This window comes from Achromobacter sp. 1011811831, from assembly GCF_059760905.1.
The window spans coordinates 1-55,345 of the sequence record NZ_JCBANG010000025.1 but is presented as its reverse complement, the minus strand read 5'-3'; the positions used below and the strand labels follow the sequence as shown (position 1 = coordinate 55,345).

The window sequence follows — 55,345 nt, the reverse complement described above, 5'->3', positions numbered from 1 at the left end:
TGCTTGAACAGCTCCAGCGCCAGATGGTGGGGCGAGCCCGCGCCGGCCGAGGCGGCGGTCAGCTTGCCCGGCTCTTTCTTGGCGGCCGCGATCACGTCGGCCACCGACTTGTACGGCGAGTTCACGTTCACCGCCAGCAGCAGCGGGAACTTGGCGATGCCGCCGATGTAGGTGAACTTGGACGGGTCGTAGGACAGCTTGGCGTACAGCGAGGGGTTGAAGGCCAGCGTGCCCGAATCGGCGGTGCCGATCATGTAGCCGGACGGCTCGGCCTGGGACACGGCGGTCGCGCCGATGATGGTGGCCGCGCCGGGGCGGTTCTCGACCACGATGGTCTGGCCCAGCGGCTTTTCCATGCCGCCGGCGACCGTGCGCGCGACCACGTCGGCGCCGCCGCCGGCCGGATAGGGCACGATCCAGCGGATCGGCTGGGTGGGCCAGGATTGGGCGTTGGCAGCCGTGGCGGCCAGGGACAGGGCGGCCAGCGCCAACAGGCGCTTCGCGTGCTTGTGCATGGGGTTGTCTCCTCGTGCGGGATCGATATGGATGCGCGGGCGGGCGCCGCTCGGCGCGGCCGCGCTGTTTTGCGCCGTTATTATGCCTGCGCGTTTCGGCGCATGGTTGCGGTTTTTCAGGCGCTGCGGCGCGGCATCCGGCCGCCCGGGCGCGCGCGAGGAGGTCCGGCTATTGCGGCTCGGGATAGCTGCGGGCGCCGAAGACGGCCGTGCCGATGCGCACCTCGGTCGAGCCTTCCTCGATGGCCAGCTCGAAATCGCCGCTCATGCCCATCGACAGCCGGTCCAGCGACATGCCGTCGGGCAGGTCCTGCCGCAGCCGGTCGCGCAGCTCGCGCAGCGCGCGGAAGCACGCCCGCACCTCGGCGGGATCGGGCGAGTTCACGGCCAGCGTCATCAGGCCGCGCACGCGCAGCGTGGGGAAGTCGGACGCGATGCGGCGCAGGAAGGCCGACACGTCCTCCGGCGCCATGCCGTATTTGCTGGGCTCGCTGGAGGTCTTGACCTGCACCAGCGCGTCCAGCGTGCGGTCCTCTTGCGCCAGCCGGCGGTGCAGGGCCTCGGCCAGGTCCAGGCGGTCCAGCGATTGCACCTCGGCGGCGTCGCGCGCCGCGTCCTTGGCCTTGTTGGTCTGCAGATGGCCGATCAGCACCCATTGCAGGCCCTGCCCCGACAGGGCGGCCGCCTTCTGGCGGATTTCCTGCGTCTTGTTCTCGCCGAACCGGGTCAGGCCCAGCGCCATGGCTTCGCGGACGGCGTCGACGCCGAAGGTCTTGCTGACCGGCAGCAGCGTCACGTCCAGCGGGTCGCGGCCGGCGCGCTGGCAGGCCTGGGCGATGCGTAGCCGGATCTGGGCGAGGCGCCCGGCCATGGTGTCGATGGCGGTCATGCAGGTCTCTGGAATATGCGATGTCCCATAGTTTAGGACTGTGGCGGCGGGTTCCGCCACAAGGGGCCGGGATGGCGTTGACCCTGTGCAATTCGCAGGCTTAGAATTTATCGGCATTTCTTTATGTCTCAAGGTTCCAAGCCATCCGGCGCCGCCCCGCGGGCGACACGGTCCTTCCTCCTGCCCATCGTCCCGCCATGTCCAGCGCAGCGCCCGAATACGCCTTTGCCACGCCCTTCCTGAATCCCCCCGCCTCGCCGATCCGCTCGCTCATGCCCTACGCCATGCGTCCGGGCACGATCTCGCTGGCCGGCGGCTATCCGGCGCCCGAGCTGTTCGACGTGGACGGCCTGTCGCTGGCCTCGTCCCAGGTCATGGCGCGCCTGGGCGCCTGCCTGCAGTATTCGAACATCGACGGCCAGGCCAGCCTGCGCCATGAGCTGGCGCGCCTGTCGGCCGCGCGCGGCCTGCGCTGCGACGCGGACACCGAGCTGGCCGTCACCGGCGGTTCGCAACAGGCGCTGGCGCTGCTGACGCGCGTCATGCTGCAGCCGGGCGACCACGCCATCATCGAGACGCCGGCCTTCCCGAATTCGGTGCAGGCGCTGCGCTATACCGGCGCCACCGTGCACACCGTGCCGTCCGGCCCCGAAGGCATCGACGTGGATGCGCTCGATGAATTGGCCGCGCGCGTCAAGCCCAAGATCGTGTGCGTGGTGGCCTCGTTCTCGAACCCCTGCGGCGCGACGCTGACGCGCGCGCGCCGGCTGCGCCTGCTGGAGCTGGCCGTCAAGCACCGCTTCCTGATCGTTGAGGACGATCCCTACAGCGAGCTGCGCTTCGCCGGCGAGGCCGTGCCGCCCATCGCCGCGCTGGCCGAGGGCGAGGCCCGTCACTGGGCCGTCTACCTGGCCAGCATGTCCAAGACCATGGCGCCGGGGCTGCGCATCGGTTGGCTGGTGGCGCCGTCCGCGATCCGTGGCCGCTGCGTCAGTGCCAAGGCGGCCGACGACATGGCCTGCTCGGCCTGGATTCAGGAAGTGGTGGCGCAATACCTGGCTAACGGCCGCTACGAAGAGTATGTGCCGCGCATCCGCGCCGCCTACGGCCTGCGCTGCGACGCGATGGCCGAGGCGCTGTCGCGCGAGCTGGACGGGCGCGTGCGCTTCAGCAAGCCCGAGGGCGGCATGTTCTTCTGGGCCCGCCTGACGGGCGAGATCGACGCCACGCGCTTGTTGCCCTACGCCATCGAACATGAAGTCGTGTACGTGCCGGGCAAGGCCTTCTACGCCGACGCGGCGCAGGCCGACCTGCACGCCATGCGCATGTCCTTCGCCACCATGAACGAGGCCCAGATCGCCGAGGGCATGGTGCGGCTGGGCCGCGCGCTGGATGCCTGCGAGGCCAACGCGCCGGTGTCGATTTCGCTGGCGGCCTGATCCTTCGCAAACGCGCGCGGCGCGGCGGACCGCCGCCACGGTTTACTCTTGTTCCCGCCAGTCACGCTTCCTGCGTGGCAGGCATACCTAAATAAGCGGCCGTTATTTGTTGCGGGCGCCTTATGTCGATAAGCTTCGCGGCTTGGCGCGTTTCCGCGCCCGGCATCAACAGGACAGGAATCCAGGTCATGAACATTGCAAAAGGCTTGATCGGCGCGGCGCTCTTGGCGGCCGCGGCACAGGGCGCGCAAGCGGCCACGCTGGACGTGGTGCGCCAGCGCGGCGCCGTGACTTGCGGCACGACCACGGGCTTCGCGGGCTTTTCCGCGCCCGACGCGCAAGGCAAGTGGCAAGGTCTGGACGTGGATCTGTGCCGCGCCGTGGCCGCCGCGGTGTTCGGCGACGCCGACAAGATCAAGGTGGTGCCGCTCAATTCGCAGCAGCGCTTCACGGCCCTGCAATCGGGCGAAGTGGACGTGCTGACGCGCAACACCACGGTCACGCAGCAGCGCGACACCGCGCTGGGCATCATCCACGCCGGCATCAATTTCTATGACGGCCAGGGCTTCCTGGTGCCCAAGTCGCTGGGCGTCAAGAGCGCCAAGGACATCAACGGCGCCACCATCTGCCTGCAGACCGGCACGTCCAACGAGAACACGCTGGCCGATTGGGCGCGCGCCAATCACGTCACCTACAAGCCGGTCGTCATCGAGACCTTCAACGAAGTGGTCAACGCCTTCGCGGCCGGCCGTTGCGACGTGTTCTCCACCGACGCCTCGGGCCTGGCCTCGATCCGCATCTCCAAGCTGCAGAACCCGGACGACTACGTGGTGCTGCCCGAGATCATCTCCAAGGAACCGCTGGGCCCCTTCGTGCGCCAGGGCGACGACGCCTGGCTCAACATCGTGCGCTGGTCGCTGTCCGCCATGATCGAGGCCGAGGAATACGGCATCACTTCCAAGAACGTGGACGACCTGGCCAAGAACAGCGCCAACCCCAACATCAAGCGCATCCTTGGCGTCACAGCCGGCAGCGGCGCCAACCTGGGGCTGGACGAAAAGTGGGCCTACCAGATCGTCAAGCAGGTGGGCAATTACGGCGAGAGCTTCGAACGCCACGTCGGCCAGGGCAGCCCGCTGAAAATCCAGCGCGGCCTGAACGCGCAATGGACGCAAGGCGGCCTCATGTACGCACTGCCGATCCGCTAGCCCCCCACGGCAAACCCGCAAGACAAGAAAACGGCCTCATGCAAAACATGAGGCCGTTTTTTGCCCTGATCGGTTTCCCGCGCGGCAATGAACATCTGAGCCATGCAACGCCCAATCGAGCCATCCCCTCCGCAAGCCACCAGCGCTCCACCATCGGGGCAGCACGGATCCGGCTCCGCCGGTCCGTAGCTGCGCCCCCCTGGGGGGGAAGCGCGCAGCGCTTCGGGGGGGGATCAATACGCTCTAGCGATCTTGACGAACGCCGCGCGCAGCTCGCGCGTGCCACCCTGGAAGATCACCGGCCGGCCGCTGTACGTGAAGATCACCAGCCGCTTGGAAAACAGCATGGGCACGAAGCGCGCCTGGCGCACGTCTTCCCAGGCCACTTCACGGCGTCGGTACCAGCTCTGGCGCAGGCCGCGCTCGTCGATGGTGGTGATCGAGTTCTGCATGTGCCAGGCCACGAACAGCAGCGCGGCGAAGCACAGGCCGGCCAGTAGGGCGGGCAGCGCTTCGAGCGCGTCCGGCGCGCCGATGGCGGAGGTGACCGCCTGTACGCCCAGCACCGCCAGGATCACCCAGGACAGGATGCGGACCCAGTCGGGCCAGGCCTGGCCCGACAAGGGCAGGGGCCCGATATCGCGCAGCAGCGCGGCGCGTTCCTCGGCGGTCGGCGCGCTTGCGTTCACGCTCATGCGGCGCGCTTGGCCGCGATGGCGTTGCCAGCGCGGCTGGAGCCCTTGCGGTTCAGGTGGCCGGCCATCCACTGGCCGATGTCCACCACGGCGTCGAAGTCCACGCCGGTGTCGATGTCCAGGCCGCGCAGCATGTAGAGCACGTCCTCGGTGGCCACGTTGCCGGTCGCGCCCTTGGCGTAGGGGCAGCCGCCCAGGCCCGCGACCGAGGTGTGGAAGATCGAGATGCCGGTTTCCAGCGCGGCCAGGATGTTGGCCAGCGCCTGGCCGTAGGTGTCGTGGAAATGACCGGACACGCGCGCAGGATCCACCACCCGCGTCACCGCTTCCATGACTTCGCGCACGCGTCGCGGCGTGCCCACGCCGATGGTGTCGGCCACGTCGATCTCGTCCACGCCCATGGCCAGGTAGCGCCGCGCCACATCGACCACGGCTTCCGGCGCGACCTCGCCCTGATAGGGGCAGCCCAGCGCGCAGCTGATGCTACCGCGCACGCGGATGCCGGCCGCGCGCGCCGCTTCGGCCACGGGCTCGAAGCGGGCGATGGACTCGGCGATCGAACAGTTGATGTTCTTTTGCGAGAAGGCCTCGCTGGCCGCGCCGAAGATCACGATTTCGTCCGCGCGGGCCGCCAGCGCGCCCTCGAAGCCCTTCATGTTGGGCGTCAGCACCGAGTAGATCGTGCCGGGGCGGCGCGCGATGCGCGTCATCACCTCGGCGCCGTCGGCCATCTGCGGCACCCACTTGGGCGAGACGAAGGAAGCCGCCTCGACATTGGGAAAGCCGGCGGCGGCCAGGCGGTCGATCAGCTCCACCTTGACGTCGGTGGGCACGAATTCCTTTTCATTCTGCAGACCGTCGCGGGGCGATACTTCGACGATCTTGACGCGGGAGGGCAAAGCCATGTCTCTTCCTGTATCGGTACGGGCCAGCGCGGCCCGGAACCATATTACCGCGCATGAAACCGGCATGGTCCGGCCCCGCTAAATGCCGCTGATGCCGCGCGGTCAGGCAGTCTGCTGCGGGCTGGCGCGGTGCGGGCATGGCGCGGATTCGCCACGCCGCGCCGCCTGCGCGGCCGGTCTGCGGGGCGGTGGCGCATGCGCTGCTTCGCGCGGCTTCACTTCAGGCGCTGGTAGCGTCCGTCGTCGAGCCGCGCGACGCGCGACGCCAGTTCCAGCTCGACCAGCTGCGTCTGCAGGTCGGCGATGTCCAGGCCGCTGCGGGCCTGGATGGCGTCCAGGTGCAGCGGATCGAAGCCCATCGCTTCCAGCACGGGATGGGCGGGCAGCGATGGGGCCGCCGATGCGCGCGGGGCCGGGCGGGACGGCAGCGGCGAGCCGCCCAGCTCGTCGGTGATGTCCTGCGCCGTCTCCACCAGTTTCGCGCCCTGGCGGATCAGCGCATGGCAGCCGCGCGACAGCGGCGAATGGATGGAGCCCGGAATGGCGAAGACCTCGCGGCCGCATTCACCGGCCAGGTGCGCGGTGATGAGCGAGCCGCTTTGCCTGGCCGCTTCCACCACCAGCACGCCGCGCGCCAGTCCCGCCACGATGCGGTTGCGCTTGGGAAAGTGCTGCGGCAGCGCGCCCGTGCCCAGCGGCAGTTCGGACACCAGCGCGCCATGCGCGGCGATGCGGTGCGCGAGCTCGCGGTGGCGGGCCGGATAGATGCGGTCGATGCCCGTGCCCATCACGGCGACGGTGCCGCCGCCCTGCGCGCCCGCGTCCAGCGCGCCTTCGTGCGCGGCGGCGTCGATGCCCAGGGCCAGTCCGCTGACCACGCGCCAGCCATGCGATGCCAGGTGGCGGGCGAAGGCGCGCGCGTTTTCCTGGCCGCCGGGCGTGGCGCTGCGCGCGCCCACCACGGCCAGCGCCGGGCCCTGCAGGAAGGCCGGCTTGCCCGTGACCATCAGCAGGATGGGTGGATCGGAAATGGTCAGCAGGCTTTGCGGATAGCCGGGATCGGCCAGCGTCAGGATGTGGTGGTCCGGCGCCTCGGCCCATTCCAGGCTGCGCTCCACCTGCGCCTGCATGTCCGCCGGCATGGGCGCGGCCAATTGCCGCGCCAGCGCCTCGGGCAGGTGGCGCGCCAGCGCGGTGGCCCGCTGCGCGTAGATCTGCTCGGGCAGGCCCAGCGCGCTGAGCAGCGTGCAGGCGGTGGCCGGGCCGACGTTCGGCTCCAGGGACAGGCGCAGCCAGGCGGACAGTTCGGCGGCGGTTTGGGTCAGGGGCATGGGCGGGGCGGATACGGATTGCGGGCGATGATGGGGCCAGAGTGTCGCACGGCGCGGCGCGGCCCGCCGGCCCAGGGGTGGATCGAATCGCGCACCCCCCGGCGCTGAAAGCAGGGCCACATCCAAAGCGAACGCCAAGTTAGCCGAAAACTATTAGAAATCAATACTCTAATGAATTAAACTCATGCCAAAGCAATCAATCATTGGCGATCCTTCTTCATGGCTTTACTTCCCATCCTTCGCTACCCCGACCCGCGCTTGCACAAGAAAGCCAAGCCCGTGGCCGAGGTCGACGAGCGCATCCGCCAGCTGGCCCGCGACATGGCCGAGACCATGTACGACGCGCCCGGCGTGGGCCTGGCCGCCACGCAGGTGGATGTGCATGAGCGCCTGGTCGTGATCGACGTGTCCGAAGACGGCAACCAACTGCTGACGCTGATCAATCCCGAGATCACCTGGCATAGCGACGACTACAAGATCTACGAAGAAGGCTGCCTGTCGGTGCCGGGCATCTACGATGAAGTCGAGCGCGCCGCCCGCATCCGCTGCAAGGCGCTGGACATCGACGGCAAGCCCTTCGAGTTCGAGGCCGACGGCCTGCTCGCGGTCTGTGTGCAGCACGAGCTGGACCATCTGGACGGCAAGGTGTTCGTGGAATACCTGTCGAACCTCAAGCAGAACCGCATCAAGACCAAGCTGAAGAAGGCCGAGCGCGAAGCCGAGCGCGCCTGATCTTGCAAGGTGAGCGCTGCGGGCAGGCGTTGAAATGTCCGAATTCGATGCGGTGTTGTTGTAGAGGCGCGCGCTGGATGGAAGCTATCCCGGCGGATGGAAGGCAGTGGTGCCGATGGGTCGCTCAAAACGTCCTTTCCCAGTCTGCGGTAGCCCGTTGAGGCTCTTTTCCTCATCACGCTATTACACTTCATGGTTCCTCCGGGTCGGAGTCCGTGAGGGGGGAGATGCGTGGTACGGGATAGTGGCACAGCGCATGGATGGTCGATGAATCCCTGGCATTACTGAGAGACCACATGAGACTTACAGATGAAGAGCTGTTGGCGTTGCTCTCCGATCTTGAATCGGATCGGGTGGAGCGCAAAGAGAGCTTCAAGGGCGAATCACCGGACAAGGTGCGTCAGGCTGTCTGCGCATTTGCCAATGATCTACCCGGGCACGGAAAAGCCGGCGTTGTCTTCATCGGAGTCAGGGATAAGGATGGGACTCCGGTTGGTTTGGACGTGACCGATGACCTGCTGCTCACCCTGTCCGATATTCGCTCGGATGGAAACATCTTGCCGCTGCCCAGCATGCTGGTTGAAAAAAGGGCTCTTCCTGGTGGTGATGTTGCGGTCATTACCGTCATGCCTGCTGACGCGCCACCCGTGAAATACAAGGGAAGAATCTGGATTCGCACGGGGCCTCGGCGGGACACCGCCAGTGCGCAGGATGAGCGAGTGCTGACTGAACGGCGCCGTCACCGTGATTTGCCGTTCGATTTGCAGCCGATCTCATTTGCGACGTTGGCCGACATCAATCGCAGCGCGTTTGAATCTGACTATCTGCCGGGTGCATTTTCCGCGGATGTACTTCAGGCAAATCACCGCACCTATGAAGAGCGTCTGAGTGCTTGTCGCATGATCGAATCGGTAGCATCGGGCATGCCCACGGTGTTGGGCGGTCTCGTGGTCGGCACTCAGCCGCGCGACCTGATCCCTTGCGACTATGTTCAATTCCTTCGCATCGATGGGGCGGAATTGGATGCGCCCATCTTGGATGAGTCAGTGATTGACGGACGCATCGGGGAGATCCTGAGCCGCCTGGACGACAAACTGAAGGCGCATATTTCCGTCGGCGTCGATTTGACGTCCAGGGACATGGAGCGACGAGTAGCCGCCTATCCGTTGGCGGCGCTTCAGCAATTGGTGCGCAATGCCGTCATGCATCGCACTTACGAGGCGACCCATTCCCCAATTCGCATTACCTGGTTTAATGACCGTATCGAGATCATCAGTCCGGGCGGACCGTATGGCGTGGTGAATTCGGTGAATTTTGGGCAGCCCGGTGTTACCGACTACCGCAATCCTCATCTGGCGGAGGCGTTGAAGGTGCTCGGTTATGTGCAGCGCTTTGGCGTTGGCATTGCTACAGCGCGGCGACTTTTGGCGGAGAATGGCAATCCGCCTCCGGAATTCACCGTCAGTCCCACGCATGTTCTGGTCGTTGTTCGGAGCGCGGCATGACAATTCCTGTGCTCACCTTCTTCAATAACAAGGGTGGCGTTGGCAAGACCTCGCTTGTCTATCACCTTTCATCCATGTTCGCCGAGTTGGGCGTGCGGGTTCTGGCGGTTGATTTGGATCCGCAGGCCAATCTCACCGCAGCGTTTCTGGATGAGGACAAGCTCGCGGACATCTGGCAAGAGGAAACGACCACCGCCACCATCTTCGATAGTGTCAAGCCGCTGCTTGATGTCGGTGATTTCGCGCCAGTTGACTATCAGTCCATCAATTCTAGATTGGCATTGATTCCAGGCGACTTGGGCCTATCTGGCTTTGAGGACCAGCTCTCGGCCACATGGACCGAGGTCATGGATGACAAGAACAAAACCCGACCCTTCCGGATCTTGACCGCTTTCTGGCGCAGTGCCCAGGAAGCCGCGACACGATTTGAGGCGAACTTGATCGTGATTGACGTCGGCCCCAATCTGGGAGCGATCAATCGGGCAGCGTTGTTGGGCAGCAATCATGTTGTCGTGCCATTGGGGGCTGATTTGTTTTCTCTGCAGGGATTGCGCAACCTTGGTCCCACGCTGCGCGACTGGCGTGATGGATGGAACAAGCGGCGTGACAGTTGGGGGATGGCGACTTTTGCGTTACCTAGTGGTGATATGACGCCCGTGGGCTACATCGCCATGCGTCATGGTGTACGCCTGACTCGACCGGTCAAAGCCTACACACGCTGGCTTGAGCAAATTCCCAGGGAGTTTCGATGCAGCGTGCTGGGTGAAAATCCAGGGAAAAAGCGGTTGCCCAGCATAGAAGAAGACAATTATTGTCTGGCGATGCTGAAAAACTACAACAGTTTGATGCCGCTGGCGCAAGAAGCGCGCAAGCCCATTTTTTCGCTGCGCGCGGCAGATGGCGCTATTGGATCGCATGCAAATGCGGTTCAAAAGGCCTACGGTGACTTCAAGGTGTTGGCTAAAGAAGTCGCCAAACGGATCGACCTTGCGTTGCCAGATGACGAGTGGGATTGATGAGCTGGCGGGATTGAATCCGTACGGTTTTGATGTGCCCCCTCGCCATTGAGACATAGGTTCAGGAAACACTATCCTGATCAATAGCGCCCTAACAACCTCTGAATTTCTGTATTCCCATGCGTCTCGTATTCGCCGGCACGCCGGAGTTCGCTCGCATCGCCTTTGACGCGTTGCGGGCGGCCGGCCATGACATTCCCCTGGTCCTGACCCAGCCCGACCGGCCCGCCGGCCGTGGCCTGAAGCTCACGCCCAGCCCGGTCAAGCAGGCCGCGCTGGACGCCGGCATCGCCGTGGCCCAGCCGCGCAGCCTGCGACTCGACGGTCGTTATCCCGACGAGGCCGCCGAGGCGCAGGCGCAACTGCGCGCCATCGCGCCCGATGTGATGGTGGTGGCCGCCTACGGCCTGATCCTGCCGCAATGGGTGCTGGACCTGCCGCGCCTGGGCTGCCTGAACATCCATGCCAGCCTTCTGCCGCGCTGGCGCGGCGCGGCGCCGATCCAGCGCGCCATCGAGGCCGGCGACGCGCAGACCGGCGTGACCATCATGCAGATGGACGCGGGCCTGGACACGGGCGACATGCTGCTGGAACGCGTGGTGCCGATCGGCGCCGAGACCAATGCCGCGCAGTTGCGCGACGCGCTGGCCGAGGCCGGCGGCGAGGCCATCGTGGCAGCGCTGCGGGCGCTGGCCGCCGACGGCCTGCCGGCCCGCAAGCAGCCCGAGGCAGGCGTGACCTACGCCGCCAAGCTGGACAAGGCCGAGGCCGCGCTGGACTGCGCGCAGCCGGCGAGCCTGCTGGCCCGCCGCGTGCGGGCCTTCAATCCGGTGCCGGGCGCCAATATCCGCCTGCCCGGCCTGGACGATCCGGTGAAGATCTGGCGCGCCGAAGCCGTTCCCGCGCCGGCGGGCGCGGTTCCCGGCAGCGTGCTGCGCGCCGATGCGGATGGCATCGACATCGCCACCGGCGAAGGCGCGTTGCGCTTGCTGGAGTTGCAGAAGGCCGGCGGCAAGCGCCAGCCAGTGGATGTGTTCGTGCGGGGCTGGCAGCCGGCCTGAGGCGCTGTCGCGTCACGCGCCGCGTCTGCGTGCTGCGGGAGCCGGCGGCGCAGTCTGCCGGATCGCGTCAGCGGCATCGACGACGGACGTGCGACGGATGCGCGCCGGTTTCACCGGGCCTGCGCGGCCAGCAGGTCCAGGTAGGCGCCGGACAGCAGCTGCGCAGGTTTCACGCCCAGGCTGGCCAGCAGACTGTGCGCCTCGACCATGCCGGTCTCCGCGCTTTCATCTTCCCGCAGCACCACTTCCAGCTCCAGGAATTCCCCCAGCCCTTCGACGCGGTCCAGGTGGATGCGGGTGCGTCCGGCCATATAGACCCGTCGCTGCTTGCGCACCCGGCCGATGACGCCACAGGCCAGCTGCAGCGTCTCGCGCAGCGTGTCGGGCGATGCCGTGGGCGAGATCACATAGAAGCTTTCCTTCGGGCCGGCGTCGTCGGCGCGGCGGTAGAAGATCAGCTCGCCATGGCCGTCGGCGAAGGCGCGCAGCTTCAGTCTGCCTTGGGCGCAGGCGAAGAAGGTGTCGTCCTGGGCGATGGCCTGGGGCGGCTGGCCCGACAGCGACGCCGCGATCGGCTCGATGGCGGCCAGGCTGTCGACGCGCGCCTTGATTTCGACGTTGCGGGCCATGCACGACTCCAGGTTGTGGGCGCAGGGCCGCGCCCGGGTTTCAGTACAGCGTCTTGGCCACGCGCGCCGGAAAATCGCGGTCGTAGGCGACGCCGTCGAAGGTGCCGGCCGTCAGGTCGGACAGGATGCGGCCGGCGCTGGGCAGGGCGCTGCGCGGCACCTGGGTGGACGCGTCCCACAGGCGCGAGCGCAGCAGCGCGCGCGAGCACTGGAAGTACACGGTCTGCACCTCGACCACCAGCACCGAGCGCGGCAGCTTGCCGTCCATGCCGAAGCGTTCCAGCAGCGCCGGATCGGTGCTGATGCGGCCCAGGCCGTTGACGCGCAGCGTCTCGCCCACGCCCGGCACCAGGAACAGCAGGGCGACGCGCGGGTCGGCCAGGATGTTGCGCAGGCTGTCGATGCGGTTGTTGCCGCGCCGGTCGGGCAGCAGCAGGGTTTTCTCGTCTTCGACCACGACGAATCCGGCTGGGTCGCCGCGCGGCGAGGCGTCCAGGCCGTCCGGTCCCGCCGTGGCCAGCATGGCGAAGGGCGAGGCCTCGATGAAGGCGCGGTAATGCGGGTGGACGTGGTCCACTTCCTTCTTCAGCGAGGCTACACCGGGTTCGCCGTACAGCGCTTGCAGGGCGTCGGAGTCGGTGACGAGATGGTCGGGATCGAGGCGCATGATGACGTGAAGGGCAAGGGTCAGGTCAGGACGGCGGGCAGTTCCGCCACGGTCAGCAGCAGTTCATCGGGCTGGCGTTCGCGCAAGGCGTCGACATGGTTGTAGCCCCAGCCCACCGAGGCGATCCGCACGCCGGCCTTGCGCGCCGCTTCGATGTCGCGGATTTCGTCGCCCACCAGCAGGAAGCGTTCCGGCGCGATCTGGTGCCGCTGCAGCAGGCGGTCGATCTTGGCGGCCTTGCCGAACAGGTCGGTGCCGCATTCGTAATCGTCGAACAGCGCGGCCGCGTGCGGCCCGAGCACGCGCTGCACGTTCTCGACCGAATTCGAGCTGACCACCGCCAGCCGCAGGCCGGCGGCCTTGAGCGTGGCCAGCACGTCGACCATGCCGTCGAACAGATGCACGGACGGGTCGATGTCGCGCATCAGCTCGCGCATGTGGGTCATGATGGCGGGCAGCTTCCACAGCGGAATGCCCAGGTACTTCAGGATCGCCATCGGATCGCGGTGGCGCAGCTGCTCGCGCTCGGCCGCGTCGATCTGGCGAAAGCCGTATTTCTCGGCCACGGTGTTCAGGACGGAGTTGAACCAGGGCATGGTGTCTGCCAGGGTTCCGTCGAAGTCGAAGGCGGCGAAGTCGTATTTCAAGAATCGGATCCGGTGCCAGCCAGGCGCGGGGCTACTGGCCGTTGGGGTGTAGCAGGTAGTGCACGACCGGCGCCAGCGCTTCCAGCGGCGGCGCGCCGGCCACCACGCGGCGTGCGTCGGTCCAGGGATAGTCCAGCGCCGTCAGCCAGCCGAAGACCGCGCCGGCGTCGTCCGGCGGCAGCGTGACCATGGTCTCGATGGTGATGGTCAGGCGCTCTGCGCGATACGGCTCGGACTGGAAGTTCCAGTCGTAGCGGCCACAGCCGACGCGCACGGCGCCGCCGGCCTTTTCGGTCATGCCGACCAGCCAGTCGCAGCGATACTCGGACAGCCGCTGGCCGGCCTCGGGGCGCGACAGGTAGAACGTGAAGACGTTGTCGTAGGTCTGGCCGAACTTGCGCACCAGCGTGTCGGTGATGGCGGCCAGGCCGTGCGATTCGGGCGGAAAGGCGATGGCCTGCGTGCGCAGCGCCATCTTCAGCACGGCGTCGGGCGCGAAGGCGCGGGCCATGTACAGCGGACGGTTCTCGTCCTTGGCATGGAAGTAGTCGCGCAGGACGGATTCCGTGCTGGAGTGGGGCTGCGGAGCATGGGTCATTGCGTGGGTTTCCATGTCGATGATGACGGGACCGCCCGATCCGGCCGCGTCAGGCGGCCTTGACCGGCTCGAACCACTTCGAGACGATCGGCGCCTGGTAGGCGGCGTAGCGGTCCAGCAGCGCGACGGGGTCCTGCTCGACCACCAGCATGTCGCGGTGCTGGGGGCGGATGAAGGATTCGGCCACGGCGTGGTCCAGGAACTGGAGCATGGCGTCGTAGTAGCCGGCCACGTTGAGCAGGCCGCAGGGCTTCTCGTGCATGTTCAGCTGGGCCCAGGTCCAGACCTCGAAGAATTCCTCCAGCGTGCCGGCGCCGCCGGGCAGGGCGATGAAGCCGTCGGCCTTGTCGATCATCATGGCCTTGCGCTCGTGCATGGTCTGCACCAGGTGCAGCTCGGTCAGGCCGCGATGCGCGTGTTCTTTCTTGAGCAGCAGTTCGGGGATCACGCCGATCACGCGGCCGCCGCCGGCCAGCACTTCATTGGCGACCTCGCCCATGATGCCGACCACCGAGCCGCCGTAGACCAGGCCGATGTCGCGCTTGACCAGCTCGCGCGCCAGCGCGCGGGCCTGTTCGATGTAGTCGGGGCGGTTGCCGGGATTCGAACCGCAATAGACGCAGAGATTCTTCATTGTTCTGTCCGGAAAAGCGATAGTTTACGCAAGGTTGCGCGGCGCTTCAGCGCGGGGCGTGGCGCGCTTGTCCCTGCGCCGGCCGGGCGTCGTGCCGGCTTGCCGCGGCCTGCAATTCCTGGTGATGGGTTTCGGCCCAGCGATCCAGCGCCAGCAGCGCGACGTTGAGCGAGCGGCCCAATTCGCTCAGGCGGTAGCGCACATGCGGCGGTACCGTGCGCAGGTCCTCGCGCAGCAGCAGCCCGTGGCGCTCGAGGTCGCGCAGGGTTTGCGTCAACACCTTCTGCGAGATGCCGTCGAGCCGGCGCAGCAATTCGCCGTTGCGCATGGGGCCGTCGGCCAGCGCCGGCAGCAGCAGCGGCACCCACTTGCCGGAGATCAGCTCGAGCGCGTGGCGGGAAGGGCAGGCGGCGTTGAAGACGTCGGCGGTCGGCGTGGGCGTTGAGGGCGTGTCCATCGTTACCAGAAAGTGCGTACTGTTCCGCGCCCACTATAGCCCGTAAGCTGGGCGGCCTCGAAGTTTGCACAGGAGGCCGCGATGGCCTGGTGGTTGTTGATCGCCGCGAGCGCGGCGGAAATCGTGATGGCGCTGGCCTTGAAGTACGCGCAAGGCTGGACGCGGCTCTGGCCCAGCGTGCTGGGCGTGGCGGCCGCGCTGGGCAGTGTGTTCCTGCTGACGTTGGCGCTGCGGCAGCTGCCGGCGGGCACGGCCTATGCGGTCTGGACAGGCATCGGCGCGACCGGCATCGCCGTGCTGGGCATCGCGCTGTTCGGGGAGTCGGCGTCGCTGGCGCGGCTGGCCTGCATCGCGCTGATCATCGGCGGCGTGGCCGGATTGAAGGCGCTGGAGGGCTGAGGGCGGGGGCGCTGCCGCCGCGCATGTCGCGGCGCGCGCGCCAGGGCCGACAGGCGCGGCCACGGCGCCGCAAGAGGATGCCGTGGCCCGCGCGCAGATTTACAGCTTGTCGGCCCAGAGGTCGTACTCGTCGGCGTCGGTGACACGCGCGCGCACCAGGTCGCCGGGCTTGAGCGGTTGTTCCGAGCTGACGTAGACGCAGCCGTCGATCTCTGGCGCGTCGGCGCTGCTGCGGCCCACGGCGCCGTCTTCGTCGACCTCATCGATCAGCACGTCGATCTCGCGGCCGACCTTGGCCTGCAGGCGGCTGGCGGAGATGGCCTGCTGCTGTTCCATGAAGCGTTCCCAGCGTTCCTGCTTGACCTCGTCCGGCACGGGGTTGTCCAGCAGGTTCGCCGGCGCGCCTTCCACCGGCGAATACTGGAAACAGCCGACGCGGTCGAGCTGGGCTTCCTGCATCCAGTCCAGCAGGTACTGGAAGTCTTCCTCGGTCTCGCCGGGGAAGCCGACGATGAAGGTCGAGCGGATGGTCAGGTCCGGGCATTGCTCGCGCCAGCGCTTCACGCGCGCCAGCGTCTTGTCCTCGAAGGCCGGACGCTTCATGGCCTTCAGGATGCGCGGGCTGGCGTGCTGGAACGGAATGTCCAGGTACGGCAGCACCTTGCCTTCGGCCATCAGCGGAATGATCTCGTCGACGTGCGGGTAGGGATACACATAGTGCAGGCGCGTCCAGACGCCCATTTCGGACAAGGCCGTACAGAGCTCGGTCATGCGGGTCTTGACCGGGCGGCCGTTCCAGAAGCCGCTGCGGAACTTCATGTCCACGCCATAGGCGCTGGTGTCCTGCGAGATCACCAGCAGTTCCTTGACGCCGGCCTTGACCAGGCGCTCGGCCTCGCTGAGCACGTCGCCCACAGGCCGGCTGACCAGGTCGCCGCGCATCGACGGGATGATGCAGAAGCTGCAACGATGATTGCAGCCTTCGGAGATCTTCAGGTAGGCATAGTGGCGCGGCGTGAGCTTGACGCCTTGCGGCGGCACCAGGTCCAGGTAGGGGTTGTGGTCCTTCTTGGGCGGCGCGGCATTGTGCACGGCGCGCACCACCTCTTCATATTGCTGCGGCCCGGTCACGGCCAGCACGCTGGGGTGCACGTTGCGGATCACGGACTCTTCCACGCCCATGCAGCCGGTGACGATGACCTTGCCGTTCTCGGCCAGCGCTTCGCCGATGGCTTCCAGCGATTCGGCCTTGGCGCTGTCGATGAAGCCACAGGTGTTGACGACCACGACATCTGCGTCGTTGTACTCGGGCGTGACTTCGTACCCTTCGGTGCGGAGCTGGGTCAGGATGCGTTCGGAGTCGACCAGGGCTTTCGGACAGCCCAGGCTGACGAAGCCGACTTTGGGGGAAGACATGGGATACCTCGGTGGGCGCTGCCGGCGCCGATGATCAAATAGTGCGCAATTTTAGCGCGGCGGGGCAGGGGGCGGTATTTTACCGGGTTGGGGCGTCCGTGCCCGCTTGGGGCCAGGAACCTCACGGCGCCCCGCGCCGATACAGCGCCAGCGTGGCGGCCAGGCCCATCATCAGGCTGCCGCAGACGCGGTTCATCCAGCGCAGGCCGGCGCCGCGGAAGGCGCGCACCAGCTGCGCGCCCAGCGTGGCATAGGCCAGCATGGTCGCGACGTTCATCAGCGCCAGCACGGCGGCCAGGGTGGCGTACTGGGCGAACAGCGGCGCGGCGGGATTGATGAACTGCGGCAGGAAGGCGGACATGAACAGCAGCGCCTTCGGGTTGGTCAGCGCCACCATGAAGCTGCGCAAGCCCAGCTTGAAGCCGCTGGCATGGCGCGCGCCGGCATCGTCGGCCGGCATGACGAAGGCCGCGTCCGAGCGCAGCATCTTCCAGCCCAGCCAGGCCAGGTAGGCCGCGCCAACCCATTTGACCGCCTGGAAGGCGACCTCGGACGCCGCCAGCAACACGCCCAGGCCGGACGCCACCGCGCCGACCAGGATCATGTCCGCCAGCACCGCGCCGGCCATGCCCCAACAGGCGACGCGCACGCCGTGGCGCGAGCCGTTGCTCATGGCCAGCAGTACGGTGGGGCCGGGGGTGACGATGGCGACGGCCGAGGCCAGGACGAACAGCAGCAGGGTGGCGGTGGACATGAAGGGCTCCGAGGCAAGCGGCCAGTGTGGCGCGGCCGGCGCGGTTCGTCCAGCGAACTGGCTGTCTTGTCAGCGGGGCTGCGTCCAGGCGCGGCGTCGTTTCTGTTGACGTTGGGGCAGGATCAGGATGCGCCAGGAGTCAATGCGCGCCCGGGGACGCTCCTCGATATTCCAAAACGTCATGGGAAGGCGCGCCGCCGCTGGCGACGAGCAGGCGGCGTTCCATGCGCGCCAGCGCCGACAAGGCAGCCAGGATCACCCGTGGATGCGGCGAGCCCTGCAGGCAGATGTCCGCGTCGGCCAGCATGAGCCTGGCCAGACAGGCTGGGCCGGCGTCGTCGTTCACCAGCGCGATCACGCCGGATACCTGCGGACAGTGCGGTATCGCGAAGAAGCGTTGCAGCCAGGCCGATTCGCCTTCGACCAGCAGATAGTGCCGGCCCGGGGCGCCGGCGCGCGCGTACAGGCTGGCCTGGGTTTCGGCATAGAAGCAGATGGCGGAAACGGAATCCCGGACGCTGGCCGCCAGGCGCGCGGCGCGATCGATGTGCTGGGCGTGTACATGCAGGGTATGCAGGAAAGCGAAGTGAGTCACGGGACGGAAGGGAAACAGACGGGATACGGCATTGTCCGAATGCGACGAGGGATTTGGGAATCAGACGGTTCTTAAAACCCTCCCGGGGCACCCACTGGTGAATGAGACAATCAATTCGGAAACGTCTGATATTCCTTGGCGCAGCATCCCGCTCTAATCACTCCCTTGCTGACCGCCGACGCGTGTGCGCCTGTCCTGCCGGGCCTGTTTCGCTCCCAGGGGTAGCAGCGTCCCCAGGAGATTACGAACCATGCTGTCCTATCGCGTCTTGATCGTCGATGATCAGCTATTGCAACGCGAATATCTGAAAAGCCTGTTCATCCAGGCCGGCATCGCGCAGGTGGATACGGCCGAGAACGGCTGTCACGCCCTGAGCCTGCTGGAGCAGCAGCGCTATGACCTGGTCCTGAGCGATCTGCTCATGCCCGAGCTGGATGGCGTACAGCTGATCCAGCGCCTGTCCACCTACGAGGCGCCGCCCTTGCTGGCGGTGATCAGCTCGTCTCCCAAGCGCCTGATCTCCGGCGCCAGCCTGGTCGCCAAGACGCTGGGCATGCGCGTCATCGACCAGTTGTCCAAGCCGGCCCAGCCGCAAGCCATCATCGCGCTGGTGGCCAAACTCAAGGCGGCCTCGCGGCTGAAGGCCGAATCGCTGGTGTCGGGTCAGGTGTTTGATCGTTCCGCGCTGCAGCATGCGTTGGCCTCGGGCGAGGTACGGGCCTGGTTCCAGCCGAAGATGCGCATCGCCGACGGCTCGGTGAGGGCGGCGGAGGCGCTGGTGCGCTGGGTGTTGCCCGATGGCAGCGTGCTGCTGCCTGGCCAGTTCCTGCCGGCCCTGATACTGGACGAGCTGGAAGATGAGCTGCTATTGTCAATGCTCGCGCAGACCATTACCGCGCAGCATGCGTGGCAGCAGCATGATTTCCGGATGGAGGTGTCGGTCAATCTGCCGACGCACCTGCTGCAGGACGCCGACCTGCCGGATCGTCTGTACGACCACGTCATGCGCCTGGGCGGCAGCCCCCAGGACATCTGCTTTGAACTGACCGAGGGTACGACCACGGATGCGATAAGCGACTATTACGCGGGCGCCTGCCGCTTGCGCATGAAGGGATTCGGCCTGGCCCAGGATGATTCCGGCCAGGGCTACAGTTCGGTGTTCAACCTGGTCTCCACGCCCTTCACCGAACTCAAGATCGACCGTTCCCTGATCAGCCGCTGCACGGCCGACGAGGGCGCGCAGGCTGCGGTCGAGAGCATCGTCTCGCTGGGCCGGCGACTGGCCCTGAACGTGGTGGCCGAAGGCGTCGAAACCTGGGAACAGCTGGCCTTGTTGAAGAAACTGCAGTGCGATATGGCGCAGGGTTTCCTGATATCCCGCGCGCTGACTCCGGAATTATTGCTGGGCTTCCTGAAACGGAATCCCATCGTCTCCCGATGATCCGCGCCACATCCCGGCACTCGCGCATCGCCTCCATCGGCGATCTGGCCCGGGTTTCGCTGCGCATGCAGGTCCTGTTCATCGTCACGCTGATCCTGGCCATCATCATGCTGGCCCTGTGCTATTGGATGATCAACAGCCTGATCAACGTGGCCAGCACGGATGCGCGGCAGCACTTCCAGAAGCTGGCCTACAACCTGCACGGGCAGGAGTCGTTCCTGGCCCGCGCCATCAAGAATGAAGCTACCCGGCTGAGCCTGACCGTGGCGCAGGGCGGCCCCACATCGTTCGAGCTGATCGACAGCGACGCCAGCACCTATACCTACGAAGGCCAGAGCGGGAGCCTGGCGATGCCGTACATCATCAAGGTCAGCCGCAACGATTCGTCCGCCGGCGGCGACCACAGCCGGCGGCTGCAGACCGTGGCGGCCGGCCTGGCGAACCTCTACGGGTCCTACCGCAGTCCCTGGCAGCAGCCCGGGATGCAGGTGTTCCTGCTTGACCTGAACAGCCCGCTCAGCATCTCCGTGCCCTGCTCCGAGGATTCCATGACGGATGACGTGCATCGCTGGTGGCGCTGTCCGCTGTCGGCGAATCGGGTGCGGGAATTGATCTATACCCAGACGGCGAAAGTCAGTCCCAGCGGGCTGCGATGGATCAACGTCAACCTGCCGGGCAACGGTCAGGACCGGCTCGGCTACATCATCTACAGCGCGATCGAGTTGCCGGATGCCTTGTGGGCGCCCGAGACCCCCAAGCGCAACCTGGTGCTGGCCACGTTTTTCGAAATGCGCGACGTGTACAACGGCGACGCCGCATACGGCCGGGCCTATTTCCAGTACCTGGGCACCTCCCCCGGCCTCGCTCCCGCGTCCGACGGCCCCCACGAGCATGGTGCGCTGGAGGAGGTCGAGAGCAATGTGCGCTTTGGGTGGGAAGGGGTGTTGATCGACACTTGGTGCGAGGACGGCTGGGCGGCGGGTTACCTGGTCCCCTATGACCAGTTCTTCCAGGCCGCCCGCTGGCAGCCGCTCTCTTTCGTCGGCTTGCTCCTGCTCTGCGCGGTCGGCAGCATGGTGCTGTATCGGCGCCATCGCAACCTGGTGGTGAGGCCCGCCCAGGCCAGCCACGAACGCGTGGTCGAAAGCGAATCCTTCAACCGGGCCGTGATCGATGCGGCCCGCGTCGCCGTCTGCGCGCTGCGCATTTCCGACCGACAGGTCGTCGCCAAGAACCAGCTGGCGGAGGAATGGCTGGGGGACGTGGAAATCGTCAGGCAGCTGGCCCTGGCGCCGGACGGCGCCGTCAGCGACGTCGAGATCAATGGCCGGCACCTGAGCTTCATCGCCTCGCGCCTGACCTACCGCGGCGAGGAGGTCATTCTTGCCACCTTCAGCGATATCAGCGATCACAAACGCGTGCAGGCCGCGCTGGCGCAGGCCAAGCGCGCCGCCGACGATGCCAACGCGGGCAAGACGGTGTTCCTGGCCACCATGAGCCATGAGATCCGCACGCCGCTCTACGGCACGCTGGGCACGGTGGAATTGCTTGGCCTCACGCCCCTGACCAATCTGCAGCGCGGCTATCTGCGCACCATACAGACCTCGTCCGCCGGCCTGCTCAACGTCATCAACGACATTCTGGACGTCTCCAAGATCGAGTCGCGGCAGATGACGCTCAAGGACCAGCGCCTGGATCCGGCCGCGCTCACCGAGGAGGTGATGCAGTCGTACGCGGCCACTGCTGACGCCAAGGGCCTGCAGTTCTTCGCCACCATCGCCACCGACGTCCCGGTCTATGCGCACGGCGACGCCCTGCGCATCAAGCAGGTGCTGAACAACCTGGTTAGCAACGCCATCAAGTTCACCGAGGCCGGCTGGGTGCGGATCGACCTGGTCAGGGCAGGCGAGGCGGACGGCGCCGCCGTGCTGGAATGGCGTATTGCCGACACCGGCCTGGGCATACCGGCGAACCAGCAGCAGATGCTGTTCCAGCCGTTCTACCAGGCCCATGGCTCGCCCGGCCATACGATGCCCGGCACCGGGTTGGGGCTCTATATCTGCCACAGTCTTTGCGAGCTGATGCAGGGCAGCATCACGCTGGACAGCAGTCCGGGCCGGGGCAGCACGTTCATCTTCCAGCTGCCGCTGCGGGTGACGGCGGACGCCGCGCGCCTGGCTGGCGGCGGTGAAATCGCGCCCGCGCCCGCGGTATGGGTGCGCGCGCCGGTGGCCGACGTGGCGCAGGACACCTGCGCGTGGCTGGCGCTGGCTGGCGCCAGCGCGCGGCCCATCCACGGCAGCAGCGTGCCCGCCAAGCGGGACGGCATCCTGGTGGAATTGCTGCCCGAGCGGCTGCCGCCGATCGAATGGAATGGTCCGCGGGTGTCGTGCATTCCAGACGGACCGGACAAGCCGCAATGGAGCCTGTCCGAAATACATGTCACCAGCCATCTGCGGCACAGCATCGTCGAAGCGGTCGCGCTGGCGCAGCGCGAGCGGCCGTCGGCCGACCTGCCCGCGACCGACGGGGACGCCGACGATGGCCGCGCGTCCGAGTACCGGCCGGATGCCGGCTTGCGGCGCCTGGGACTGCGGGTGCTGGTGGCCGAGGACAATCCGGTCAACCGGAACCTGCTGGTGCGCCAGCTGGAGGAGCTGGGCTGCGAGGTCACGCTGTGCGCGGACGGGCTGGAGACGCTGGCGCGCTGGAGCGCGGACGAATTCGATGTGCTGGTCACCGACATGAACATGCCGTTGATGAACGGCTATGAACTGGTGCGCACGTTGCGTGCCCGCAGCACCAATGCGCCGATCATCGGCTTGACGGCCGACGCGCTGCAGACGCAACGGGATGCCGGTTTCGCCGCCGGCCTTAACGCATGGGTGGTGAAGCCGGTGGACCTGCGCACGCTGCATGATGCGCTGAGCACCGCCTGCGCGAGAATCATCGGCTCCAAGTTCGCCGGACCGCCGCCGCCGACCAAGCCCAAGGAGCTCTTCGACAGCCATTTGCGCGCGGCCTTCAATACCACCATGCGCGAGGACATGGCGTCGATGCGGGCGGCCCTGGCCGCGCGCGACGCGCCCGCGGCCGTCGCGACCCTGCACCGGATGCGCGGATCGCTGGCCGTGATGAACGCCGAGGACATCGCGCGGTTTTGCGGCGTGCTGGAACAGAAGATCGCCGAGGAAGGAATGACAGCGATGCTCGAGAACGCGGTCAAGAGCACGCTGGCCCAGTTGACCGAAAGATTCACGGAGTTGTAGCCCCCGGGCCCTGTCCGGAAAGATCGCAGGAAGCCTTGTCGAAAGCATCAAAATGGGAGCAAGAAGAATGACACGAATCCTGCTGGCCGATGACCATCAAGTGGTGATCCTCGGCGTTCGCAATGTGCTCGAAGGCGCTGGCCGCCACCAGATCGTCGGGGATGCCACCAATGCCGCGGAGCTGATCCGCAAGACGCGCGAGTTGGCGCCCGACGTCATCATCACCGACTACAACATGCCGTCCGAGGATGGCTACAGCGACGGCTTGGCGCTGGTGCAGTACCTGCGCCGCAACTTTCCCGACGTGCGCATCCTGATCCACACCATGATCACCTCGCCGGTGATCGTCGCCAGCCTTTATGAAGAAGGCGTCAGCGGCGTCGTGTTCAAGAGCCGCGATCTGGGGGAAATCCTGACGGCCCTGGACACGTTGGAGAGGAATCAGGTGTATCGCAGCGGGCCCCATTCCCTGGCGGCTTCCTTGCCTGGCGCCCCGCAGGACGCGGCCACGCGGATCGGCCGCCTTTCGCCCAAGGAGCTGGAAGTGCTGCGGCATTTCCTGGCGGGCACGTCAGTGGGAGAGATCGCGCGCATCATGAATCGCAGCGTCAAGACGGTCAGCACGCACAAGGTCGCCGCGATGCGCAAGCTGGACGTGGAAACGGATCACGAGCTGGTGATGTTCGGCGTCAATTACGACCTTTTCAAATGACGCGTGCGTCTGGAGTCCTGTCGTTGTTCCGTGGCGGGAACAAGGGCATCGAGAGGGAGTTTTTCTCATGAATCGCAGCTTTCCCCGCCGCCGTTTCCTGGGCCTGACGCTCGCCGGCCTGGCGCCGGCCTTGCCGCCTGGCGAGAGCCGGGCGGCGGCGCCTGTCGAAATCACCGTCATGGCCTATGGCGTGGATGCCTTCGACGAGAAGTACACGAGGACGGTGATCCGGCCGTTCGAGGCTGCGCATCCGGGCATCCTGGTGCGCTATTACGCGGTCCGCGACTCGCGCAATGCCCTGGCGGTGCTGCGTTCGCAGCGCATGACGCCGAACATCGACGTCGTGATACTGGACCCGCCCAACGCCCGCATGGCACAGAGCGAAGGGCTGCTTGCGCAGATGAATCCACAGCTCGTGCCGAATGCCGCCGACCTGGGCGTCATGGGCCGCGAGCTGGGATTCTGGGCGCTGCCAGCCATGTATGACTCCATGACGCTGGTGTACGCCAAATCGGCCTTTGCGCAGCCACCCAGGAGCTGGCGCGAGCTGTGGGACCCCAAGCATCGCGGCAAGGTCGCCATTTCGACCAATGCCAACGTCAACGGCAGCATGATCGCGTTGACCGCGCTGGCCAATCGGTTGGCCGGCAGTCCTGATGACGCCGCTGATCTGGATCCCGGCCTCGAGTACCTGGAAAAGCTCGGCCCCAACGTCCAGACCTGGACGCCTCGTCCGAGTCAATACTGGCTGGTGGCGCGCAGGCAGGTGTTGCTGGCCGTGGGTTGGAATTCCCGCAGCCAGAGTCAGATGGACAGCCTGAGCGGCTATGGCGTGACGGTACCCAGCGAGGGAACCGTCGCCGTGCCCATCCTGATCGCCCAGGTCGTCGGCCGGTCCAACGGCAAGGCGGCGCAAGCCTTCATCAATTTTTCACTGGGCGCGCAGGTGCAACAGGCGTTTGCCGAGGCGATGTACTACGCGCCGTCGAACCAGAAGGCCAAGATTGGCGAGGCGGCGCGCGCCAGGATACCGCTGTTGTCGCCGGGCGTCGCCGCCAGGCTGATCCCGCTGGACTGGGCTGGGGTGACGCCGGCCCAGCTGTCCCATATGCGGGCGGCGTGGCTGACGCGCATCATGAAGCCGGCGCCTTAGGCCTGATAAGCCTGTCACTTATTTGAGGGTTATTACTACCGGAATTGTCTGATGGTGCGGTGCGGTGTCGGGTTGTTACCTTAGTTTCCGTGATGAATGCGCCGGGCGCCACAAGGTTCCGGGCAGCCCAGCACGAGACTTCCGACACGTACCTACTTGGCTTATCAGACACTCATGAAACACCGTAACAGCAAGCTCCTCGCCGCTCTCTTGGCCTGCGCCGCCAGCGCGGGCGTCATGGCTCAGTCGAACGCACCCACGTTCAAGATCAACGTCATCGGCACGATTGCGCCGGGCAGTTGCACCCCGACGACGGGCGATTTGACGTTCGACATGAAGGAAATCAATACGAAGACGTTGAACAACGACAAGCCGACCATGCTCGATATGATCACGAAATCGGTGAAGATTACGTGCTCCGCCGACACGTCGATTGCTCTGAGCGCGCAAGCGACGCAAAGTGCTTCGTCGGCATACACGACGAATATGGAGAACCACACCACCGCGAAGACCTATACCTCCGCCAATGCGTTGTACGACCTGGTCAATGCCGCCGATACGAACAGCCGTGTCGGCGTGTTCGCCATGCAGTTCCGGAATTTCACGTACACAGGTGGCGGCAAGGGTTCAACCCCCAGCACGGCATTGATCATCAAGAGCGAAGACAGGAATACGTGGGCCTATCTCGCCAACACGAATGATTGGGATGCCGCGCAGCTCAAGAAGAATGGCAGCAACTTGATCTCGTTCGCCGATAAGGGCGCCAACACTGTGCCCGTCTTGGCTTCAGTCTATGAAGGTCAGCTGATCGTGGCGCCGATGCTCCTGCCCAAGAAGGACCTGATCCTGACCGGGGATCTCAAGTTCACGGGCGGCGCGGTGATCACTTTGAACTACATCTGATTCAGGTCGCATCGCTTAACGCGCGCTTCGATATTCCGAGAGCAACATGAAACATATTCAATACAGCAAGATCCTGCGCGCGGTCCTGGCATGCGCAGCGGGCGTGGCGGTCGTCGTGCCGATAGTGGCCACCGCACAGTCGACGGGCGCGGCATCAACGCCGGCCGCAGCCGGATCGGCGACGGTAAACCTGAACGTCGCCGTGGGAGGTACGCTCACTCCGGGAAGCTGCACTCCCGACGCCGGTGACGTCAACTTCAACTTGAACAAGATCAACGTCGATTCGTTGCGAGACAAGACGGAAACCCCGCTCGCTCCCATCGTCCAGTCCTTGACTATCAAGTGCGATGCGGATACGCGGGTTGCCCTGTCCGCGCGCGGAGATACCAACCTGCCCGTTGCCTCCGAAACCGGACTCACGCATGTGGCCACGGGCATCGTCGCTGAAGCGAAGAAGGGTTATATCTATGACTTGGTCGACCAGGCGACATCGAAGGAGCGCATTGGCCGGTATGTCCTCCAGTTTCGAGATTTCCGTTATACGACTGGATCGTCAAACGGGACACCCCTCAAGGCCCTGGTCGTGACCAGTGCCGATAAGAACACGTGGGTTAACGCTGCGGATTCGGTGGCCCATGCCTCGCAGCTGAAGGCGGATGGTTCCACCTTCGTGAGCTTCGCCGCTGAAGGCAAGGTCTCCGAGGCCGTGATGGCGAAGTTGTTTACCGGCAACATCGTGATCGGCGCGGTCATCCTGCCGAAGTCGCAGCTGAAGGTCAATGCCGATCTGGCGTTTCACGGCACGACCATCATCACTCTCAGCTATATCTGATCCGAAGGTTGGCCGTCGCGAGCGTTGTGCCGGCCAACCGATGGGCATGAACAATGAAACTTCGAATTTTGTTCGCTTGGGCTTGTCTTGTTGCGCCGATGGCAGGGCAGGCGCAGAACCCCTCCTTCAATGTGACGGTGCAGGGAGAACTCAAGCCCGCCGCTTGCACGATGCAGCTTTCTGAACAGGGGGTCTTCAACTACGGCAAGGTGAAGTTGAAGGATCTGAACCGGGATACGTTCACGCTGCTGCCGGTGGTCGATCGGGAATTGCGCATCTCCTGTGCGGCCAAGACCCTCGTGGGGCTGACTGCCAGCGATTCCAACGCCGGATTGGTGCCGTTCAAGGATGCCATTGTTTTTTTCGGTGGACGAGGCAAGAGCTGGTCGGCCGATCGCCAATACGGCTTGCGCGATGAGGCTGGACGCGCCATCGGATCCTGGGCCTTGCTGCTGGTCCCGGGTTTCCTGGTGGACGGTCAAGTCACGGACTCGATCTACAGCGGCGACGGCGGCAAGTCCTGGCAGCCGTCGGTTGGCAACTTCTTCCATGACGACGGCAGCGTGGAAAGCTGGAGCCTGCCCGGTCTGAAGCAACCGGCCTTCGGCAGTGAATTCGTGGGTTCCGTGTGCATCCAGGCCGCGCTGAACCGCAGCGCCCAGCTCGGTGTGTCGGCCGAGGTTCCCTTCAGCGGCAACGCGATCCTGACGCTTGTCTACATCTAGCGGCCGACGCCGCCTCGTGCCGGGAGAGCCGGCTGACCATGAAGCCTTACTTGAATTTCCTGTACGCCCTGACGGGTATTGCATTCAGCGCGGCGAGTTTCGCCGCCTCTCCCGCGTCGCAAGCCGCCAATTGCCGCATCCAGCTGGGCGGCGGCGCCGTGGTCGACTACGGCAAGATCAAGCGCAACCTGCTGCGCGCCGCCGAGGCCGCGCCGCTGCCGCCGCAACAACGCAACATCACCATCAGCTGCGACCAGCCGGCGACGGTCGCGCTGCGCCAATCCGGCGGCGATGGCAGCGCCAGTCCCCTGGCCAGCAGCCGGCTCGGCGTGACGCCGCAGGCCAGCCAGGGCCTGGGCCTGGCGGCTGGCAGGAACCTGGGTGCGTTCGTACTGCGCTGGCGGCGCGATACCGCCACGCTGGACGGCTCGCCGGCGCGCCTGATCGTGTCGTCCGACGGCGGCGCGACCTGGCGCGAGCTGGACGCCGACGCGGCCCTGGACGCCAACGACCTGATCGCCTGGACTCGCGACACGCAGCGTCGCCCGTCCAGCGGCCGCACGCTCGCCGTCGGCGTGCGGCTCGAGGCGGCCATCGCACCGACCTCCACGCTGTACCTGGGCCGCGAGGTCCAGCTCGACGGTGCGATAGATCTGTCGGCCGTTTTCCCGTAGGGCACCTTACCCGATGACCTTCTTCGCGGGCCGGCAACGGCCGGCTTGACCACGTCCATTTTCCTGCTGATTGATATGAAAACCATCCTGACCTGCGTTTCCCTGGCCTGCGCGCTGCTGGCCAACCCCGCCGGCGCCGCCGGCGTCGTTCCCGAAAGCTCGGTGCTGCTTGTTGACGAGGCTACCGGCGAGGGTTCGATGATCGTGCAGAACACCGATACGGCGCCCGTGCTGCTCTACACCACCATCGAGAACATCGCCGAGGACCAGGAAGAGCTGGTCGTCGCCACCCCGCCCATGGCGCGACTGGAGGCCGGCCAGTCGCAGCTGGTGCGTTTCATGCTGACCAAGAAGGAACCGCTGGCCACGCAGCGCCTCAAGCGTGTGTCCTTCGAGGGTATCCCCGTGGCGAGTGGCACCGAAAATCAGGTCCAGACAACCTTTCGCCAGAATATTCCCATGGTCATCCAGCCGCGCTCGCTGGAGAAGCTGAAGGATCCGTGGACGCGCCTGACCGCGACCGTGGACGGTGACCGGCTGAGGTTGTGCAATGACAGTGGTTACGTGGTGCGCCTGGCGCAGCAGGTACGCCTGGACAGCGGCAATATCGCCGTGCTGCTGCCCAAGACCTATGTGCTGCCGGGCGAGCGCCTGGATCTGCCCGTCAAGGGCAAGCAGCCGGGCGCCGCCGGCACGGTCACGATCTGGCCGGCCACGGTTTACGGCTATGCCGTGGGCGCCTATGCCATCACCTTGTCGGGCGCCTGCAAGCCCACGCCAGGGAAATGAGGCCGCGCGCGCACGCGGCGGCGGGCCTGGCTGCGATTCTCTGCATGACGGTCTGCGCTGCCGCGTTCGCGCAGCAGTTCGATCCCCAAACCCTCAAGCGGCTGGGCATCTCGCCCGAGGCCGCGGCCTACTTCAGCAAGACCGCGCGCTTTCTGCCCGGCGTCAGCCGGGTGCGCCTGCTGGTCAACGGCACAGACCTGGGCACGATGGACCTGCGCTTCAGCGATGAAGGCACGCTCTGTTTCACGCCCGAGCTGTTGCAGCGCGCCGGCCTGAAGGTGCCCGACGGCACGTCGGAGGAGTCCTGCCAGGATTACCGCAAGGCCTACCCGGAAACCGCCATTACGCAGCTGCCGAACCAGTCCCAGGTCGATATCGTGACGCCGCTGGCGGCGCGCGCCCCAGTCGAGCAGGCGATCCAGGGACAGTATGCCTCGGGCGGAGCCGCTGCCATGATGAACTACAACGTGAGCGGCTCGCGCAGCGGCAGCGGCGATTCGGGCTACCAGTATCTGCGCGCCTATACCGAAACGGGCGTGAACATCGCCGACTGGATCCTGCGCAGCCGCCAGGACTATTACTCGCAAGGCGGACGCTCCACCTTCACGCAGGGCGATACCTACGCGCAGCGCGCCGTGCCGAGCATGCGCTCCACGTTCCAGGCGGGCCAGATCTCGCCCGCGGGTTCGATGTTCGCCGTCGGCACTTTGCGCGGCGCGCAGCTATTTCCCGAACAGGCGCTGCGCCAGACGCTGGCCTCGGGCGTCAACTTCAGCGGCATCGCCACGGGCCAGAGCCGGATCGAGGTGCGGCAGCTGGGCCGGTTGATCCTGATGACACAGGTGCCAGCAGGCGCCTTCACCATCAACGATGTGCCGATCGTCAGCGGCAATTCTGACCTGGAGGTCCAGGTGATCGCCGCCAGCGGCGAACGGCAGCAGTTCGTCGTGCCGGCCGCATCGTTCGGCAATGTGCGCAACGTCGCCCCGCAGGGGCTGTCCGTCGCGGTGGGGCGCTACCAGGCCTCGCGCGGCAGCGACAGCCGGACGCCGCTGGTTGCCACCGTCAGCAACGGCTGGCGCCTCGGCAGCCGCGGCACCCTCAACGCCGGTGTCGTGGTTTCCGCCCCGTATCGTGCGCTGGCCGCCGGGGTTTCCGTCAACCCCAGCGACGCCATCAGCGCTTCGATCGGCGTGCGCGCGTCCAGCGCCAGTTTTGCGGGCGAGAAGCTCCTGGGCCAGCAGATCACGGCGAACGTGTCGGTCGTGCCGGTCGAGCGGTTGTCCACGAGCCTTTCGGCCACCTTGCAGACGCAAGGCTATCGCGACTTGGCGCAGGTGGTGCAGGTGGCGCGCACGAATGGCGGGATTTCGTCCAGCGCGAGCCAGGCCTACACCGCGAGCTTGTCGTGGTTCGTCCCGACCCTGGGTGCGTTTTCCGCAAGCTATACCACCAGTCGCCTGTCCAACCAGGAAGGCAAGCGCAATCGCGCGACGTTGTCCTGGAACCGGAGCTTCGCCCGTACCTCGATGAGCCTATCCGTGGCCAAGGATCTCAGCACGGGCACCCGGGCACGATCAGACAACCAGTATTTCCTGACACTCAGTTTCCCCCTGGGCAGCGCCAACGCCAGCACGTACTTCAGCAAGTCGGGCGACAGCGGCAGCGTCGGCGCCAGCTATTCCGCCATGGTCAGCCCGCAGTTCAGTTACAACGTCACCTCGAGCGTTGCCAGGCCCGGCGGCGCGGTCAACTCGTCGGCGTCGATCGACGCGATGCCGCGCTACGCGCGGGTCAATCTGTCGGCCAGCCGCGGTCCGCAGGGCGACGTGTCGACGAACTGGGGAGTACAGGGTTCGATGGTGGGCGCGGGAGGCGTGGTGGCGTTCTCGCCCTATGAGGTGGGCGACACATTCGGCATCGCCAAGGTCGGCGACCTGGGCGGGGTGGAAATCCAGACGCCTTCGGGTCCGGTCTGGACGGACGCCTGGGGCAACGCCGTGATTCCGGGGCTGACGGCCTATGGCGAAAGCTCGGTGGAGATCAGCACCGCCAGCCTGCCGCGCAACGCCAACCTGCCGAACGGCGTTCAATCGGTCAAGCCGGCCCGCGGCTCGGTGCAGGTGTTGGACTTCAATCTGCGGCAGGTCCAGCGCTACCTGCTGGCCGCCGTCCTGGAGACCGACCGGCAGCCGCTGGCCGAGCGCCTGCCGGTGATGGACGGACGCGGCAACCTGGTGACGCTGGTCGGTCGGCAGGGACAGATCTTCCTGGACGATGACTATCCCGCGCCGTTGCAGGTGACGCTGCAGGATGGCAGCAAGTGCTATCTGGAGTTCACGCCCGAGGGCAAGCCGGACCCGGATCGCCCCTACCAGGACGCGCTGGCCGTGTGCCGCAAGCTTCCGCCCGGGAAGGCGGCGTCGTAAGGAGGGCGGAGCCCGGGGAAGACGAGGTTCTGGACGCGTTCGTCCGGCGTCCCGGGCGGCCTCTTGCCGGCGCGGGCGCCGCCGCCGGGCTACCATAGCGGTCTTATCCCTTGATTTCCTGCCATGTCCACGCGTTCCGACACCCCCCATCTGGCCCCGCCGCTGTCTTCTGTCCTGCTTTCCAGCGCGGGGGTGGTCGAAGAGGTCCTGGACGGCCGGTCCCTGACCGAGGCGCTGGCCGACGTCGAAAGCGCGCTGCGCCCGGCAGTGCAGGCGGTGTCGTTCCACGCGATGCGCTATCTGGGCTGGGCCGACGCGGTCGGGCGGGAACTGGTGCAGCGCTATCCCAACGTCCTGTTCGAGTCCCTGCTGCTGGTGTCGCTGACCCTGCTCAAGGCGGAAGGCGAGGCCGCGGCCGCCGTGCCGGGCATGCCGGTCTACGCGCCGCACACGGTGGTGGATCAGGCCGTGACGGCCGCGTCCAAGGCTCGCGCGCTGGCTTCGTTCAAAGGGTTGCTCAACGGCTGCCTGCGCCGCTTCCTGCGCGAGCGCGAGGCGCTGGCGGCGGCCGTGGCCGACAGCCCCGAGGCCCAATGGAACCACCCGGGCTGGTGGGTCAAGCAGTTGCGCGTGGCCTATCCGCAGCACTGGCAGGCGATCCTGCAGGCCGCCAATCTGCCGGCCCCGCTGACCTTGCGGGTGAACCGCCGCCGCGCCAGCCGCGAACAGGTGCTGGCCGCGTTCCAGGATGCCGGCCTGGCGGCCGAGCCGGTGGGCGCGGCCGGCCTGGTGGTGGCGACGCCCCGGCCGGTGGTCCAGCTGCCAGGCTTCGCCGAGGGCTGGTGGTCGGTCCAGGACGCCGGCGCGCAACGGGCCGCCGAATTGCTGGCTCCGGCCGACGGCATGCGGGTGCTGGACGCCTGCGCGGCCCCGGGCGGCAAGACCGCCCACCTGCTGGAGCTGGCGGACATCGACCTGCTGGCCCTGGACGCCGACGCCGGCCGCCTGGAGCGGGTCGGCCAGAACCTGGACCGGCTCGGCCTGGGCGGCGACCGGGTGCGGCTGCAGGCCGCCGACGCCGCCGACCTGGACGCCTGGTGGGACGGCAAGCCCTTCGACGCCGTGCTGGCCGACGTGCCGTGCACCGCGTCGGGCATCGTGCGGCGCCATCCCGACATCCGCTGGCTGCGCCGCGAGAACGACCTGCGCCGCACCGCCACGCTGCAGACCCGCATCCTGGACGCCCTCTGGCGCACCGTGGCGCCGGGCGGGCGCCTGCTGTATGTGACCTGCTCGGTGTTCCCGATCGAGGGCACGCGCCAGGCGCTGGAGTTCCTGCAGCGCCACCCCGAGGCCCGGCGCCTGGACGCGCCCGGCCAGCTGCTGCCAGTTGCGGTCGATGCAACACCGGCAGAGCAACAGGACGGATTTTTCTACGCCTTGTTTGCCAAGCCGTCCTGAATCGCCAAGAATAAGGGGCATAACGGTGTAGCGGTGTCGTATGTCCATCATTTCGCGCTTATTTTTCGGGTTGTTGCTGGCTTCTGCCTTGCTGTTTCTCATGCCGGGCGGGCAGGCGCACGCTTCCGAGCCGCGCGTCGTCAGCGTCCAGCCCGCTGTGCGCGACGGCAAGCTCCAGATCGACGCCGACGTGGAATTCGAGCTGAACCAGCAATTGCGCGATGCCGCCCAGCGCGGCGTGCCGCTGTACTTCACCGCCGACCTCACCATCACCCGCGATCGCTGGTGGTGGTTCAACAAATCCCTGGTCGATACCACCCGCACCTGGCGCGTGACCTACAACGCGCTGACGCGGCAATGGCGGGCGGGCGTGGGCGAGCTGAGCTTCCCCGTGGCCTCGCTGGACGACGCCATGAGCGTGATCCGGCACATCCGCAACTGGCAGGTGGCCGACGCCGACGACTTCGATGAAGACACCCGTTACGACGGCCAGCTGCGCCTGCGGCTGGATACCTCGCTGTTGCCCCGGCCCTTCCAGGTGAACGCGCTGAACAGCAGTTCCTGGATCCAGGCCACGCCCTGGGTGGATTTCGTCTTCGAGATCAACGGCTTGGAGAAAGACCCATCATGAGGCTGCTGCTCAGGCTGGCCCTGGTGGTGGGCGCCATCAGCGGCCTGGGGCTGCTGGGCCTGTTGGCCTGGTCCACCGGCAATGCCTCGCGCTTCGCGCGCTATTACGACGTCCTGCTGATCCTGAACGGGATCTTCGCGCTGGCGCTGTTCGTCTGGGTGGTGGCGCTGACCGTGCGGCTGGCGCGGCAGATCCGCCGCCGGCAGTTCGGCGCCCGCCTGACCGCCCGTTTCGCCCTGGCCTTCGCGCTGATCGGCGTGGTGCCGGGCGCGCTGATCTACACCGTGTCGGTGCAGTTCATGTCGCGCTCCATCGAATCCTGGTTCAACGTGCGGGTGGACACGGCGCTGGAGGCCGGCCTGAACCTGGGCCGCGCGGCGCTGGATTCCCAGCTGGCCGACCTGGACGCCCGCGCCCGCTCGATGGCGGTGGAACTGAACCGCAATACCGACGTGGGCGTGTCGCTGGCCCTGACCCGCTTGCGCGAGGCCAACGGCGTGCAGGAGGCCATGGTGTTCACCGGCAGCGGGCGGATGGTGGCGTTTTCCACCAATCAGTATGGCCAGCTGCTGCCGGCCATGCCGCCGGCGGCCGTCCTGAACCAGCTGCGGGTGGCCCGAGGCTATTCGGCGGCCGAGGCCGACGATCCCGTCACGGCCGGCGCCGACGGCGGGCTGCATTTGCGCGTCATCATTGCGCTGACCGGCCCCGATCGCTACGACAGTCCGCTGAGCGCGGCCCCCGAGCCGCGCTGGCTGCAACTGCTCCAGCCCGTGCCCGAGCAGATCGCGCACAACGCCAACCAGGTCCAGCAGGGCTTTCGCGACTACCAGGAGCTGGCCCTGTCGCGGCTGGGCCTGCGCAAGCTCTACGGCATCACGCTGACGCTGGCGCTGCTGCTGGCCGCCTTCGGCGCCATCGCCGTGGCGCTGTCGCTGTCCAAGCGCCTGGTGCGCCCGCTGCTCAGCCTGGCCGCCGGCACGCAGGCCGTGGGCGTGGGCGACTACCGGCCGCTGCCCGAGCCGCCCGAACGCGACGAAGTCGGCCAGCTGACCCGCTCGTTCAACGCCATGACGCGCCAGCTCGACGAGGCCCGCCGCATGGTCGAGAGCAACCGCCAGCAGCTGGAACGCTCCAACGTCTATCTGGAAAGCGTGCTGTCGAACCTGTCGTCCGGCGTGCTGGCGTTCGACGAGTCCTTCCGCGTCACCACCGTCAACCAGGGCGCGCAGACCATCCTGCAGGCCGATCTGCGCTCGGTCATCGGCCGGCCGCTGGAAACCGTGGACGGCATGCTGGAGTTCGCCAACGTCGTGCGCCAGGCCTTCTCGGCCCACGCGGCGGTGGGCTCCGAGCGTCAGCACTGGCAGCAGCAGTTCGAGATCACGCCGGTCGCCTCGGCCGACAGCGACATCGCGCCCCAGCCGCTGACGCTGCTGGCGCGCGGCACCCACCTGCGGGTGGACGGCCGCGGCAACGGCTACCTGGTCGTGTTCGACGATATCACCGAGGTGATTTCCGCCAACCGCACCGTGGCCTGGGGCGAGGTGGCGCGCCGGCTGGCCCACGAGATCAAGAATCCGCTGACGCCGATCCAGCTGTCGGCCGAGCGGCTGGCCATGAAGCTGGAAGGCAAGCTGCCGCCGGCCGAGGCGCAGATCGTCGAGCGCTCGACCAATACCATCGTCAATCAGGTGGCCTCGCTCAAGCAGATGGTTGACGATTTCCGCGAATACGCGCGCACGCCGCCGGCCGTCATGCAGCGCATCGATTTCAACGCCCTGGTGGCCGACGTGCTGTCGCTGTACGGCTGGGACCCCGAGGGCGGCGGCGCCGGCCGCTTCGGCGAGAAGGCCCTGAACCTGGACGTGACGCTGGAAGCCGGCCTGCCGGCCATCGAAGGCGACCCCACGCAGCTGCGCCAGGTCATCCACAATCTGCTTTCCAACGCCCGCGACGCCATCGCCGAGCTGGGCGGGGAAGGGCGGGTCAGCGTGACGACCCAGCTCATGCGCAGCGAGCAGCCGGACCGCGCCGACCAGCAGGCGCTGCGCTTCACGGTGGCCGACACCGGCCCGGGCTTCCCGCCGCAGGTGCTGCAGCGGGCCTTCGAGCCCTACGTCACCACCAAGTCCCACGGGACTGGGTTAGGATTGGCGATCGTGCGCAAGATCGTTGAAGAACATGGCGGCCGGATCGACCTTGCCAACCGCAAGGACGGCGGCGCGCGGATTTCCATCTTGTTGACCCGGCTCGCGCCGGGAGCCGATACTATGGACGCGACCGCGCAAGAAAAGGATAATGCGGCTACGCAATAGGTGGATGCTTTATGGCCAGAATCCTGGTGGTTGACGACGAAGTCGGTATTCGCGAACTCTTGTCGGAAATCCTTTACGACGAAGGACACACGGTCGAATTGGCCGAAAACGCGGCGCAAGCGCGCGCCGCGCGCCTTCGCATGCGTCCCGACCTGGTGTTGCTGGACATCTGGATGCCCGACACCGATGGCGTGAGCCTGCTCAAGGAATGGGCCTCGCAGGGCATGCTGGACATGCCGGTGATCATGATGAGCGGCCACGCCACCATCGACACCGCGGTCGAGGCCACCCGCATCGGCGCCATGGATTTCCTGGAAAAGCCGATCACGCTGCAGCGCCTGCTCAAGACCGTCGCCGCCGGCCTGGCGCGCGGCCGCGCGCCCCATCCGGCGCCGGCGGCCGCTCATCCGGCCATCGCCAGCGCCGCCGTGGCCCTGGAAGACGAGCTCGACCCGCCGCCCCTGACCACCGCGTCGGCCGGCGAAGTGCCCGTCACGTCCAACGGCCAGCTGGGCAGCATCTCGCTGGACCAGCCCCTGCGCGAGGCGCGCGACGAGTTCGAGCGCATCTATTTCGAGTACCACCTGGTCCGGGAAAGCCACAGCATGACCCGGGTGTCCGAGCGCACCGGCCTCGAACGCACCCACCTCTACCGCAAGCTCAAGCAATTGGGCATCGAATCGGCCCGCAAGCGGGGCGCATGAAGATCCTGATCATGGGCGCTGGTCGCGTAGGCACCAGCGTGGCGGAGAACCTGGTGTCCGAGGAAAACGACATCACGGTCATCGATTCCGATCCCAGTCAGCTGCAATACCTGCAAGAGCACTTCGACCTGCGCGTGGTCCATGGCGACGGCGCGCAGGTGTCGGTGCTGGAAACCGCGGGCGCGGCCGACACCGACCTGTTCATCGCCTGTGCCGCGTCCGACACCGCCAACATGGTGGCGTGCAAGATCGCGCGCCAGCTGTTCAACATCCCGCGGCGCATCGCCCGCATCCGCTCGGCCGAGTTTCCCGAGCATCCCGAGCTGATGAGCGACGAGGGCTTCTGCATCGACGCCCTGATCAGCCCGGAGCGCAGCGTCACCACCTATCTGCACAGCCTGATCGAATTCCCCGAAGCCCTGCAGGTGGTGGAATTCGCCGAAGGCCGCGTCAGCGTGGTGACCGTGCGCGTCGGCCACGGCAGCCCGATGGCCCACCATTCCATCGACAAGCTGCGCGAGGTCTGGCCGGACGTGACCGCGCGCGTGATCGACGTGCTGCGCGGCGGGCGTCCGGTGCGCGGCGGCAGCGGCACCGTGATCGCGCCGGGCGACGAGGTGGTGCTGCTGGTCGACTCCCGCCATGCGCGCCGCGCCGTGCGCCAGCTGCGCGAGGCCGAGAAGGCCGTGCGCCGCGTCATGATCGCCGGCGGCGGCAACATCGGCCTGCGGCTGGCGCGCCAGCTGGCCGACGAGAACTACAGCGTGCGCATCATCGAGCACGACCTCAAGCGCTGTGAGTACCTGGCCACGCAGCTGCCCGACAACGTGCTGGTGCTGCACGGCAGCGGCACCGACGAGGACCTGCTCGAGCGCGAGAACATCGAGGACATGGACACCTGGCTGGCGCTGACCAGCGACGACGAAGACAACATCATGTCCTCGCTGCTGGCCAAGCGGCTGGGCGCGCGCAAGGTGATCGCGCTGATCAACCGCCAGGCCTACGGCGAGCTCATGCAGGGCAGCCATATCGACATCGCCGTGTCGCCGTCGCAGGCCACCATGAGCGAGCTGCTGCGCCATGTGCGGCGCGGTGACGTGGCCGCGGTGCACCGGCTGCGCCAGGGCGTGGCCGAGGCGCTGGAGGCCATCGCCCACGGCGACCGCTCCAATTCCAAGGTGGTGGGACGCCCGGTGGGCCAGATCAGCCTGCCCAAGGGCGCCAGCATCGGCGCGCTGGTGCGCGGCGACGAGATCATCCTGCCCGACGCCGACACCGTGATCGAGGCCGACGACCACGTGATCGTGTTCGTGCCCTCGCGCAAGCAGATGCCGCGCGTGGAAAAGCTGTTCCAGGTTTCCGCCTCTTTCTTCTAGCACGGACATGAAGCGCGTACTGGCCACCCTCTACATACTGGGCCTGACCATGGTGATGTTCGCCCTCACCATGCTGATCCCGCTGGTGGTCGCCTACGTCGGCCAGGACGCGGCGCGCGACGCCTTCCTGCACGGTTTCCTGCTGTCGATCGGCATCGGCGGCGGGCTGGCGGTGCTGACCCGGCGCAACCGCAGCGAACTGCGGGCGCGCGATGGCTTCGTGCTGGTGTCGGCCGTCTGGGCCGGCCTGCCGCTGCTGGCGGCGATCCCGCTGATGCTGTATTTCCATCGCGCCGGCATGCCGCTGTCCTTCACCGGCGCCTATTTCGAGGCCATGTCCGGCCTGACCACCACCGGCGCCACCGTGCTGACCAACCTGGACGCGCTGCCGCCGTCCATCAACCTGTGGCGCGCCACGCTGATCTGGATCGGCGGCATGGGCATCCTGGTGCTGGCCGTGGCCATCTTGCCGCTGCTGGGCGTGGGCGGCCACCAGGTCGTGCGCGCCGAGACGCCGGGCCCGATGAAGGACGAGCGCCTGACGCCGCGCATCGCCAGCACGGCCAAGGCGCTGTACGCGGTGTATTTCGTCTTTTCCATCCTCTGTTTCCTGTCCTACCGGGCCGTGGGCCTGTCCTGGTTCGAGGCGTGGTGCCACATGGCCACCACGATGGGCCTGGGCGGCTTTTCCACCTGGGACGACGGTTTTGCCCACTTCGATTCGGTGCCGGTGGAAATCGTGGCCATGGTGTTCATGCTGATCGCCGGCATCAACTTCGCCACCCATTTCAACGCCTTCCGCCAGCGCAGCGCGCGGGCCTATCTGCGCTGCCCCGAGGCCATCCCCTACCTGGTGGTCGTGCTGGGGGTGGGCCTGGTGATCTCGGTGTTCCTGTACGTCAAGGGCGTCTACGCCGAGCCGCTGCAGGCGCTGCGCTACGGCATGTTCAACACCATCTCCATGGCGACCACCACGGGCTACGCCAACACCGATTTCGCCCAATGGCCGCTGTTCGCGCCGTTGACCATGCTGCTGCTGTCGGGTTTCGCCACCTCCGCCGGCTCGACCGGCGGTGGCATCAAGATGATCCGCGCCATCCTGCTGATCAAGCAGGCGCGCAACGAGCTGGTCACCATGTTGCATCCCCATGCGGTCAGTCCGGTGCGGATCAACGGCCGCGCGGTGGAAGCCCGGACCATGGCCTCGGTGCTGGCCTTCATGCTGTTCTACGGGCTGTCCATCGCGGTGTTCACCAGCCTGCTGCTGCTTTCCGGCCTGGATCCCATCACGGCCTTCTCGGCCGTCTTTGCCAGCGTCAACAACACCGGTCCCGGGCTGGGTCCGGTCGGCCCGATGGGCAACTTCGCCGTGCTGTCCGACTTCCAGATCTGGGTCTGCACCTTCGCCATGCTGATCGGGCGGCTGGAACTGCTGACCGTGCTGGTGCTCTTCACGCCGATTTTCTGGCGGAAATAGGCCTGGGCCGGGCCGTACGCGACCCATTTTTGGCTCGAAATTTCTAAGGGATTACCCTTGATCGGGTAATCCCATCCCCGCTCGAAAGCCCCATTAGGACTGGTCCGATCGAATGAGTCGGCCGCTAGGCCCCGCCATTCCTACGCTGTAAGTGCTTGCTCACATGGCGCCGTGGGAAGAATTCGTGTGTTTCCTGATGTTGCACACAAATGTCACGATTCTCCATCTTTTTGCCACAAACCTGCGGCTATCATGCGTCCATAAGTCGTCGTCTAGCGCCCCCCGGGAAGTTGCCGGGCTTCAAGGCCGAACGACGCATTCCCTCATCAAACATCCGAAGGAGTCCGAGATGGAACAGATTCCGTTCGTTTCGTCGGCCCCGAACACCCTGGGCATCGAGCTCGAGCTGCAACTGATCGACCCGACCAGCTACGACCTGACGGCAGCTTCCGACGAGCTGCTCGCCCAGATGGCCAACCACCCCATCGCCGACCGCGTCAAACCGGAAATCACGCGGTCCATGATCGAATTGAATTCCTCGGTGCACGAGCACCCCATGGGCCTCTTGGCCGAGATGCGCGAAATGCGCGACGCGCTGGTCGAGGCGGCGGACGCCGTCGGCGTTTCCGTGGCGGGCGGCGGCGCCCACCCGTTCATGCGCTGGCAGGAACGCTCCATTTCCGACACGCCGCGCTTCCAGTACCTGGCCGAAATGTACGGTTACCTGGCGCGTCAATTCACCGTGTTCGGCCAGCACATCCACCTGGGCGTGAAAACCGGGGACGACGCCATCCGGCTGGTGCGCCGCCTGTCGCCCTATGTGCCGCATTTCATCGCGCTGTCGGCGTCCTCGCCCTATTGCGAGGGCGTGGACACGCTGTTTTCGTGCTCGCGCCTGAATGCCGTCAACAGCTTCCCGCTGGCGGGCCACATGCCGCCGGAAGTGAAGGACTGGTACCAGTTCGAGGCCCACCTGTCGCAACTGCGCGCCTATGGCCTGGCCGAAAGCATCAAGGACCTGTACTGGGACATCCGGCCCAAGCCTGAATTCGGCACGGTCGAGATCCGTGTCTGCGACACGCCGCTGACGGTCGAGCGCGCCTGCCAGATCGCCGCCCTGGCCCAGGCGCTGGCGGTGTTGCTGATGCGCGAGCCCGAGCCCAGCGACAAGGCCTGGCTGTGCTATCGCAGCAATCACTTCCAGGCCTGCCGTTTCGGCCTGCAAGGCAGCTATGTGACGCCCGAGGGCCAGCGCATGCGCCTGATCGACCACCTGCGCGCGCTGTTCCAGCGCCTGATGCCGGTGGCCGAGGAGCTGGGCACTGGCGACATGATCGCGGCCCTGCGCGACGACGCCATGCGCAGCGGCAACGATTCGCGCTGGCTGCGTAACCAGTTCCACCGCCTGCGCGATCTGCCGCTGGTGGTGGAGGCCATGTCCACGGCCTGGCGCGGCTCGAACCGCGAGCCGGCGCCGGCCGAGCCGGCCGCCGTGCTGCGCCGGCGCATCCGCGCCACGTCCGAGCCCATGGCCGCGCTGCCCGGCGCGGAGCCGGGCGTCATCGTGCCCGACCGCCTGCACTGAGCGCGGCGAAGGGGCGTTCAACGGGGGGCCTGCGGGCCCCCTTTTCTTTGGTCGCGGGCAGTTTTCAGGCGATCGGCGCCCAAGCGGCGCGGGCGCCCTGTCCGGTCAGGCCCTGGCGCAGTTCCCTGTTTGGTGCGGCGCCGGCAATCGCGCCAGCTCAGGGATTGCGGGATTGGCGTCCGCCGATGGCGCTGACCGACAGCCGGGTTTCGCCGGCGGCGGCGCGGTGCGCGGCGGCCCGCCAGGCATGGCCGTAGGCCACTTCGATGCTCAGCGCGATCACGCCGTCGGGGCGGCGCTGGGCTTCCAGCGCCGCGCAGAGCCGGTCGCGCCAGTCCCGGCCCACCAGCCCGCCGCGGCGGCCTTCGGCGGGATTGCCGCCCAGCGCGCGCACGTCCTGCAGCAGTTTTTCCGGGCTGCGGTAGGTGAGCGTCAGGATTTCCTGGTCCATCACCGGATCGGCGAAGCCGTTTTCCACCAGCAGGTCGCCGAAGTCGTGCATGTCCACGAAGGACGGCGTGGCGGTGCGCAGGCCGGCGTCGGCCAGCGCCTGGCGCAGCTCGCGCAGCGTGGCCGGTCCCAGACAGGAGAACATGGCCAGCCCGCCGACCTTCAGTACGCGCCGCCATTCGGCCAGCGCCGCGTGCGGCGCGCGGTGCCAGTGCAGGGCCAGGTTGGACCAGACCAGCTCCAGCGATTCCGGCGCCAGGCCGGTCTGCGCCAGATCGCCGTTGACGAAGGCGGGCGCGGCCGGGCCGCGACGCGCCAGCTTGCCGATCCAGGCGCCCAGCCCGCCCGGCGCGTGGCGCTTGCGGGCGGCGGCCAGCAGCGGTTCGCAGTTGTCCAGGCCGGTGTAGGCGGCATCCGGATAGCGCTCGCGCAGCAGCGGCAGGTTGTCGCCCGCGCCGCAGCCCGCGTCCAGCATGGCCTGCGGCGCCAGCCGGATGTACTGCAGCCGGCCCAGCATGCGGCGCGCGACTTCGCCATAGAGGAACTGGGCCTCGGACAGGTCGCCACGGCGCGCGAACTGGCGCGGCACGTCGGCGCTGACGATGGGCAGGGTGGGCAGGGGGGCGGATTCGGGAAGGGACATTTCGGTCGCGCCCGCGTCGGAAGGAGCGGGCGGAACATGATTTGATGACGGGATGGCAGACATTATTGCGCATCCGGGCCGCCGGCCCCGATTTCCCCTACGACGCGCCGGCCGACAACTGTTGTCGCGGCTGGCGTCGGCCATGGGCTGCGATTGCCCGCTATGCGGCGCGCGGGTGCGGGGCGCGCGGCTGTGCGCGGGCTGCGAGGCCGACGTCACCCGCAGCTGCCGTGAACCGGGCGCGCGCTGTCCGCGCTGCGCGCAGCGCCTGCGCCAGCCGGCCCCGCTGTGCGCGGGCTGCCTGGGCCGGCCGCCCGCCTACCTGCGCGCCATCGTGGCATTCGACTACGAGCCGCCGGGCGTGGCCCTGATCAGCCAGTTGAAGACCCGGCTGCGCCTGTCGCTGGCGCCGGTGCTCGCGCGCCTGCTGGGGGCGGCCGTCGCGCGGGAGGCGCCCCTGCCTGCCGATGCGGTGCTGGCCGCCGTGCCGGCCAGCCGGGCCTCGCTGCGTCGGCGCGGCATGAACCCGGCCATGGAGATCGCCCGCAGCCTGGCCGAGGCGCTGGATCTGCCCCTGCGGCATGGCGCGCTGCTGCGCCTGCGCGAGACGCCGCGGCAGGCGGGGCTGGGCCGGCGCGAGCGCCGCGCCGGTCTGGCCGGCGTGTTTCGCGGGCAGGGCGTGCACGGCCGGCACGTGGCGCTGGTGGACGACGTGATGACCACGGGCAGCACGGCCGAGGCCGCCGCGCGGGCCCTGTTGGCGGCCGGCGCGCTCAGCGTGACCGTGCTGGCCGCCGCGCGCACGCCGGGACGCGGGTCGTGAGCGGCCCGGGCTGGTGGCCGCGCTTGTTCGGCGGCGGCAAGGACGCATTCCTGGCTGCGGGTATCGGTCGGGCCATGGCCGGCCGCCGAGCCGAAATCGGCGACAATTCCGCACGGGCGCGGTCCGACTCGCGCCCTTGCTTGCACGTTTGCTTCCCCTGACTTTTTTCCTGCCCATGTTCCACGTCATCCTCGTCTGCCCCGAGATTCCGCCCAACACGGGCAACGCCATCCGCCTGTGCGCCAATACCGGCGCGCAGTTGCATCTGGTGCGGCCGCTGGGGTTCGAGCTGGACGATGCGCGCATGCGCCGCGCAGGCCTGGACTACCACGAGTGGCAGCCGGTGCGGGTGCACGACACGCTGGAAGAGGCGCTGGCCGACACGGGCGCGGCCCCCGCCGGCATCTATGCGCTGACCACGCATGCACAGCGCAGCGTGGCGGATGTGGCCTTCAAGCCGGGCGACGTGTTCGTCTTCGGCCGCGAGTCGGCCGGGCTGTCGGACGCACATCAGGCGCTGTTCCCGCCGCAGCAGCGGCTGCGGCTGCCCATGCGCGCCGGGCAGCGCAGCCTGAACCTGTCGAACGCGGTCGCGGTGACCGTGTTCGAGGCCTGGCGTCAGCAGGGTTACGACGGCGGGTCCTAATCCAGCGACAGGTTCAGCTTCTGGATCACCTGGTCCCAGCGCGCTTTTTCATTCTTGATGCGGCTGGTCAGCGCTTCCGGCGTGGACGGTGCGGGCGTGAAGTATTGCAGTTCCATCTGCTTGCGCACGGCCGGGCTGTCGATGATGCGGGCCAGCTCGGAATTCAGCCGTTCGATCACGGGCGTGGGCGTGCCGGCGGGCGCCAGCACCGCGTTCCACGAGATCGCCTCGAAATCCGGGTAGCCCTGCGCGGCCATGGTCGGAATGCCCGGCAGGGCGGCGCTGGGTTCCAGGCTGGTCACGGCCAGCAGCTTGACCTTGTTGTCGCGGGTCTGCGGCACGGCGATGGCGGGCACCATGAAGCCGGCCTGCACGTCGCCGCCGATGATGGCGGTGATGACCTGCGGGAAACCGGAGTAGGGGATGTGGGCCAGGTCGACGCCGGCGCGTTCCTTGAACATCTCCATCGCCAGGTGCGCCGAGCTGCCGGGGCCGACCGAACCGTAGTTCAGCGAGTTGCCGCGGCTCTTGACCAGCTTGACGAAGTCCTTGACGTTGTCGACCTGCAGGCTGGACGGCACCACCAGCACGTTGGGGCTGGTGCCCACCAGCGAGACGGGCGCCAGGTCGCGCAGGGGGTCGTAGCCCAGCGTCTTCTTGTACAGCGTGGGGGCGGTGACCAGCGGGCCGTTGATCGTGTAGAGCAGCGTGTAGCCGTCCGGCTTGGCCTGCGCCACGATGCGGGTGCCGATATTGCCGCCGGCGCCCGGCTTGTTGTCGACCACGATGGGTTGGCCCAGCGCCTGCGATAGCGGCTCGGAGATCGTCCGCGCCAGGATGTCGGGCGAGGAACCTGGCGGGAAGGGCACCACCAGGTGGATCGGGTGGTCGGGCCAGTCGGCGTGGGCGGCGGCGGGCAGGACGGCGGCCAGGCTCAGGCACAGGCCGCGCAGCAGGCGGCCGACCCGGAACTTGCGGGCTTGCGACATGGATGGAGTCTCCAGGAGGGTCGTGACGTGGGTCTTGTTATGGGGTGGCGGCCGGGTCCGCGCTTTCGTAGCGGGCGTCGCGCGCCAATAGCGCCGACACCGCCGTCATCGGGGCCACGCCTTCGAACAGCACGGCGCAGACGGCTTCGGTGATGGGCAGCTCGACGCCGGCGGCGCGCGCCCGGTCCAGCGCGGCCTGGGCGCAGCGCACGCCCTCGGCGGTGATGCCGCTGGCCAGGATGTCGGCCAGCTTGCGGCCGGCGCCGATCTCCAGGCCCACGCGGCGGTTGCGCGACAGTTCGCCGGTGGCGGTGAGCACCAGGTCGCCCAGGCCGGTCAGGCCGGAGAAGGTCTCGGCCTGCGCGCCCAGGGCCACGCCCAGTCGCGCCATCTCGGCCAGGCCGCGGGTGATCAGCGCCGCGCGGGCATTGGTGCCCAGCGCCAGGCCGTCGCCGATGCCGCAGGCGACGGCGATCACGTTCTTGAGCGCGCCGCCGACCTCCACGCCGACCAGGTCGGCGCTGGCGTACACGCGCAGCGCGGCGCCATGGAAAGCCTGGATGGTGCGATCGCGCACGGGCGCGGCGCTGCTGGCGATGGTCAGCGCCACCGGCAGGCCCTGCGCGACTTCACGCGCGAAGGACGGCCCGGACAGCACGCCGCATCGGGCCTGCGGCAGCGCTTCGCGCACGATCTCGTGCGGCAGGCGGGCGGTGCCGGCTTCGAAGCCCTTGCAGGTCCAGACGATGGGGGTGTTTTGCAGGCCCAGCGCGGGCAGCCGGCTTGCCAGCTCGGCGCAGATGGCGCCCAGCCCGGCCACGGGCACGCCCAGCACGATCAGGCCGGCGCCGCCGTCCTGTCGCAGGCTGGCGAGCGTGGCGTCGAGGTCGCTGGAATACTGCAGTGCCGGCGGCAGGGAAATGCCGGGCAGGTAGCGTTCATTTTCCCGCCGGGCCGCGAGAGCGGCCGCCTGGGCGGCGTCGCGCGCCCAGAGCACGGTGGGGTGGCGGCGGCTGGAGGCCGCCGCCAGGGCGGTGCCCCAGCTTCCCGCGCCCAGTACGGCGACGCGCAGGCTGGGCGAGGCGGAAGCGGTCATGGGGCGGTCCCTGGGGTTGCGCGGGTCAGCCTTACTGGCGGGTCGCGCTGGGGGGCAGGATGATGCCCGAGTCGCCGCTGGCGCCGTTGCCGTTGGCCGAGCCTTGCTGCTGGGCCAGTTCGGCCAGGCGCTGCTCGTACAGGGCCTGGAAGTTCACTTCGGTCAGGTGCAGCGGGGGCATCGAGGTGCGGGTGATCGCGTCGGCGATGTTGGCGCGCAGGTACGGGTAGAGCATGGTCGGGCAGACGATGCCCAGCAACGGATCCAGCTGCTCTTCGGGGATGTTGGCGGCTTCGAAGATACCGGCCTGGGTGCCTTCGACCAGGTAGACCACCTTGTCGTTGATGCGGGTGGTGACGGTGACCGTGACCGTGGTTTCGAACACGGTGTCGGCCAGGCGCTGGCCGCCGACGGCGATGCTCACTTCCACCTGGGGTGCTTCCTGCTCCAGGAAGACGTGGGGCGCATTCGGCATTTCCAGCGAGAGGTCTTTCAGGTAGACGCGCTGCAGGTTGAACGAGGGCGCGTCGTTGCCGCCTTCTTGCTGGGTGTTTTGGTTCTGGTCAGCCATGAGTGTTTCCGTTGGTAGGAGGGGGCAAAAATATAAGAGGGTCAGCCGTTGAGCAGGGGCGCGAGGCCGCCCGCGCGATCCAGCGCCATCAGGTCGTCACAGCCGCCCACGTGGGTGTCGCCGATGAAGATCTGGGGCACGGTGCGGCGGCCGGTGCGCTCGATCATGACGTCGCGCTGTGCCGGATCGCGGTCGATCTGGATGATTTCCAGGTCGGCCACGCCGCGCTGCTCCAGCAGCGCCTTGGCGCGGGCGCAGTAGGGGCAATAATCCTTGCTGTACATGACAACTTTGTTCATGGGCGTTCCTGCGTATCGTGAACCGTGTGGCGGAGAGCTGGGGGCGAGGCCCCCGGGATCACTTCTGCGTGACCGGCAGGCTCGCGGCCAGCCAGGCGCGCATGCCGCCGTCCAGCGGCACCACGTCGGCGTAACCCTGGGCGCGCAGCTTGGCGGCGGCGCGGGCCGAATCGCGGCCATTGTCGCAGACCACGATCAGCGGCTTGTTCTTGGGCAGGTTGCCGGCCTTCTGTTCCAGGTCGGCGGCGGGCACGCTGCGGGCCTGGGCGATGTGGCCGGCCTGGAACTGCTCGGCCGGGCGCACGTCGACCCAAACCGCCTGGCGCTGGTTGACCATCTGGATGGCTTCGGAGGTGCTCACGGCGGAGCCGGCCCGGCCTTTACGCAGGGCGGGCACCATCAGCATGATGCCGGACACCACGGCCACGGCGACGATGAAGACGTTGTTTTTATCGAGCAAGAATTGCAGAAGATCCACGGAGCATCCTGAAGTGCGGCGGCTAGCCTTGGTAGCGACAAGCCCGGACAGGCGCCGCAGGGCAAATCTGCGGGTGCGCCCGGGCAAAATCAAGGGCAAAATCGCTCAATTATAAAATGAGCGCATTGTTCAACCGCATTTCCCAACTTTAACCCGCGCTTGCGCGTGACTAGCCATGCATAAACTCGTTCTGATGCGCCACGGCGAAAGCCAGTGGAACCTGGAAAACCGCTTCACCGGCTGGACCGACGTCGACCTGACCGACACCGGCCGCGAACAGGCCCGCAAGGCCGGCGAACTGCTCAAGAAAGAAGGCTATACCTTCGACCTGGCCTACTCCTCGTTGCTCAAGCGCGCCATCCGCACCCTGTGGATCGCCCTGGACGCGATGGACGCCATGTATACCCCGGTCGGTGTGACCTGGCGCCTGAACGAGCGCCACTACGGCGCCCTGCAGGGCCTGAACAAGGCCGAGACCGCCGCCAAGTACGGCGACGAGCAGGTGCTGGTCTGGCGCCGCGCCTATGCCATCGCGCCCGAGCCGCTGGCGCTGGACGACGAGCGCCACCCGCGCTTCGACAAGCGCTACGCCAAGGTGCCGGCCGACCAACTGCCCGCCACCGAGTGCCTGAAGGACACCGTGGCGCGCGTGCTGCCGTTCTGGAACGAGTCCATCGCCCCGGCCATCCGCGCCGGCCGCAACGTGCTGATCGCCGCCCACGGCAACAGCCTGCGCGCGCTGATCAAGCACCTGGACAATGTGTCGGACGACGACATCGTCAACCTGAACATCCCCACGGGCCAGCCGCTGGTCTATGAACTGGATGATGACCTGCGCCCGATCCGCCACTATTATCTGGGCGATGCCGCCGAGATCGAGGCGGCCATGGCCGCCGTGGCGGCCCAGGGCAAGGCCAAGAAGGACTAAGGACAAGGGCCCGAAAGGGCTCCTCCATCAGGTGGAAACAGGTTCAGTCATGCGTCGCGCGTCGGGGTTGTTGTTGGCGGTCGTTCTGGCCGGTGGAGCGCTTTCGGCCCGCGCCGCGCCCAATGACCTGGCCGGGCGCCAGTCCGAGGCCGAGCGCCAGCAGGCCCAGTTGCGCGACCGCATCGAGAACCTGCAAAAGGACATCGACACGCGCGAGGCCGCCCGCAAGGAAGCGGCTGACGCGCTGAAACAGTCCGAATCCTCCATTTCCCGCATCAACCTGCGGCTGCGCGAGCTGGCCGAGGCCAACCGCCAGGCCCAGGCCGACCTGGGCAGCCTGGAAAAGCAGATCGGCGCCCAGCAGGCGACGCTGGCCAAGCGCCGCGTCGAGCTGGCCGACCAGCTGCGCACCCAGTACACCAGCGGCCTGTCGCCCTGGACGGCGCTGCTGTCCGGCGACGATCCACAACTGTTGGGCCGCAACCTGGGCTACCTGGACTACGTGTCCCAGGCCCGCGCCCAGGCGGTGCAGGCGCTGCGCGCCGACATCGACCGGCTGGCCGCGTTGCAGGGCAAGGCCGACGCCCGTCGCGCCGAGATCGAAAAAGTGGTGGCCGAAACCACCGAGCAGAAGACCGCCCTGGTCGGTCAGCAGAAAGAACGCTCCACGCTGCTGGCCCAGCTGGAAGGGCAGATCGCCGCCCAGCGCGCCGAGGCCAACAAGCTGGGTCGGGACGACCAGCGCCTGTCGCGCCTGATCACCGACCTGGACGCGGCCATCGTCAAGCAGGCCGAGGAGGCCCGCCGCGCGGAAGAGGCGCGCAGGAAGGCCGAGGAAGCGCGCCGCGCCGAAGAGGCGCGTCGGGCCGAGGAAGCGCGCAAGAAGGCCGAGGCCGAGCGCCGCGCCGAGGACGCCCGCAAGAAAGCCGACGAAGCGCGCCGCGCCGAGGCCGAGCGCAAGGCGGCGGCCGACGCGCGCCGCAACCGCGATGCGCAGGATGCGCAGGACGCGGCCCGGGCGCGCGAGCAGGTCGAGGCCGCCGCCCGCCAGCAGCGCGGACCGGTCGCCGTGGCCGACCCGGACGCCGCCGGCCTGCGTCCGGCCGATCGCCAGTCGCATACCCGCCTGACCGGCCCGGCCGACACGCCGTCGGCCAAGCCGACGGAACCGGCGAAAAAACCGGAATCCAAGCCGGAACCGGTCGAGGCCGACAGCGCTCCAACCCGGACCGCATCCGTGTCGCAGCAGACGACGCGCCCCGTGGTCGGCGGCGGCAACGGCCTGAAGCACGGCCTGCCCATGCCGGTGCGCGGGCAGGTCCAGGGCCGGTTCGGCGTCGACCGTCCCGACGGCGGTGTCTGGCGCGGCGTGGTGCTGCGCGCGCCGGAGGGCACGCCGGTCAAGGCCGTCGCGCCCGGCACGGTGGTCTACGCCGAATGGCTGCGCGGTTTCGGCAACCTCATCATTGTGGATCATGGGCAGCAATATCTGACGGTCTATGCTTACAACCAGAGCCTGCTCAAGCGGGTGGGCGATCCGGTTGGCGGCGGCGACACCATCGCCCTGGTCGGGGCGACCGGCGGCCAAGTGGAATCCGGCCTATACTTTGAAATTCGCCATCGCGGCGCTCCTGTCGACCCGGCCCAGTGGCTGGCGCAGTAGATCAGTACCAGTTCAGTACATTATTGGCAGCCACTCGTTGGTACATCCGTAGGACAGCCGGCACGCTTGCGGCTCCCTCCGGCGAAAACAAAATTCGGGAAGTGTGCATGGGCACTCGCAAATTTCGCGGTTTCGGACTGATCGCCACCGGTGCGGTGGCAGGCGTATTGCTGAGCGTCGGCGTATCCGCCGTGGCCCAGCGCGGCAGCCCGCTGCCCCTGGACGAGCTCAGGCAGCTGAGCAACGTCTTCGCCGCGATCAAGAACAACTATGTCGAAGCGGTTGATGACAAGACGCTCATCAGCAACGCGATCTCCGGCATGGTGTCCAATCTGGATCCGCACTCGGCCTACCTGGACGCCGAGGCCTTCCGCGAAATGCAGACCGCCACGCAGGGCGAGTTCGGCGGCCTGGGCATCGAGGTCGGCGCCGAGGACGGTTTCGTCAAGGTCATTTCCCCCATCGAGGACACGCCCGCCGCCCGCGCCGGCGTGATGGCCGGCGACCTCATCATCAAGATCGACGACACGCCCACCAAGGGCATGTCGCTGAACGAAGCGGTCAAGCTCATGCGCGGCGCGCCCAAGTCGCCGATCACGCTGACCATCATGCGCGCCGACCGTCCCCAGCCCATCGTGCTGAAGATCGTGCGCGACATCATCAAGGTGCGCAGCGTGCGCAGCAAGATGCTGGACAACGGCATCGGCTACGTCCGCATCGCCCAGTTCCAGGAAAAGACCGGCGTCGACCTGGCCAAGCAGCTCAAGGACCTGGGCGCCAAGGATGCCCCCAAGGGCCTGGTGCTGGACCTGCGCAACGACCCGGGCGGTCTCCTGACCAGCGCCATCGGCGTGTCCGGCGCCTTCCTGCCGCCCGAGACCCTGGTGGTCTCGACCGACGGCCGCACGCCCGACGCCCGCCACAAGTACCTGGCCTCGCCGTCGGAATACGCGCGTGGCGAAAGCAACTACCTGTCGGGCCTGCCGGCCTGGACCAAGACCGTGCCGATGGTGGTGCTGGTCAACGTCGGCTCGGCCTCGGCATCCGAGATCGTGGCCGGCGCGCTGCAGGACCACAAGCGCGCCAAGGTGCTGGGCAACCGCACCTTCGGCAAGGGCTCGGTGCAGGTGATCCTGCCGCTGTCCGAGAGCACCGCGGTCAAGCTCACCACTTCGCGCTACTTCACGCCCAGCGGCCGTTCCATCCAGGCCACCGGCATCGAACCCGACTACGTGGTGGCCGACACCGCCGACGGCGACCTGTTCCGCCTGCCGCGCGAAGCCGACCTTCAACGCCACCTGTCGAACCAGCAGACCACCAACGAGGTGAAGTCCAGCGCCGACCAGGAAAACGTCGAGCTGCCGGCCAAGATCTTCGAATTCGGCGGCAAGGACGACTTCCAGCTGCAGCAGGCGCTGAACCTGCTGGCCGGCAAGCCGGTGCAGAAGGGCTCGGCCCGCGCCCAGGCCAAGGCCGACGCCAAGGTCGGCGGCCCGGCGCAGCGCATGAAGATCACGCCGACCGGAGTCGAGCCCAGCAAGGAAAAATGAACGACGAGCAACTGCTGCGCTACGCCCGCCACATACTGCTCGACGAACTCGGCATCGAGGGGCAGGAAAGACTGCTGGCGGCGCGGGTGCTGATCGTCGGCGCGGGCGGGCTGGGCTCGCCCGCCGCGCTGTACCTGGCCACCGCCGGCGTGGGCGACATCACGCTGGCCGACGACGACGTCGTCGAACTGAGCAACCTGCAACGCCAGATCCTGCACACCACGGCCAGCGTGGGCCGGCCCAAGGCCGAGTCCGGCCGCGACATGCTGGCGGCGTTCAACCCGCAGGCCCGCGTCCATGCGCGCGTCGAGCGCCTGCAGGGCCAGGCCCTGTCCGACGCGGTGGCCGCCGCCGACCTGGTGCTGGACTGCACCGACAACTTCACCACCCGCCACGCCATCAACCGCGCCTGCGTCGAGCACCGCAAGCCGCTGGTCTCGGGCGCCGCCATCCGTTTCGACGGTCAGGTCAGCGTCTATGACCTGCGCGACGACAAGGCGCCCTGTTACCACTGCCTGTTCCCCGAGGCCGATGACGTCGAGCAGGCCAATTGCGCCACCATGGGCGTGTTCGCGCCCGTGGTCGGCATCATCGGCAGCATGCAGGCCGCCGAGGCCCTGAAGCTGCTGTCCGGCGTCGGCGAAAGCCTGTCGGGCCGGCTGCAATGGCTGGACGTGCGCACCATGCAGTGGCGCAGCGTCAACGTGCAGCGCGACCCGGAATGTCCGGTCTGCGGACATCGGCCCGCCTGAAAATTCCCTCGCGCCGCATCGGCTTCAGTCGGTTTCACCGGCGTGCTATTGGCCTTGCGGCCAATGTATGGACTGAAAAATCCCTGCTATAACCGCAGCCTGCCCGTGGATCCGGGCCGGGGGCGCGAGAGTGGTGGATACGGGACTGAAGTTCAGCTTGCCTGCGTGGCGCTTGACGCGCTGGCTGACGCACGCCGGCCATGGCACGCCCGCCGACATCCGCGCGGCCCTGCTGGCCAGCCTGTTCGGAACGCTGCCCATCTTCGCCGGCGGCGTCATCAACACCGTGCTCATCTCCGGCATCGTCGCCTGGCGCCGGCCCGAGCCGCTGTACCTGTCCTGGCTCATCCTGGAGCTGGCGCTGGCCGCCGTGCGGGTCATGGTGCTGCGCTCGGCGCTGCGCGCCGCGCGGCACGGCGGCAACACGCATACCGACGTCTACATCCTGCTGGCGCTGCTGTGGGCTTTCAGCGTGGGCTATGGCGTCTTCGTCACCTTCCTGAATGGCGACTGGCTCTCGGCCACGCTGGCCGGCGTGTCCTGCGGCGCCATGGCCGGCGGCATCTGCTTCCGCAACTATGGCGCGCCCCGCCTGGTCGCGGCGATGATCTTCCTGAGCCTGGGGCCGATGTGCCTGGGGGCGCTGTTCACCGGCGAGGCGGTCACCGCCATTGTCTTCATCCAGATTCCGTTCTACCTGGTCAGCATGAGCATCGCCTCGCACCGGCTGAATCGCATCCTGGTGTCCACCATGCTGTCCGAGCGCGAGAACGATCGCCGCGCCAGCGAGGACGTGCTCACCGGCCTGGCCAACCGGGCCGGACTGCAGTCGGCGCTGGAGCGCATCTGCTCCGGCACGCGCGAGCACGACACGCCCGCCGCGCTGCTGTACATGGACATGGACGATTTCAAGATCATCAACGACACCCATGGGCATGCCGCTGGCGACCAGGTGCTCAAGACCATCGCCGACCGCATGCGCGGCATGCTGCGCGTGGACGACGTGGCCGCGCGCATGGGCGGCGACGAGTTCATCGTGCTGGTCACCGGCATCGATGCGCCGGCCGCGCTGCGGCTGGGCGAACACCTGCTGCAGGACGTCTCGCATCCGATCGCGCTGGCCGACGGCACGCGCGTGAGCGTGGGACTGTCCATCGGCATCAGCATCATCTCGCGCAACAACCGCGACGCCCAGGCCGCGCTGGACGCGGCCGACGCCGCCCTGTACCGGGCCAAGGCGCAGGGCGGCCGCTGCTGCGCCGTCGCCGGGGCGTTCGAGGACGACGCCGCGCAACAGGAGGGCGACGTCGTGGCGGCCTGAGGCGGGCCGCGGTATCGGCCCAGGATAGGCCCAGGATAGGCCCAGGATAGAGCCAGGATAGGGCCAGGATAGAGCCAGGATAGGGCCAGGATAGGGCAGGGACCGGCCAGGGCAGCGTTCTCCGCCACCCGGACTTCGCCGTCGTGGACGCCGCTCGTCTGCTGGGAAAAGCGGGCGCTGTCTAGAAAAGTTATCAGATAACCTGAAAAATATGCCTATAATCGCGGCATGCTGACGCCTTCCCTGACCCTGACCGAACAGGTCGCCCGCCAGATCGCCGCCGACATTGCCCAGGGCGTGCATCCCGTTGGCGCCAAACTGCCGTCCGGCCGCGTGCTGGCCGAACAGTACGGCGTCAGCGCCGCGGTGATCCGCGAAGTCACCGAGCGCCTGCGCGCGCAGGGCCTGATCCAGAGCCGCCAGGGCTCCGGCTGCACCGTCACCTCGCGCACCGGCGCGCAGGGCTTCCTGTTGTCGGACAGCATCGCCGCCAGCCGCGAACAGCTGGCCAGCGTGTACGAGCTGCGCATGGAACTCGAAGGCGGCGCCGCGGCGCTGGCCGCGCTGCGCCGCGACGACGCCGACCTGGCCGCCATGGCCGACTCGCTGGCGAGGCTGGAGCGGCACCTCGAAGACCCGGAGCAGGGCGTCGAAAACGACATCTCGTTCCACCTGGCCGTGGCCGCCGCCACGCACAACAGTCATTACGCGGACCTGCTGCGCTACCTGAACCTGCAACTGCGCCAGGCCGTGGGCGCGGCGCGCGCCAACAGCCGCCAACAGGCCGGACTGAGCGTTGCCGTGCACCAGGAGCATGTGGCGGTGTTCGAAGCCATCCGGGCGCAGGACGCCGTCGCCGCCCGCCAGGCGGCCGTGGGGCACCTTCGGCAAGCCGCCGCGCGATTGCAGCTGGCGCTGGCGAAGGACGCGCCGTAGCGCGCCGCTGTCCCGTCATCGACCCGATTCGTTTCCGACCAGTCCTACTCTCCACCGCTAGTTCCACCGTTTCCAGGCACTCCTCATGAGCTCAACCGATTTCGCCCAACGCCTGGTCCAGGCCCTGGGCCCCGACACCGTCGCCACCGCCGAACAGGACATCGCGCCCTGGCTGTCCGACTGGCGCGGCCTGTACAACGGCCGCGCCCAGGCGGTGGTGCGCCCGCGCCGCACCGAAGAGGTCGCCACTTGCCTGGCGCTGTGCCAGCAGGCCGGCGTGCCGGTGGTGCCGCGCGGCGGCAATACCGGCCTGTGCGGCGGCGCCACGCCCGACCAGGGCGCGGCCAACGTGGTGCTGAGCCTGGATCGCATGAATGCCGTGCGCGGCATCGACACCATCGCCAACACGCTGGTGGCCGAGGCCGGCTGCATCCTGGGCAACCTGCGCCGCGCGGCGCAGGACGCCGGCCGGCTGCTGCCGCTGAGCCTGGCGGCCGAGGACTCCAGCCAGATCGGCGGCAACGTCGCCACCAACGCCGGCGGCGTGAACGTGGTGCGCTACGGCATGGCGCGCGAGCTGGTGCTGGGCCTGGAAGCCGTGCTGCCCACGGGCGAGGTGTTCCACGGCCTGCGCACGCTGCGCAAGGACAACACCGGCTACGACCTCAAGCAGCTCCTGATTGGCTCCGAGGGCACGCTGGGCGTGATCACCGCCGTGGCGCTGCGCCTGTTTCCGCGCGCCGACGTGCGCTCGGTGGTGCTGGCGGCGGTGGAGTCGCCGGCCCAGGCGCTGCGCCTGTTCGAGCTGTTGTACGCCAAGTGCGGCGCGCGCTTGCAGGCCTTCGAGTATTTCTCGGGCGATTGCCTGGACCTGGTGCTGACGCACGCCGAAGGCGTGCAGGAGCCCTTCGGCCAGCGCTATCCCGCCTATGTGCTGGTGGAGCTGGCCGATTCGGCCGACGAGGCCGCGCTGAACGCCTTGCTGGAGAACGTGATCGGCCAGGCGCTGGAAGACGAGCTGTGCCTGGACGCGGTGGTGTCGGCCTCGCTGGCCCAGTTGCAGGGACTGTGGAAGCTGCGCGAGGAAATCTCCGAGGCGCAGCGCGCCGACGGCCCGCACCTGAAGCACGACGTGTCCCTGCCCATCGAGCGCATCCCGGACTTCATGGCCTCGGCCCAGGCCCGGCTGCAGGCGCAGTTCTCCGGCATCCGCCCTTTCATCTTCGGCCACTTCGGCGACGGCAACCTGCACTACAACCTGTCGCGCCCGGCCGGCGCGCCGCGCGACTGGGCCGCCACGCAGGGCGCGGCCATCACCGACGCCGTGCTGGACGAGGTCAACCGCTACGGTGGCAGCATCAGCGCCGAGCACGGCATCGGCCAGCTCAAGCGCGATCACTTCCTGCACAGCAAGGATCCGCTGGAACTGCGGCTGATGCGTGAGATCAAGCGCCTGGTGGATCCAGCGGGCATCATGAACCCGGGCAAGCTGCTGTAGGCGGCCGCCCGCGCGCCTCCAGGCAGCATCCCTGGCGCCTCATCGCGCTGGTTCGCCCGAGCCGGCCGTCGCCGGACGAGGGCGCCCGGCGCCGTCTGGCGACAAAAAAACCGCGCCGCCCTGCAAGGGGC

53 protein-coding genes (1 of these 53 cut by a window edge) are annotated in these 55,345 nt (G+C 67.5%); 33 read left to right on the top strand and 20 right to left on the bottom strand.

Going from position 1 to position 55,345, the window contains the following annotated elements; all coding sequences use genetic code 11:
• Positions 1–515 carry the 5' portion of a Bug family tripartite tricarboxylate transporter substrate binding protein gene (locus tag AC6LJ9_RS12360; RefSeq protein WP_498147770.1) on the bottom strand. It extends 454 nt beyond the left edge of the window, so 515 of the gene's 969 nt are visible here — the first part of the coding sequence; it begins with the start codon at positions 513–515; the stop codon falls past the left edge of the window.
• Positions 516–684: 169 nt separating this feature from the next.
• Positions 685–1,404: a YggS family pyridoxal phosphate-dependent enzyme gene (locus AC6LJ9_RS12355; RefSeq protein WP_498147769.1), complete on the bottom strand. Its 720-nt coding sequence runs from the start codon at positions 1,402–1,404 to the stop codon at positions 685–687.
• A 197-nt stretch (positions 1,405–1,601) separates the two neighbouring features.
• Between AC6LJ9_RS12355 and AC6LJ9_RS12350 the strand changes: the two genes are divergently transcribed.
• Together AC6LJ9_RS12350 and AC6LJ9_RS12345 are read left to right on the top strand one after the other, a co-directional pair.
• Entirely contained in the window at positions 1,602–2,843 is a 1,242-nt protein-coding gene (locus tag AC6LJ9_RS12350; protein WP_498147768.1) for an aminotransferase-like domain-containing protein, read from the top strand.
• Between the two features lie 188 nt (positions 2,844–3,031).
• Positions 3,032–4,051 carry an amino acid ABC transporter substrate-binding protein gene (locus AC6LJ9_RS12345; RefSeq protein ID WP_103271465.1) on the top strand — a complete coding sequence of 340 codons (1,020 nt, stop codon included), beginning with the start codon at positions 3,032–3,034 and terminating at the stop codon, positions 4,049–4,051.
• A gap of 233 nt (positions 4,052–4,284) precedes the next feature.
• Here AC6LJ9_RS12345 and AC6LJ9_RS12340 read toward each other — a convergent pair whose 3' ends face one another.
• The 3 genes from AC6LJ9_RS12340 to dprA all read right to left on the bottom strand — a co-directional run bounded on the left by AC6LJ9_RS12340 (position 4,285) and on the right by dprA (position 6,982).
• Complete coding sequence (locus AC6LJ9_RS12340) at positions 4,285–4,746, bottom strand: hypothetical protein (RefSeq protein WP_498147767.1); 462 nt, start codon at positions 4,744–4,746, stop codon at positions 4,285–4,287.
• Entirely contained in the window at positions 4,743–5,651 is a 909-nt protein-coding gene (locus tag AC6LJ9_RS12335) for a hydroxymethylglutaryl-CoA lyase (RefSeq protein WP_212321445.1), read from the bottom strand. The genes AC6LJ9_RS12340 and AC6LJ9_RS12335 overlap by 4 nt, the downstream gene beginning before the upstream one ends.
• A gap of 215 nt (positions 5,652–5,866) precedes the next feature.
• Positions 5,867–6,982: a DNA-processing protein DprA gene (gene dprA, locus AC6LJ9_RS12330; protein ID WP_498147766.1), complete on the bottom strand. Its 1,116-nt coding sequence runs from the start codon at positions 6,980–6,982 to the stop codon at positions 5,867–5,869.
• A gap of 219 nt (positions 6,983–7,201) precedes the next feature.
• On the opposite strand from dprA, the gene def reads away from it, so the two are divergent.
• The 4 genes from def to fmt all read left to right on the top strand — a co-directional run bounded on the left by def (position 7,202) and on the right by fmt (position 11,296).
• The gene (gene def / locus AC6LJ9_RS12325) at positions 7,202–7,714 is read left to right on the top strand and encodes a peptide deformylase (RefSeq protein ID WP_212320710.1); all 513 of its coding nucleotides are present in this window, start codon (positions 7,202–7,204) and stop codon (positions 7,712–7,714) included.
• A gap of 296 nt (positions 7,715–8,010) precedes the next feature.
• Positions 8,011–9,219 (top strand): RNA-binding domain-containing protein, encoded by a 1,209-nt coding sequence (locus AC6LJ9_RS12320; RefSeq protein ID WP_498147765.1) that lies wholly within the window; start codon positions 8,011–8,013, stop codon positions 9,217–9,219.
• Positions 9,216–10,235 carry a ParA family protein gene (locus AC6LJ9_RS12315; RefSeq protein WP_498147764.1) on the top strand — a complete coding sequence of 340 codons (1,020 nt, stop codon included), beginning with the start codon at positions 9,216–9,218 and terminating at the stop codon, positions 10,233–10,235. Before AC6LJ9_RS12320 ends, AC6LJ9_RS12315 begins: the two co-directional genes overlap by 4 nt.
• A gap of 119 nt (positions 10,236–10,354) precedes the next feature.
• Entirely contained in the window at positions 10,355–11,296 is a 942-nt protein-coding gene (fmt, locus tag AC6LJ9_RS12310) for a methionyl-tRNA formyltransferase (protein ID WP_498147763.1), read from the top strand.
• A gap of 110 nt (positions 11,297–11,406) precedes the next feature.
• Here the strand turns inward: fmt and AC6LJ9_RS12305 are convergent, their stop codons facing one another.
• The 6 genes from AC6LJ9_RS12305 to AC6LJ9_RS12280 are packed head-to-tail and all read right to left on the bottom strand — an operon-like array spanning position 11,407 to position 14,928.
• Positions 11,407–11,925 (bottom strand): class IV adenylate cyclase, encoded by a 519-nt coding sequence (locus tag AC6LJ9_RS12305; protein ID WP_498147762.1) that lies wholly within the window; start codon positions 11,923–11,925, stop codon positions 11,407–11,409.
• Between the two features lie 40 nt (positions 11,926–11,965).
• Positions 11,966–12,592: a pyridoxamine 5'-phosphate oxidase family protein gene (locus AC6LJ9_RS12300; protein WP_498147761.1), complete on the bottom strand. Its 627-nt coding sequence runs from the start codon at positions 12,590–12,592 to the stop codon at positions 11,966–11,968.
• 20 nt (positions 12,593–12,612) lie between these two features.
• Entirely contained in the window at positions 12,613–13,239 is a 627-nt protein-coding gene (locus AC6LJ9_RS12295) for an HAD-IA family hydrolase (RefSeq protein WP_212320714.1), read from the bottom strand.
• Positions 13,240–13,270: 31 nt separating this feature from the next.
• Entirely contained in the window at positions 13,271–13,852 is a 582-nt protein-coding gene (locus AC6LJ9_RS12290) for a hypothetical protein (protein ID WP_498147760.1), read from the bottom strand.
• Positions 13,853–13,886: 34 nt separating this feature from the next.
• Positions 13,887–14,471: an LOG family protein gene (locus AC6LJ9_RS12285; protein WP_498147759.1), complete on the bottom strand. Its 585-nt coding sequence runs from the start codon at positions 14,469–14,471 to the stop codon at positions 13,887–13,889.
• Positions 14,472–14,517: 46 nt separating this feature from the next.
• A complete protein-coding gene (locus AC6LJ9_RS12280; protein ID WP_498147758.1) occupies positions 14,518–14,928 on the bottom strand; it encodes a winged helix-turn-helix transcriptional regulator in 411 nt (136 codons plus the stop codon).
• Between the two features lie 81 nt (positions 14,929–15,009).
• Here AC6LJ9_RS12280 and AC6LJ9_RS12275 point away from each other — a divergent pair, with 81 nt between their 5' ends.
• A complete protein-coding gene (locus tag AC6LJ9_RS12275) occupies positions 15,010–15,327 on the top strand; it encodes a DMT family transporter (RefSeq protein ID WP_498147757.1) in 318 nt (105 codons plus the stop codon).
• A gap of 99 nt (positions 15,328–15,426) precedes the next feature.
• Here the strand turns inward: AC6LJ9_RS12275 and rimO are convergent, their stop codons facing one another.
• The 3 genes from rimO to AC6LJ9_RS12260 form a co-directional block, all read right to left on the bottom strand.
• Positions 15,427–16,743 (bottom strand): 30S ribosomal protein S12 methylthiotransferase RimO, encoded by a 1,317-nt coding sequence (gene rimO / locus AC6LJ9_RS12270; RefSeq protein WP_498147756.1) that lies wholly within the window; start codon positions 16,741–16,743, stop codon positions 15,427–15,429.
• Positions 16,744–16,864: 121 nt separating this feature from the next.
• Positions 16,865–17,497 carry a LysE family translocator gene (locus AC6LJ9_RS12265; protein ID WP_498147755.1) on the bottom strand — a complete coding sequence of 211 codons (633 nt, stop codon included), beginning with the start codon at positions 17,495–17,497 and terminating at the stop codon, positions 16,865–16,867.
• Positions 17,498–17,636: 139 nt separating this feature from the next.
• Entirely contained in the window at positions 17,637–18,092 is a 456-nt protein-coding gene (locus tag AC6LJ9_RS12260; protein ID WP_498147754.1) for a hypothetical protein, read from the bottom strand.
• A gap of 250 nt (positions 18,093–18,342) precedes the next feature.
• On the opposite strand from AC6LJ9_RS12260, the gene AC6LJ9_RS12255 reads away from it, so the two are divergent.
• The 17 genes from AC6LJ9_RS12255 to AC6LJ9_RS12175 all read left to right on the top strand — a co-directional run bounded on the left by AC6LJ9_RS12255 (position 18,343) and on the right by AC6LJ9_RS12175 (position 40,571).
• On the top strand, positions 18,343–19,533 hold the full coding sequence (locus tag AC6LJ9_RS12255) for an EAL domain-containing protein (RefSeq protein WP_498147753.1): 1,191 nt from the start codon (positions 18,343–18,345) through the stop codon (positions 19,531–19,533).
• Positions 19,530–22,802: a hybrid sensor histidine kinase/response regulator gene (locus AC6LJ9_RS12250; RefSeq protein ID WP_498147752.1), complete on the top strand. Its 3,273-nt coding sequence runs from the start codon at positions 19,530–19,532 to the stop codon at positions 22,800–22,802. The genes AC6LJ9_RS12255 and AC6LJ9_RS12250 overlap by 4 nt, the downstream gene beginning before the upstream one ends.
• Before the next feature lie 67 nt (positions 22,803–22,869).
• Positions 22,870–23,514 carry a response regulator gene (locus tag AC6LJ9_RS12245; protein WP_103271447.1) on the top strand — a complete coding sequence of 215 codons (645 nt, stop codon included), beginning with the start codon at positions 22,870–22,872 and terminating at the stop codon, positions 23,512–23,514.
• Between the two features lie 67 nt (positions 23,515–23,581).
• Positions 23,582–24,667 (top strand): ABC transporter substrate-binding protein, encoded by a 1,086-nt coding sequence (locus AC6LJ9_RS12240; RefSeq protein WP_498147751.1) that lies wholly within the window; start codon positions 23,582–23,584, stop codon positions 24,665–24,667.
• Positions 24,668–24,841: 174 nt separating this feature from the next.
• On the top strand, positions 24,842–25,570 hold the full coding sequence (locus AC6LJ9_RS12235; protein ID WP_498147750.1) for a DUF1120 domain-containing protein: 729 nt from the start codon (positions 24,842–24,844) through the stop codon (positions 25,568–25,570).
• Between the two features lie 46 nt (positions 25,571–25,616).
• Complete coding sequence (locus AC6LJ9_RS12230) at positions 25,617–26,402, top strand: hypothetical protein (protein ID WP_498147749.1); 786 nt, start codon at positions 25,617–25,619, stop codon at positions 26,400–26,402.
• 53 nt (positions 26,403–26,455) lie between these two features.
• Positions 26,456–27,127 (top strand): DUF1120 domain-containing protein, encoded by a 672-nt coding sequence (locus AC6LJ9_RS12225; RefSeq protein ID WP_498147748.1) that lies wholly within the window; start codon positions 26,456–26,458, stop codon positions 27,125–27,127.
• A 38-nt stretch (positions 27,128–27,165) separates the two neighbouring features.
• Complete coding sequence (locus tag AC6LJ9_RS12220) at positions 27,166–27,801, top strand: DUF1120 domain-containing protein (RefSeq protein ID WP_498147747.1); 636 nt, start codon at positions 27,166–27,168, stop codon at positions 27,799–27,801.
• Between the two features lie 75 nt (positions 27,802–27,876).
• Complete coding sequence (locus AC6LJ9_RS12215; protein ID WP_498147746.1) at positions 27,877–28,590, top strand: fimbria/pilus chaperone family protein; 714 nt, start codon at positions 27,877–27,879, stop codon at positions 28,588–28,590.
• A gap of 44 nt (positions 28,591–28,634) precedes the next feature.
• Positions 28,635–31,019: a fimbria/pilus outer membrane usher protein gene (locus AC6LJ9_RS12210; protein WP_498147745.1), complete on the top strand. Its 2,385-nt coding sequence runs from the start codon at positions 28,635–28,637 to the stop codon at positions 31,017–31,019.
• A 123-nt stretch (positions 31,020–31,142) separates the two neighbouring features.
• Positions 31,143–32,480, top strand: coding sequence for a 16S rRNA (cytosine(967)-C(5))-methyltransferase RsmB (rsmB, locus tag AC6LJ9_RS12205; RefSeq protein ID WP_498147744.1), 1,338 nt, complete (start codon positions 31,143–31,145; stop codon positions 32,478–32,480).
• Positions 32,481–32,520: 40 nt separating this feature from the next.
• The gene (locus AC6LJ9_RS12200) at positions 32,521–33,111 is read left to right on the top strand and encodes a DUF4390 domain-containing protein (RefSeq protein WP_498147743.1); all 591 of its coding nucleotides are present in this window, start codon (positions 32,521–32,523) and stop codon (positions 33,109–33,111) included.
• A complete protein-coding gene (locus tag AC6LJ9_RS12195; RefSeq protein ID WP_498147742.1) occupies positions 33,108–35,429 on the top strand; it encodes a sensor histidine kinase in 2,322 nt (773 codons plus the stop codon). The genes AC6LJ9_RS12200 and AC6LJ9_RS12195 overlap by 4 nt, the downstream gene beginning before the upstream one ends.
• An 11-nt stretch (positions 35,430–35,440) precedes the next feature.
• Positions 35,441–36,133: a response regulator gene (locus AC6LJ9_RS12190; protein WP_212322234.1), complete on the top strand. Its 693-nt coding sequence runs from the start codon at positions 35,441–35,443 to the stop codon at positions 36,131–36,133.
• Complete coding sequence (gene trkA / locus AC6LJ9_RS12185; RefSeq protein WP_212322236.1) at positions 36,130–37,509, top strand: Trk system potassium transporter TrkA; 1,380 nt, start codon at positions 36,130–36,132, stop codon at positions 37,507–37,509. The genes AC6LJ9_RS12190 and trkA overlap by 4 nt, the downstream gene beginning before the upstream one ends.
• Positions 37,510–37,516: 7 nt before the next feature.
• On the top strand, positions 37,517–38,986 hold the full coding sequence (locus AC6LJ9_RS12180) for a TrkH family potassium uptake protein (RefSeq protein WP_212322238.1): 1,470 nt from the start codon (positions 37,517–37,519) through the stop codon (positions 38,984–38,986).
• 349 nt (positions 38,987–39,335) lie between these two features.
• Positions 39,336–40,571 (top strand): YbdK family carboxylate-amine ligase, encoded by a 1,236-nt coding sequence (locus AC6LJ9_RS12175; RefSeq protein WP_498147741.1) that lies wholly within the window; start codon positions 39,336–39,338, stop codon positions 40,569–40,571.
• Between the two features lie 157 nt (positions 40,572–40,728).
• Here the strand turns inward: AC6LJ9_RS12175 and AC6LJ9_RS12170 are convergent, their stop codons facing one another.
• Positions 40,729–41,664, bottom strand: coding sequence for a methyltransferase domain-containing protein (locus tag AC6LJ9_RS12170; protein WP_498147740.1), 936 nt, complete (start codon positions 41,662–41,664; stop codon positions 40,729–40,731).
• Between the two features lie 142 nt (positions 41,665–41,806).
• Here AC6LJ9_RS12170 and AC6LJ9_RS12165 point away from each other — a divergent pair, with 142 nt between their 5' ends.
• Both AC6LJ9_RS12165 and AC6LJ9_RS12160 read left to right on the top strand, forming a co-directional pair.
• Complete coding sequence (locus tag AC6LJ9_RS12165; protein ID WP_498147739.1) at positions 41,807–42,487, top strand: ComF family protein; 681 nt, start codon at positions 41,807–41,809, stop codon at positions 42,485–42,487.
• A 175-nt stretch (positions 42,488–42,662) separates the two neighbouring features.
• On the top strand, positions 42,663–43,133 hold the full coding sequence (locus AC6LJ9_RS12160; RefSeq protein WP_103271431.1) for a tRNA (cytidine(34)-2'-O)-methyltransferase: 471 nt from the start codon (positions 42,663–42,665) through the stop codon (positions 43,131–43,133).
• On the opposite strand, the gene AC6LJ9_RS12155 is transcribed toward AC6LJ9_RS12160, so the two are convergent.
• The 5 genes from AC6LJ9_RS12155 to AC6LJ9_RS12135 are packed head-to-tail and all read right to left on the bottom strand — an operon-like array spanning position 43,130 to position 46,566.
• A complete protein-coding gene (locus AC6LJ9_RS12155) occupies positions 43,130–44,122 on the bottom strand; it encodes a Bug family tripartite tricarboxylate transporter substrate binding protein (RefSeq protein ID WP_498147738.1) in 993 nt (330 codons plus the stop codon). The two genes, AC6LJ9_RS12160 and AC6LJ9_RS12155, sit on opposite strands and share 4 nt — an antisense overlap.
• A 37-nt stretch (positions 44,123–44,159) precedes the next feature.
• Entirely contained in the window at positions 44,160–45,218 is a 1,059-nt protein-coding gene (locus AC6LJ9_RS12150) for an NAD(P)H-dependent glycerol-3-phosphate dehydrogenase (RefSeq protein ID WP_498147737.1), read from the bottom strand.
• Between the two features lie 31 nt (positions 45,219–45,249).
• Positions 45,250–45,789, bottom strand: coding sequence for a protein-export chaperone SecB (secB, locus tag AC6LJ9_RS12145; protein WP_498147736.1), 540 nt, complete (start codon positions 45,787–45,789; stop codon positions 45,250–45,252).
• Between the two features lie 41 nt (positions 45,790–45,830).
• Complete coding sequence (gene grxC, locus AC6LJ9_RS12140) at positions 45,831–46,088, bottom strand: glutaredoxin 3 (RefSeq protein WP_212319359.1); 258 nt, start codon at positions 46,086–46,088, stop codon at positions 45,831–45,833.
• Positions 46,089–46,146: 58 nt separating this feature from the next.
• Positions 46,147–46,566: a rhodanese-like domain-containing protein gene (locus AC6LJ9_RS12135; RefSeq protein ID WP_199770938.1), complete on the bottom strand. Its 420-nt coding sequence runs from the start codon at positions 46,564–46,566 to the stop codon at positions 46,147–46,149.
• Positions 46,567–46,741: 175 nt separating this feature from the next.
• On the opposite strand from AC6LJ9_RS12135, the gene gpmA reads away from it, so the two are divergent.
• The 7 genes from gpmA (at position 46,742) to AC6LJ9_RS12100 (ending at position 55,214) form a co-directional block, all read left to right on the top strand.
• Positions 46,742–47,494 (top strand): 2,3-diphosphoglycerate-dependent phosphoglycerate mutase, encoded by a 753-nt coding sequence (gene gpmA / locus AC6LJ9_RS12130; RefSeq protein ID WP_103271426.1) that lies wholly within the window; start codon positions 46,742–46,744, stop codon positions 47,492–47,494.
• A gap of 49 nt (positions 47,495–47,543) precedes the next feature.
• Positions 47,544–49,157 carry a murein hydrolase activator EnvC family protein gene (locus AC6LJ9_RS12125; RefSeq protein ID WP_498147735.1) on the top strand — a complete coding sequence of 538 codons (1,614 nt, stop codon included), beginning with the start codon at positions 47,544–47,546 and terminating at the stop codon, positions 49,155–49,157.
• A gap of 107 nt (positions 49,158–49,264) precedes the next feature.
• Positions 49,265–50,707 (top strand): S41 family peptidase, encoded by a 1,443-nt coding sequence (locus AC6LJ9_RS12120; protein ID WP_212319353.1) that lies wholly within the window; start codon positions 49,265–49,267, stop codon positions 50,705–50,707.
• Positions 50,704–51,459, top strand: a complete 756-nt coding sequence (locus AC6LJ9_RS12115; protein ID WP_103271423.1) for a HesA/MoeB/ThiF family protein — start codon at positions 50,704–50,706, stop codon at positions 51,457–51,459. Before AC6LJ9_RS12120 ends, AC6LJ9_RS12115 begins: the two co-directional genes overlap by 4 nt.
• 133 nt (positions 51,460–51,592) lie before the next feature.
• A complete protein-coding gene (locus tag AC6LJ9_RS12110) occupies positions 51,593–52,780 on the top strand; it encodes a diguanylate cyclase domain-containing protein (RefSeq protein ID WP_212319351.1) in 1,188 nt (395 codons plus the stop codon).
• A 228-nt stretch (positions 52,781–53,008) separates the two neighbouring features.
• Positions 53,009–53,716 (top strand): FadR/GntR family transcriptional regulator, encoded by a 708-nt coding sequence (locus tag AC6LJ9_RS12105; protein WP_212319349.1) that lies wholly within the window; start codon positions 53,009–53,011, stop codon positions 53,714–53,716.
• Positions 53,717–53,801: 85 nt separating this feature from the next.
• The gene (locus AC6LJ9_RS12100) at positions 53,802–55,214 is read left to right on the top strand and encodes an FAD-binding oxidoreductase (protein ID WP_212319348.1); all 1,413 of its coding nucleotides are present in this window, start codon (positions 53,802–53,804) and stop codon (positions 55,212–55,214) included.
• Positions 55,215–55,345 lie beyond the last annotated feature (131 nt).

Excerpts from the sequence above, each read along its gene's own strand:
- AC6LJ9_RS12255 (WP_498147753.1), top strand. The coding sequence starts at position 18,343 with ATGCTGTCCTATCGCGTCTTGATCGTCGATGATCAGCTATTGCAACGC.
- AC6LJ9_RS12115 (WP_103271423.1), top strand. The coding sequence starts at position 50,704 with ATGAACGACGAGCAACTGCTGCGCTACGCCCGCCACATACTGCTCGAC.
- AC6LJ9_RS12210 (WP_498147745.1), top strand. The coding sequence starts at position 28,635 with ATGACGGTCTGCGCTGCCGCGTTCGCGCAGCAGTTCGATCCCCAAACC.
- dprA (WP_498147766.1), bottom strand. The coding sequence starts at position 6,982 with ATGCCCCTGACCCAAACCGCCGCCGAACTGTCCGCCTGGCTGCGCCTG.
- AC6LJ9_RS12165 (WP_498147739.1), top strand. The coding sequence starts at position 41,807 with ATGGGCTGCGATTGCCCGCTATGCGGCGCGCGGGTGCGGGGCGCGCGG.
- AC6LJ9_RS12170 (WP_498147740.1), bottom strand. The coding sequence starts at position 41,664 with ATGTCCCTTCCCGAATCCGCCCCCCTGCCCACCCTGCCCATCGTCAGC.
- grxC (WP_212319359.1), bottom strand. The coding sequence starts at position 46,088 with ATGAACAAAGTTGTCATGTACAGCAAGGATTATTGCCCCTACTGCGCC.
- AC6LJ9_RS12275 (WP_498147757.1), top strand. The coding sequence starts at position 15,010 with ATGGCCTGGTGGTTGTTGATCGCCGCGAGCGCGGCGGAAATCGTGATG.
- AC6LJ9_RS12150 (WP_498147737.1), bottom strand. The coding sequence starts at position 45,218 with ATGACCGCTTCCGCCTCGCCCAGCCTGCGCGTCGCCGTACTGGGCGCG.
- AC6LJ9_RS12125 (WP_498147735.1), top strand. The coding sequence starts at position 47,544 with ATGCGTCGCGCGTCGGGGTTGTTGTTGGCGGTCGTTCTGGCCGGTGGA.
- rimO (WP_498147756.1), bottom strand. The coding sequence starts at position 16,743 with ATGTCTTCCCCCAAAGTCGGCTTCGTCAGCCTGGGCTGTCCGAAAGCC.
- AC6LJ9_RS12155 (WP_498147738.1), bottom strand. The coding sequence starts at position 44,122 with ATGTCGCAAGCCCGCAAGTTCCGGGTCGGCCGCCTGCTGCGCGGCCTG.
- secB (WP_498147736.1), bottom strand. The coding sequence starts at position 45,789 with ATGGCTGACCAGAACCAAAACACCCAGCAAGAAGGCGGCAACGACGCG.
- AC6LJ9_RS12225 (WP_498147748.1), top strand. The coding sequence starts at position 26,456 with ATGAAACTTCGAATTTTGTTCGCTTGGGCTTGTCTTGTTGCGCCGATG.
- gpmA (WP_103271426.1), top strand. The coding sequence starts at position 46,742 with ATGCATAAACTCGTTCTGATGCGCCACGGCGAAAGCCAGTGGAACCTG.
- AC6LJ9_RS12300 (WP_498147761.1), bottom strand. The coding sequence starts at position 12,592 with ATGCGCCTCGATCCCGACCATCTCGTCACCGACTCCGACGCCCTGCAA.
- AC6LJ9_RS12285 (WP_498147759.1), bottom strand. The coding sequence starts at position 14,471 with ATGAAGAATCTCTGCGTCTATTGCGGTTCGAATCCCGGCAACCGCCCC.
- AC6LJ9_RS12305 (WP_498147762.1), bottom strand. The coding sequence starts at position 11,925 with ATGGCCCGCAACGTCGAAATCAAGGCGCGCGTCGACAGCCTGGCCGCC.
- AC6LJ9_RS12200 (WP_498147743.1), top strand. The coding sequence starts at position 32,521 with ATGTCCATCATTTCGCGCTTATTTTTCGGGTTGTTGCTGGCTTCTGCC.
- AC6LJ9_RS12265 (WP_498147755.1), bottom strand. The coding sequence starts at position 17,497 with ATGTCCACCGCCACCCTGCTGCTGTTCGTCCTGGCCTCGGCCGTCGCC.
- AC6LJ9_RS12335 (WP_212321445.1), bottom strand. The coding sequence starts at position 5,651 with ATGGCTTTGCCCTCCCGCGTCAAGATCGTCGAAGTATCGCCCCGCGAC.
- AC6LJ9_RS12190 (WP_212322234.1), top strand. The coding sequence starts at position 35,441 with ATGGCCAGAATCCTGGTGGTTGACGACGAAGTCGGTATTCGCGAACTC.
- AC6LJ9_RS12230 (WP_498147749.1), top strand. The coding sequence starts at position 25,617 with ATGAAACATATTCAATACAGCAAGATCCTGCGCGCGGTCCTGGCATGC.
- AC6LJ9_RS12195 (WP_498147742.1), top strand. The coding sequence starts at position 33,108 with ATGAGGCTGCTGCTCAGGCTGGCCCTGGTGGTGGGCGCCATCAGCGGC.
- AC6LJ9_RS12105 (WP_212319349.1), top strand. The coding sequence starts at position 53,009 with ATGCTGACGCCTTCCCTGACCCTGACCGAACAGGTCGCCCGCCAGATC.
- AC6LJ9_RS12315 (WP_498147764.1), top strand. The coding sequence starts at position 9,216 with ATGACAATTCCTGTGCTCACCTTCTTCAATAACAAGGGTGGCGTTGGC.
- AC6LJ9_RS12100 (WP_212319348.1), top strand. The coding sequence starts at position 53,802 with ATGAGCTCAACCGATTTCGCCCAACGCCTGGTCCAGGCCCTGGGCCCC.
- AC6LJ9_RS12340 (WP_498147767.1), bottom strand. The coding sequence starts at position 4,746 with ATGAGCGTGAACGCAAGCGCGCCGACCGCCGAGGAACGCGCCGCGCTG.
- AC6LJ9_RS12320 (WP_498147765.1), top strand. The coding sequence starts at position 8,011 with ATGAGACTTACAGATGAAGAGCTGTTGGCGTTGCTCTCCGATCTTGAA.
- AC6LJ9_RS12120 (WP_212319353.1), top strand. The coding sequence starts at position 49,265 with ATGGGCACTCGCAAATTTCGCGGTTTCGGACTGATCGCCACCGGTGCG.
- AC6LJ9_RS12175 (WP_498147741.1), top strand. The coding sequence starts at position 39,336 with ATGGAACAGATTCCGTTCGTTTCGTCGGCCCCGAACACCCTGGGCATC.
- AC6LJ9_RS12250 (WP_498147752.1), top strand. The coding sequence starts at position 19,530 with ATGATCCGCGCCACATCCCGGCACTCGCGCATCGCCTCCATCGGCGAT.
- def (WP_212320710.1), top strand. The coding sequence starts at position 7,202 with ATGGCTTTACTTCCCATCCTTCGCTACCCCGACCCGCGCTTGCACAAG.
- AC6LJ9_RS12220 (WP_498147747.1), top strand. The coding sequence starts at position 27,166 with ATGAAGCCTTACTTGAATTTCCTGTACGCCCTGACGGGTATTGCATTC.
- AC6LJ9_RS12215 (WP_498147746.1), top strand. The coding sequence starts at position 27,877 with ATGAAAACCATCCTGACCTGCGTTTCCCTGGCCTGCGCGCTGCTGGCC.
- rsmB (WP_498147744.1), top strand. The coding sequence starts at position 31,143 with ATGTCCACGCGTTCCGACACCCCCCATCTGGCCCCGCCGCTGTCTTCT.
- AC6LJ9_RS12235 (WP_498147750.1), top strand. The coding sequence starts at position 24,842 with ATGAAACACCGTAACAGCAAGCTCCTCGCCGCTCTCTTGGCCTGCGCC.
- fmt (WP_498147763.1), top strand. The coding sequence starts at position 10,355 with ATGCGTCTCGTATTCGCCGGCACGCCGGAGTTCGCTCGCATCGCCTTT.
- AC6LJ9_RS12280 (WP_498147758.1), bottom strand. The coding sequence starts at position 14,928 with ATGGACACGCCCTCAACGCCCACGCCGACCGCCGACGTCTTCAACGCC.
- AC6LJ9_RS12290 (WP_498147760.1), bottom strand. The coding sequence starts at position 13,852 with ATGGAAACCCACGCAATGACCCATGCTCCGCAGCCCCACTCCAGCACG.
- AC6LJ9_RS12245 (WP_103271447.1), top strand. The coding sequence starts at position 22,870 with ATGACACGAATCCTGCTGGCCGATGACCATCAAGTGGTGATCCTCGGC.
- AC6LJ9_RS12180 (WP_212322238.1), top strand. The coding sequence starts at position 37,517 with ATGAAGCGCGTACTGGCCACCCTCTACATACTGGGCCTGACCATGGTG.
- trkA (WP_212322236.1), top strand. The coding sequence starts at position 36,130 with ATGAAGATCCTGATCATGGGCGCTGGTCGCGTAGGCACCAGCGTGGCG.
- AC6LJ9_RS12240 (WP_498147751.1), top strand. The coding sequence starts at position 23,582 with ATGAATCGCAGCTTTCCCCGCCGCCGTTTCCTGGGCCTGACGCTCGCC.
- AC6LJ9_RS12160 (WP_103271431.1), top strand. The coding sequence starts at position 42,663 with ATGTTCCACGTCATCCTCGTCTGCCCCGAGATTCCGCCCAACACGGGC.
- AC6LJ9_RS12350 (WP_498147768.1), top strand. The coding sequence starts at position 1,602 with ATGTCCAGCGCAGCGCCCGAATACGCCTTTGCCACGCCCTTCCTGAAT.
- AC6LJ9_RS12345 (WP_103271465.1), top strand. The coding sequence starts at position 3,032 with ATGAACATTGCAAAAGGCTTGATCGGCGCGGCGCTCTTGGCGGCCGCG.
- AC6LJ9_RS12355 (WP_498147769.1), bottom strand. The coding sequence starts at position 1,404 with ATGACCGCCATCGACACCATGGCCGGGCGCCTCGCCCAGATCCGGCTA.